Annotated in this window: 53 protein-coding genes (1 of these 53 cut by a window edge); 32 read left to right on the top strand and 21 right to left on the bottom strand. The window is 70.0% G+C overall.

Going from position 1 to position 57605, the window contains the following annotated elements; translation table 11 throughout:
• From BR07_RS0119785 to BR07_RS0119735, 11 genes are all read right to left on the bottom strand, one after another.
• On the bottom strand, nucleotides 1–881 hold an 881-nt coding region (locus BR07_RS0119785; RefSeq protein WP_027506910.1), incomplete at its 3' end, for an ATP-binding protein.
• An 89-nt stretch (nucleotides 882–970) separates the two neighbouring features.
• Entirely contained in the window at nucleotides 971–2428 is a 1458-nt protein-coding gene (locus BR07_RS0119780; RefSeq protein ID WP_027506909.1) for a condensation domain-containing protein, read from the bottom strand.
• A gap of 102 nt (nucleotides 2429–2530) precedes the next feature.
• The gene (locus BR07_RS0119775) at nucleotides 2531–2950 is read right to left on the bottom strand and encodes a SufE family protein (protein ID WP_037186768.1); all 420 of its coding nucleotides are present in this window, start codon (nucleotides 2948–2950) and stop codon (nucleotides 2531–2533) included.
• The gene (locus BR07_RS0119770) at nucleotides 2947–3834 is read right to left on the bottom strand and encodes a sulfurtransferase (protein ID WP_027506907.1); all 888 of its coding nucleotides are present in this window, start codon (nucleotides 3832–3834) and stop codon (nucleotides 2947–2949) included. Before BR07_RS0119770 ends, BR07_RS0119775 begins: the two co-directional genes overlap by 4 nt.
• An 82-nt stretch (nucleotides 3835–3916) precedes the next feature.
• A complete protein-coding gene (locus BR07_RS0119765; protein ID WP_027506906.1) occupies nucleotides 3917–4597 on the bottom strand; it encodes a Maf family protein in 681 nt (226 codons plus the stop codon).
• Entirely contained in the window at nucleotides 4594–4851 is a 258-nt protein-coding gene (locus BR07_RS0119760) for an acyl-CoA carboxylase subunit epsilon (RefSeq protein ID WP_027506905.1), read from the bottom strand. Before BR07_RS0119760 ends, BR07_RS0119765 begins: the two co-directional genes overlap by 4 nt.
• Before the next feature lie 36 nt (nucleotides 4852–4887).
• Nucleotides 4888–6276 (bottom strand): condensation domain-containing protein, encoded by a 1389-nt coding sequence (locus BR07_RS25605; RefSeq protein WP_051613610.1) that lies wholly within the window; start codon nucleotides 6274–6276, stop codon nucleotides 4888–4890.
• Nucleotides 6267–7697 carry a condensation domain-containing protein gene (locus BR07_RS0119750; RefSeq protein ID WP_027506904.1) on the bottom strand — a complete coding sequence of 477 codons (1431 nt, stop codon included), beginning with the start codon at nucleotides 7695–7697 and terminating at the stop codon, nucleotides 6267–6269. The genes BR07_RS25605 and BR07_RS0119750 overlap by 10 nt, the downstream gene beginning before the upstream one ends.
• Entirely contained in the window at nucleotides 7694–9154 is a 1461-nt protein-coding gene (locus BR07_RS0119745; RefSeq protein ID WP_027506903.1) for a condensation domain-containing protein, read from the bottom strand. The genes BR07_RS0119750 and BR07_RS0119745 overlap by 4 nt, the downstream gene beginning before the upstream one ends.
• 58 nt (nucleotides 9155–9212) lie before the next feature.
• Nucleotides 9213–10088: a glycosyltransferase family 2 protein gene (locus tag BR07_RS0119740; RefSeq protein ID WP_027506902.1), complete on the bottom strand. Its 876-nt coding sequence runs from the start codon at nucleotides 10086–10088 to the stop codon at nucleotides 9213–9215.
• The gene (locus BR07_RS0119735) at nucleotides 10085–11422 is read right to left on the bottom strand and encodes a glycosyltransferase (protein ID WP_027506901.1); all 1338 of its coding nucleotides are present in this window, start codon (nucleotides 11420–11422) and stop codon (nucleotides 10085–10087) included. The genes BR07_RS0119740 and BR07_RS0119735 overlap by 4 nt, the downstream gene beginning before the upstream one ends.
• Before the next feature lie 443 nt (nucleotides 11423–11865).
• Here BR07_RS0119735 and BR07_RS0119730 point away from each other — a divergent pair, with 443 nt between their 5' ends.
• From BR07_RS0119730 to BR07_RS0119720, 3 genes are read left to right on the top strand one after another with little or no spacing between them, the layout of a single operon-like run.
• A complete protein-coding gene (locus BR07_RS0119730) occupies nucleotides 11866–13158 on the top strand; it encodes a glycosyltransferase (RefSeq protein ID WP_027506900.1) in 1293 nt (430 codons plus the stop codon).
• Nucleotides 13155–14501 carry a hypothetical protein gene (locus BR07_RS25600; RefSeq protein ID WP_037186759.1) on the top strand — a complete coding sequence of 449 codons (1347 nt, stop codon included), beginning with the start codon at nucleotides 13155–13157 and terminating at the stop codon, nucleotides 14499–14501. Before BR07_RS0119730 ends, BR07_RS25600 begins: the two co-directional genes overlap by 4 nt.
• On the top strand, nucleotides 14488–15885 hold the full coding sequence (locus BR07_RS0119720) for a hypothetical protein (RefSeq protein WP_027506899.1): 1398 nt from the start codon (nucleotides 14488–14490) through the stop codon (nucleotides 15883–15885). The genes BR07_RS25600 and BR07_RS0119720 overlap by 14 nt, the downstream gene beginning before the upstream one ends.
• A 3-nt stretch (nucleotides 15886–15888) precedes the next feature.
• Here the strand turns inward: BR07_RS0119720 and BR07_RS0119715 are convergent, their stop codons facing one another.
• A complete protein-coding gene (locus BR07_RS0119715) occupies nucleotides 15889–17550 on the bottom strand; it encodes an acyl-CoA carboxylase subunit beta (protein ID WP_027506898.1) in 1662 nt (553 codons plus the stop codon).
• Nucleotides 17551–17627: 77 nt separating this feature from the next.
• Here BR07_RS0119715 and BR07_RS0119710 point away from each other — a divergent pair, with 77 nt between their 5' ends.
• From BR07_RS0119710 to BR07_RS0119690, 5 genes are read left to right on the top strand one after another with little or no spacing between them, the layout of a single operon-like run.
• On the top strand, nucleotides 17628–18482 hold the full coding sequence (locus BR07_RS0119710) for a biotin--[acetyl-CoA-carboxylase] ligase (protein WP_027506897.1): 855 nt from the start codon (nucleotides 17628–17630) through the stop codon (nucleotides 18480–18482).
• A gap of 26 nt (nucleotides 18483–18508) precedes the next feature.
• Complete coding sequence (locus BR07_RS0119705) at nucleotides 18509–19051, top strand: PH domain-containing protein (protein ID WP_027506896.1); 543 nt, start codon at nucleotides 18509–18511, stop codon at nucleotides 19049–19051.
• A gap of 9 nt (nucleotides 19052–19060) precedes the next feature.
• Nucleotides 19061–19744, top strand: coding sequence for a response regulator transcription factor (locus tag BR07_RS0119700; RefSeq protein ID WP_027506895.1), 684 nt, complete (start codon nucleotides 19061–19063; stop codon nucleotides 19742–19744).
• A gap of 12 nt (nucleotides 19745–19756) precedes the next feature.
• The gene (locus tag BR07_RS0119695; protein WP_027506894.1) at nucleotides 19757–21082 is read left to right on the top strand and encodes an ATP-binding protein; all 1326 of its coding nucleotides are present in this window, start codon (nucleotides 19757–19759) and stop codon (nucleotides 21080–21082) included.
• A 27-nt stretch (nucleotides 21083–21109) separates the two neighbouring features.
• The gene (locus BR07_RS0119690) at nucleotides 21110–21667 is read left to right on the top strand and encodes a TetR family transcriptional regulator (protein WP_027506893.1); all 558 of its coding nucleotides are present in this window, start codon (nucleotides 21110–21112) and stop codon (nucleotides 21665–21667) included.
• 33 nt (nucleotides 21668–21700) lie between these two features.
• On the opposite strand, the gene BR07_RS0119685 is transcribed toward BR07_RS0119690, so the two are convergent.
• On the bottom strand, nucleotides 21701–24142 hold the full coding sequence (locus BR07_RS0119685; protein ID WP_027506892.1) for a cytochrome P450/oxidoreductase: 2442 nt from the start codon (nucleotides 24140–24142) through the stop codon (nucleotides 21701–21703).
• 165 nt (nucleotides 24143–24307) lie between these two features.
• On the bottom strand, nucleotides 24308–24898 hold the full coding sequence (locus BR07_RS0119680) for a GtrA family protein (RefSeq protein WP_037186749.1): 591 nt from the start codon (nucleotides 24896–24898) through the stop codon (nucleotides 24308–24310).
• A 54-nt stretch (nucleotides 24899–24952) separates the two neighbouring features.
• On the opposite strand from BR07_RS0119680, the gene BR07_RS0119675 reads away from it, so the two are divergent.
• The 5 genes from BR07_RS0119675 to BR07_RS0119655 are packed head-to-tail and all read left to right on the top strand — an operon-like array spanning nucleotide 24953 to nucleotide 27986.
• Nucleotides 24953–26245, top strand: a complete 1293-nt coding sequence (locus tag BR07_RS0119675) for a 5-(carboxyamino)imidazole ribonucleotide synthase (protein ID WP_037186747.1) — start codon at nucleotides 24953–24955, stop codon at nucleotides 26243–26245.
• A complete protein-coding gene (gene purE / locus BR07_RS0119670) occupies nucleotides 26238–26756 on the top strand; it encodes a 5-(carboxyamino)imidazole ribonucleotide mutase (RefSeq protein ID WP_027506889.1) in 519 nt (172 codons plus the stop codon). The genes BR07_RS0119675 and purE overlap by 8 nt, the downstream gene beginning before the upstream one ends.
• Nucleotides 26753–27193 carry a fluoride efflux transporter FluC gene (locus BR07_RS25595; RefSeq protein ID WP_051613608.1) on the top strand — a complete coding sequence of 147 codons (441 nt, stop codon included), beginning with the start codon at nucleotides 26753–26755 and terminating at the stop codon, nucleotides 27191–27193. Before purE ends, BR07_RS25595 begins: the two co-directional genes overlap by 4 nt.
• Nucleotides 27190–27576 carry a fluoride efflux transporter CrcB gene (crcB, locus tag BR07_RS0119660; protein ID WP_027506888.1) on the top strand — a complete coding sequence of 129 codons (387 nt, stop codon included), beginning with the start codon at nucleotides 27190–27192 and terminating at the stop codon, nucleotides 27574–27576. The genes BR07_RS25595 and crcB overlap by 4 nt, the downstream gene beginning before the upstream one ends.
• Entirely contained in the window at nucleotides 27573–27986 is a 414-nt protein-coding gene (locus BR07_RS0119655) for a hypothetical protein (protein ID WP_231476447.1), read from the top strand. The genes crcB and BR07_RS0119655 overlap by 4 nt, the downstream gene beginning before the upstream one ends.
• On the opposite strand, the gene BR07_RS0119650 is transcribed toward BR07_RS0119655, so the two are convergent.
• Both BR07_RS0119650 and BR07_RS0119645 read right to left on the bottom strand, forming a co-directional pair.
• Nucleotides 27967–28680 (bottom strand): TIGR03089 family protein, encoded by a 714-nt coding sequence (locus tag BR07_RS0119650; RefSeq protein ID WP_027506886.1) that lies wholly within the window; start codon nucleotides 28678–28680, stop codon nucleotides 27967–27969. The two genes, BR07_RS0119655 and BR07_RS0119650, sit on opposite strands and share 20 nt — an antisense overlap.
• 27 nt (nucleotides 28681–28707) lie before the next feature.
• A complete protein-coding gene (locus BR07_RS0119645) occupies nucleotides 28708–30144 on the bottom strand; it encodes an LCP family protein (protein WP_027506885.1) in 1437 nt (478 codons plus the stop codon).
• Between the two features lie 267 nt (nucleotides 30145–30411).
• Here BR07_RS0119645 and rfbD point away from each other — a divergent pair, with 267 nt between their 5' ends.
• The 3 genes from rfbD to BR07_RS0119630 are packed head-to-tail and all read left to right on the top strand — an operon-like array spanning nucleotide 30412 to nucleotide 33324.
• The gene (gene rfbD, locus BR07_RS0119640; RefSeq protein WP_051613607.1) at nucleotides 30412–31320 is read left to right on the top strand and encodes a dTDP-4-dehydrorhamnose reductase; all 909 of its coding nucleotides are present in this window, start codon (nucleotides 30412–30414) and stop codon (nucleotides 31318–31320) included.
• A gap of 10 nt (nucleotides 31321–31330) precedes the next feature.
• Nucleotides 31331–32221 carry a glycosyltransferase family 2 protein gene (locus BR07_RS0119635; RefSeq protein ID WP_027506883.1) on the top strand — a complete coding sequence of 297 codons (891 nt, stop codon included), beginning with the start codon at nucleotides 31331–31333 and terminating at the stop codon, nucleotides 32219–32221.
• A 26-nt stretch (nucleotides 32222–32247) separates the two neighbouring features.
• Nucleotides 32248–33324 carry a sugar phosphate nucleotidyltransferase gene (locus BR07_RS0119630; protein WP_027506882.1) on the top strand — a complete coding sequence of 359 codons (1077 nt, stop codon included), beginning with the start codon at nucleotides 32248–32250 and terminating at the stop codon, nucleotides 33322–33324.
• Nucleotides 33325–33378: 54 nt separating this feature from the next.
• Here BR07_RS0119630 and BR07_RS0119625 read toward each other — a convergent pair whose 3' ends face one another.
• The 3 genes from BR07_RS0119625 to cofD are packed head-to-tail and all read right to left on the bottom strand — an operon-like array spanning nucleotide 33379 to nucleotide 36258.
• A complete protein-coding gene (locus tag BR07_RS0119625) occupies nucleotides 33379–33936 on the bottom strand; it encodes an NUDIX hydrolase (RefSeq protein ID WP_027506881.1) in 558 nt (185 codons plus the stop codon).
• Between the two features lie 10 nt (nucleotides 33937–33946).
• Nucleotides 33947–35305, bottom strand: coding sequence for a coenzyme F420-0:L-glutamate ligase (locus BR07_RS0119620; RefSeq protein WP_027506880.1), 1359 nt, complete (start codon nucleotides 35303–35305; stop codon nucleotides 33947–33949).
• Nucleotides 35302–36258, bottom strand: coding sequence for a 2-phospho-L-lactate transferase (gene cofD / locus BR07_RS27705; protein WP_027506879.1), 957 nt, complete (start codon nucleotides 36256–36258; stop codon nucleotides 35302–35304). Before cofD ends, BR07_RS0119620 begins: the two co-directional genes overlap by 4 nt.
• A gap of 603 nt (nucleotides 36259–36861) precedes the next feature.
• Between cofD and BR07_RS27125 the strand changes: the two genes are divergently transcribed.
• The gene (locus BR07_RS27125) at nucleotides 36862–37092 is read left to right on the top strand and encodes a WhiB family transcriptional regulator (RefSeq protein WP_197027846.1); all 231 of its coding nucleotides are present in this window, start codon (nucleotides 36862–36864) and stop codon (nucleotides 37090–37092) included.
• Between the two features lie 50 nt (nucleotides 37093–37142).
• On the opposite strand, the gene BR07_RS0119605 is transcribed toward BR07_RS27125, so the two are convergent.
• On the bottom strand, nucleotides 37143–37565 hold the full coding sequence (locus BR07_RS0119605) for a metallopeptidase family protein (protein WP_051613606.1): 423 nt from the start codon (nucleotides 37563–37565) through the stop codon (nucleotides 37143–37145).
• Nucleotides 37566–37732: 167 nt separating this feature from the next.
• Between BR07_RS0119605 and BR07_RS0119600 the strand changes: the two genes are divergently transcribed.
• The 14 genes from BR07_RS0119600 (at nucleotide 37733) to secA (ending at nucleotide 56481) form a co-directional block, all read left to right on the top strand.
• A complete protein-coding gene (locus BR07_RS0119600) occupies nucleotides 37733–38140 on the top strand; it encodes a DUF3499 domain-containing protein (protein WP_027506876.1) in 408 nt (135 codons plus the stop codon).
• Between the two features lie 136 nt (nucleotides 38141–38276).
• Entirely contained in the window at nucleotides 38277–39647 is a 1371-nt protein-coding gene (locus tag BR07_RS0119595; RefSeq protein ID WP_027506875.1) for a phosphomannomutase/phosphoglucomutase, read from the top strand.
• A gap of 56 nt (nucleotides 39648–39703) precedes the next feature.
• Complete coding sequence (locus BR07_RS0119590) at nucleotides 39704–40858, top strand: hypothetical protein (RefSeq protein ID WP_027506874.1); 1155 nt, start codon at nucleotides 39704–39706, stop codon at nucleotides 40856–40858.
• A gap of 49 nt (nucleotides 40859–40907) precedes the next feature.
• A complete protein-coding gene (manA, locus tag BR07_RS0119585) occupies nucleotides 40908–42155 on the top strand; it encodes a mannose-6-phosphate isomerase, class I (protein WP_027506873.1) in 1248 nt (415 codons plus the stop codon).
• A gap of 178 nt (nucleotides 42156–42333) precedes the next feature.
• Nucleotides 42334–43761 (top strand): amino acid permease, encoded by a 1428-nt coding sequence (locus BR07_RS0119580; RefSeq protein WP_197027845.1) that lies wholly within the window; start codon nucleotides 42334–42336, stop codon nucleotides 43759–43761.
• Between the two features lie 155 nt (nucleotides 43762–43916).
• A complete protein-coding gene (locus BR07_RS25585; RefSeq protein WP_051613605.1) occupies nucleotides 43917–45077 on the top strand; it encodes an alkane 1-monooxygenase in 1161 nt (386 codons plus the stop codon).
• Between the two features lie 114 nt (nucleotides 45078–45191).
• Complete coding sequence (ahcY, locus tag BR07_RS0119570; protein ID WP_037186733.1) at nucleotides 45192–46703, top strand: adenosylhomocysteinase; 1512 nt, start codon at nucleotides 45192–45194, stop codon at nucleotides 46701–46703.
• Between the two features lie 40 nt (nucleotides 46704–46743).
• Nucleotides 46744–47427 (top strand): dTMP kinase, encoded by a 684-nt coding sequence (locus tag BR07_RS0119565; RefSeq protein ID WP_027506870.1) that lies wholly within the window; start codon nucleotides 46744–46746, stop codon nucleotides 47425–47427.
• Nucleotides 47428–47432: 5 nt separating this feature from the next.
• A complete protein-coding gene (mtrA, locus tag BR07_RS0119560) occupies nucleotides 47433–48110 on the top strand; it encodes an MtrAB system response regulator MtrA (RefSeq protein WP_027506869.1) in 678 nt (225 codons plus the stop codon).
• Nucleotides 48111–48138: 28 nt separating this feature from the next.
• The gene (gene mtrB / locus BR07_RS0119555; RefSeq protein WP_027506868.1) at nucleotides 48139–49824 is read left to right on the top strand and encodes an MtrAB system histidine kinase MtrB; all 1686 of its coding nucleotides are present in this window, start codon (nucleotides 48139–48141) and stop codon (nucleotides 49822–49824) included.
• Nucleotides 49821–51605 (top strand): MtrAB system accessory lipoprotein LpqB, encoded by a 1785-nt coding sequence (lpqB, locus tag BR07_RS0119550; protein WP_374197706.1) that lies wholly within the window; start codon nucleotides 49821–49823, stop codon nucleotides 51603–51605. Before mtrB ends, lpqB begins: the two co-directional genes overlap by 4 nt.
• A gap of 42 nt (nucleotides 51606–51647) precedes the next feature.
• Nucleotides 51648–52316, top strand: coding sequence for a ComF family protein (locus BR07_RS0119545; RefSeq protein WP_027506866.1), 669 nt, complete (start codon nucleotides 51648–51650; stop codon nucleotides 52314–52316).
• A gap of 446 nt (nucleotides 52317–52762) precedes the next feature.
• Entirely contained in the window at nucleotides 52763–53350 is a 588-nt protein-coding gene (gene hpf, locus BR07_RS0119540) for a ribosome hibernation-promoting factor, HPF/YfiA family (protein ID WP_027506865.1), read from the top strand.
• Nucleotides 53351–53568: 218 nt separating this feature from the next.
• On the top strand, nucleotides 53569–56481 hold the full coding sequence (gene secA, locus BR07_RS0119535) for a preprotein translocase subunit SecA (RefSeq protein WP_027506864.1): 2913 nt from the start codon (nucleotides 53569–53571) through the stop codon (nucleotides 56479–56481).
• Between the two features lie 30 nt (nucleotides 56482–56511).
• Here secA and BR07_RS25580 read toward each other — a convergent pair whose 3' ends face one another.
• Complete coding sequence (locus tag BR07_RS25580; protein ID WP_051613604.1) at nucleotides 56512–57063, bottom strand: Rv3235 family protein; 552 nt, start codon at nucleotides 57061–57063, stop codon at nucleotides 56512–56514.
• A gap of 253 nt (nucleotides 57064–57316) precedes the next feature.
• Between BR07_RS25580 and BR07_RS0119525 the strand changes: the two genes are divergently transcribed.
• Nucleotides 57317–57605: the beginning of a WS/DGAT/MGAT family O-acyltransferase gene (locus BR07_RS0119525; protein ID WP_027506863.1), read on the top strand. Its footprint extends 1136 nt past the window's final position; only the first 289 of its 1425 coding nucleotides appear in the window; its start codon is at nucleotides 57317–57319; its stop codon lies off the right edge, out of view.

Below are 57605 nucleotides of genomic sequence, written 5' to 3'. Positions count from 1 at the left end.
AGGAAGGAGACGAGTCCGTCCTGGCCGACGAGGTACTCGACGGTGCCGGCGCCGTAGTAGCCGGCTTCCTTGCAGATGGCCTTGGCGGAGGCGTGGATCTCGGCGCGCTGGTCGTCGGTGAGGAACGGTGCGGGAGCTTCCTCGACGAGCTTCTGGAAGCGGCGCTGCAGGGAGCAGTCGCGGGTGCCGGCGACGACGACGTTGCCGTGCTGGTCGGCGATGACCTGCGCTTCGACGTGGCGGGGCTTGTCGAGGTAGCGCTCGACGAAGCACTCGCCGCGGCCGAATGCGGACACGGCTTCGCGGGTGGCGGAGTCGAAGAGCTCGGGGATCTCCTCGCGGGTGCGGGCGACCTTCATGCCGCGTCCGCCGCCGCCGAAGGCGGCCTTGATGGCGATGGGGAGGCCGTGCTCGTCGGCGAAGGCGAGGATCTCGTCGGCGTCCTTGACGGGCTCGGACGTGCCGGGCACGGAGGGGGCCTTCGCGCGGGTGGCGATGTGGCGGGCGGTGACCTTGTCGCCGAGGTCGCGGATGGACTGCGGTGACGGTCCGATCCAGATCAGGCCGGCGTCCAGGACGGCCTGGGCGAAGTCGGCGTTCTCGGAGAGGAAGCCGTAGCCGGGGTGGATCGCATCGGCGCCGGACTTGGCGGCGGCGTCGATGATCTTGTCGATCGCGAGGTAGGACTCGGCGGAGGTCTGACCGCCGAGGGCGAAGGCTTCGTCGGCGAGGCGGACGAAGGGCGCGTCGGCGTCGGGTTCGGCGTAGACCGCGACGGAGGTGTAGCCGGCGTCGGCCGCTGCGCGGATCACACGTACCGCTATCTCACCGCGGTTCGCGACGAGAACCTTGCTGATGCGGGCAGTGGCGTGGCTGGGCACGAAGCCTCCTGTGAGGTCGGGTGGGCCGTCGCGTGGTGTCGCTCCGGCGGACGAGCACGGGCCTTCGCCCGCGCCATCGGTTGGTCATCCTAGTTTCGGAGTGTAGGGGTGAGCTCACTCCGGGCCCGCACGAGGTGTGTCCCGGTGGTCACGACGTCGCTGAGCACGGTCCGCAGTTCTGCCACGAACCGGTGGACGGCAGCGGTGGCGACCTCGCTGCTGGGGAACCGGGCCGAGATGTTGACGCCCTGCGGAGTGCGATGCACCCACAGGTAGACGTCGTGGTCGTACTTCCTGCTCCGCAGTGCGCGCGCGTTGACATCGGGCCACGTCCGCGCGTCGGGTGCGAAGCGCACGTCCATGAAGGAGACGACGAAACGCGGGGTGTCGTGCAGGTCGATCGCCTCGGCGACGAGATCGAGGGGGACACGCGAGATCGGACGGGTGCGTGCGATCTCGGCTCCGGCGCGCACGACGACGTCTCCGAACGACTCGCCGTCCGCGACGTCGAACGCGAGGGGAGCCACGCCGACGAACCAGCCGAGGGACGCGGCCCACGACGGGTCGTGACGGGTGTGCATCGGGGTGACCGTGCGGAAGCGCCCCGCACCGGACACGGCAGCCGCCGCAGCGCCCATCGAGGCCATGAGGCCGGCGGAGAAGCCCGGACCGGCGCGGCGGCACGCCACGGTGAACGCGTCCGCCTCCTCGGGCGAGAGGACCCACGCGGACAGTCCGGCCTGCGGGATCGGCACCTCCGGGACGGGTCCGATGTCGAGCGGGAAGGACGGGAATCGTCCCCCGTCCTCGGCGAGGAAGTTCGCCCACTCCACGGCGGCGTCGTGCGTCCGGTCGACCCCGCTGCAGAGGGTGCGCTCGAGTTCGCCGAAATCGAGGTAACTGCCGGTGGGGAAGAGCCCTGCCGGGGCGCCGGTGGTCTCCTGCTCGTAGAGGCGGGTGAGTTCGTGCGCGATGAGCACGATGGACAGCCCGTCGATGATCGAGTGATCGGCCGCGAAGAACACGGTGAAGTGGTCCGGCACTGCGTCGCTGCCGGAGTGTCCGGTGGGTTCGAGAGTGACGAACGCGTACGACGGCCACACCAGCGGCGACGTGTACTCGTCGAACAGGTGCTGAAGATGCTCGTACACCTCGCCGGCCTGCGTGCACGCGTCCTGCTGGATGACCCAGATGTCGGTGGCACCGACAGGAGCCGTCACGCGTGAGAGCACGCCCGTGTCGGGGTCGACGGTGGCGTTGGACCGCATACCCTCGTGCCGGTCGATCCACGCCAGCACCGCGCGCCGGAACGCGGCGGTGTCGAGCGGGCCCGCGATGTCGAACGCGGTGCCGAGCCACGACTCGCGACCGGCGGACGGCCTGGCCAGTGTGCGACGCAGGTGCGCCTCGTGCACGTAGGAGGTGGGCCGATCGTCGGGCAGCCACCCCGCGTCCTCCGGCGTCGATGCGTGCGGACCGACACTCGGGATCCATTCGGTGAGGGTGCCTGCCGGAATCGGGTAGTCGACCAGTTCGGTGAACTCCACGATTCGGCTGTCCTTCCACACCGGCGCGGCGCCCCGTCCGGACGCCGCTCTCGGTACCTCAGTCTACCGCTGAGAGCGACATTGTCCGAACAAAGCGGCGAGTCAGGAACGCAGGTGCTGTTTGACGCGGCTGAGCATCGCCGACATCCCGCGCAGCCGTAGCGGACTCACGGCCGCCGCGAGTCCCAGCTCGGTGTAGAAGTCGTCCGGGACGTCGAGGATGTCGTCGGCGGGAAGACCGTCGAGCCCCTGCGCCAGGATCGACGCGAAGCCGCGCGTGGTCGGTGCCTCCGGCGGGGCGCTGAAGTACAGGCGCACCGCAGACCGGTCGGACGAGTCCACCGACAGGAACAGCGGTGACTGGCACTCCGGGACGGGCTCCATCGCGGCCTGCTCGAGACCTGCGGGCAAGGCCGGCAGCTCCTTGCTGAACTCGAGCAGCATCGTGATCTTGTCCTGGCCCTCGACGGCCGCGAAGTCGTCGACGATCTCGGCCAGCGGCGCGGGCAGTGTTCCGCTCACTGCAGGGCTCCGGGCTCCTCGCCGCGCGCGATCGGTGTGCGCACGGCGTTGCCCCACTCGGTCCAGGAACCGTCGTAGTTCCGGACGTTCTCGTAGCCGAGCAGATGCGTCAGCACGAACCACGTGTGCGACGACCGCTCGCCGATGCGGCAGTACGCGATGACGTCGGCGTCGGCGGACACGTCCCCGTAGACCTCGTCGAGCTCGGTGCGGGACTTGAACCGGCCGTCGGGTGCCGCGGCCTTCGCCCACGGGATGCTCAGCGCTGTCGGGATGTGTCCACCGCGCAGCGCGCCCTCGTCGGGGTAGTCGGGCATGTGGGTGCGCTCGCCGGTGTACTCGGCGGGGGACCGCACATCGACCAGCGGGCCGGATCCGAGGTGTGCGAGGACGTCGTCCTTGAACGCACGGATGGCGGCGTCGTCGCGCTCGACGACGGGGTAGTCCGCCCCGGAGATGTCGGGGACGTCGAGTGTGGTGTCGCGGTTCTCGGCGAGCCAGGCGTCGCGTCCACCGTCCAGCAGGCGCACGTCCTCGTGGCCGAACAGGGTGAAGACCCACAGCGCGTACGCGGCCCACCAGTTGCTCTTGTCGCCGTAGATGACGACGGTGTCGTCGCGCGAGATGCCCTTGCGGTTCATCAGGTCGGCGAACTTCTCGCCGTCGACGTAGTCGCGCGTGACGGGGTCGTTCAGGTCGAGATGCCAGTCGATCTTGACCGCGCCGGGGATGTGGCCGACGTCGTAGAGGAGCACGTCCTCGTCGGACTCGACGACCTTGAGTCCGGGTGTGCCGATGTTGGCGGAGAGCCACTGCGTCGTGACGAGTCGTTCGGGGTGCGCGAACGACGCGAAGGCGGGGTGGGGATCTGGCGCGACGGACACGTGCGTCTCCTGAGGTTGTCAGACGGGGGGTCGAACTGATTGTGCGTGACCACACGATCCTAGGGCGCGCGTCGGGACGGCGTCAGACGCTGGTGTCGTCGATCCCGTCACGATGCGCCGCGGCGCTCTCCCACAGATCGGCGATGCCGACACCCACCTCGGCGAGCAACCGGCGTACCAGCGGCAGCCCGATACCGATGACGGACGACGGGTCACCCTCGATGCCGTCGACGAACCAGCCACCGAGACCGTCGAGGGTGAACGCGCCCGCGACGGCGAGTGGCTCGTCCGAGCGAAGGTATGCCTCGAGGTCCCGCTCGGTCGGCGAGGAGAAGTGCACCGTGGTCCCGCAGTGGGCCGCGCCGCGTGCGGTCACCCGGCCGTCGTCGAGCCGTAGGACGCAGTGACCGGTGAGCAGGTCACCGCTCGCACCGGCCATCGCCGCCCAGCGTTCGCGAGCGACGGCGACGTTTCGTGGTTTGCCCACGAGGTCGCCGCCGATCGACAGCATGGAGTCGCAGCCCACGACGACGACCGTGCCGGTCGACAGCTCCGGATCGTGGGCGAGAGCCTCTGCGATCACGGCCGCCTTGGCCGCGGCCAGCTCGGTGACCACCACCTCGTGGGGGGAGTCGGAGGGCAGTGCTGCGGCGACCGCGTCCTCGTCGACGTCCGAGACCCGGACGATCGGATCCACCCCGGCTGCCCGCAACACGGACAGGCGGGCGGGCGAGCGCGACGCGAGTACGAACCGGACCGTCACCGCGGTCCGGTGACCCCGGTGGTGAACGAGTAGGGCGAGAAGGCCGTGCCCGCGCGGTGCATGGTGGACGGGCGACCCCAGTGATCGAGCACGGGGATCTCGGTCGGCCCGGCGTCGGCCGTGGCGGCGGACAGGACGGCCACGAGGGCGGCGATCTCCTCGTCGGTCGGGTTGCCCGACTCGACGCGCAGGAAGGGCGCCGAGGGAGCGGTCTCGTCCGTACCGGACTCGGTCCGGTCGTCGGCTGATGTCACGAAGCGTCTCCTCCAGGTGCAGGTGTTCCCCGAACTCTAGGGGACGGTGACCTGCGCGTCGGCCGCGGTCCGGGTGTCCACCGCGAACCGTAGGGCGGCCTCGCACGGCTGGGCGACGAGTGCGAGGTGGTCCGTGACGGCGGCCACGAAGGCCTCGATCGTGGTGCGGGCGGTCGGGTTGTCGGGGAACCGGCTCCGCAGTGCGAGACCGTCCGCGGTGCGGGAGATCCAGAACTGCGCGTCGTCGGAGACGGTGACGTTGGAGATGTGGTGGGCGTCGATGCTGCGCAGCAGGTCGTGTCCGGGGGCCGACCGGTAGTCGACGTAGGACACCATGAAGACGTCCTTGCGCGGGCGCCGGAGTCCGCCCGCGGCCTCGACCACGCGGGCGATGGGCACCTCGCCCAGCGCGACCGCGCGTCGCACCGCCGGACCGGCCGAGCGGATCGTGGCCCTCAGGTCGCTCTCGGTGACCACCTCGAGCGGCGCGTTGGTGACGAACCAGCCGACGGACGACCGCCACGCCGCGGATCGACGGGTGTGCAGCGGGAACAGCAGGGGAACCGTGGCGCCACCACCGAGGTCGCGTACCGCGTGCGCCATGGCCGCGAGCACACCGGCGTAGAGGCTGGCCCCGTCGGCCCGGCACCCGGTCTCGGCCGCGTCGGCCTCCCGTGCGGTGAGCAGGGTGTCGACGCGGACCGCACAGCGGTCCGTGCGCCCGTGCGGGACTCCGAGATCGAGAGGGAACTGCGGCGGAGCGCCGGCGCCCGCGTGCAGGAAGTCGACCCACGTGCGGAGCCGGTCGTCCTCGAGGTCGATCGGCGTGCCCGCGGACTCGGCTGCGCAGTAGTCGACGAAGTCACCCGGATCCGGCGCGGTCTCCGGCTCGCCGAGATAGCCCCGACGGACGTCGTCGATGACGACCGCCAGCGAATACGCGTCGACGTGCGCGTGATCGAACCCGCACACCACCGTGGAGACGTCCGGACGATCGATGGCGAGGAAGGTGTAGGCCGGTGCGGAGAAGGGAGCGCACGCGGCGTCGAGCGCGCCGCGCACGACGCGGTGGGCCTCCGGGACGGACGGGACCGCGATGTCCGGTCGTCGTCGGAGGGTGAGCGCACCCTGCGGATGGTTCACGCGTGACGGACCGGAGTCGGACCGCACGAACCCGGTCCGGAGCGAACCGTGGCGTGCGACCAACCGCTCGAGAGAACGCGCCAGGGCATCGGTGTCCAGCGGCCCCGGGACGTCGAACGATGCTGCGAGCCACGTGCTGCCGTCGTCGACGTCGGCGAGGTGCGCACTCTGGTTGAACGACGGCGGGACCGTCGACGGGACGGGTTCGGCGTCGGAACGCACGAGCCACTGCAGGACGACGCCGGGGCGCGGGGCCCAGGCGTCCACTCCGATCACGTGCACGCGCCACCACCGACGACGCGGTTCCCGTCCCGCGCGACCGTCTGCAGGACCTCCCGCAGGTGCTGGTGGTATCGCGCCACCTGCCGCTGCGCCTCGGGCGTCGCGGGAGTCTGCGACCCGAGATAGAAGTGGCGATCGTCCCGGTTGAACCACATGGACGCGTTCGCGGTGCGGCCCTCGCCGGTGAACAGGATCGCGTCGTCGTCGGCCTCGGAGCCGTGGCCGGGGAACCAGCGGAAATCGATGTAGGACAACAGGTGCGGGCTCGATGCCAGTCCGGCGCCGCCGACACCGGACTCGAAGAGCAGCTGCAGCACCTTCCCGATCGGCGCTGCCGCGGTGGCCTTCGTGCGGGCGTAGGCCTCGCTCGCCCGACCGACGAGGGTGCGGAAGTCGCCGGCGCCCGCCACGGGGAACGTCACGGGCGCGAAATTGCAGAACCAGCCCTGGGACAGGGCGAAGTCCCCGAGGTGGCGGGTACCGAGCACGGTGATGCCGGCGTAGTCGTCTCGGCCCGCGAGCTCGTGATCGGTGATCGCGACTGCGGCGAACAGGCCCGTGACGAACTTCCCACCCGCGTCCCGGCAGGCGGCGTCGAAGGCCGCGGTGTCGTCCGCGCCCAGCAGGTCCATCTCGATCGGTTCGACGGGAGCGGTCTCACCCGGTGCGAGTCCGAGGTCGAACGGGAAGGACGGCATCGCGCCGCCGTGGGCTCGCACGACGTCGATCCACTCGGCCAGCTCGGGGGAGTCGGCGTCGACGGCCTCGGCCTTCTCGTTCTCGATCGCGACGTGCTCGAGGAAGCTCCCGGTCCACGCCGAGATGTCGGTGGGTGCACGGTTCGACTGCGCCGCGCGATAGAGATCGGTCAGCTCCGCCAGGACCAGGACTTGCGAGGCGCCGTCGGAGAACGCGTGGTCCGCTCCGTAGTAGAGCGTGAATCCCCCCGGTCGCGCCACGGCCCCGAACGCCACGGCGGGCCAACTCAGGGGTGTGGCGTCCCGCGAGAGCCGATCGCGCACGTAGTCGAGGAACTGGTCGGGCGCCGAGCACTCGCCCGCGGAGACGGCCCGCAGGCGCGCGGCCGCCGGGGGAACGCGGCGCCGCACGACCGCGGCGCCGTCCGTCTCGAACCACGTCTGCAGTCCCTCGTGGCGCAGGAGGAACTGCTCGAAGGCGAGGGTCAACGCGGCGACGTCGAGATCTCCGGCGACCTCGGTCGCGGAGCCGAGGTACGCGGTGTGCGTGCCTCCCCGGTCCGCCACCGCGCGCACACCGCGAACATGGTTCTCCTGCAGGAACGACGGCGGGGTGGGATCGACCGGTGCGGACTCGACGAGCGGCCGTGCGTCGTCGACCGGATGCCACTCGAGCAGTTCGCCGGGTGCGGGTTTCCAGTTGCGCATCGCCGTGATGATCATGCGTGCACCGTCCTGTCCGCCCCGCTCTCGACGACGGCGCCGGCGGACTCGCGCAACACCTCCTGGAATCGGGCGAGGTAGGCGTGCACGTTGCGGACCGCCTCCTCGTGGCCGGGGAACCGGGCCGCGATGCTGAGGCCGAGCGGCGTGCGGAGAATCCAGAAATAGACCTCGTCGCGGGAGGCGGTGGCACTGCGGAGTGTGCGCGTGTTCCACAGCGGCCACGACTCGGCATCGGGGGTGTGACGCAGATCGAGGTAGGACACCACGAACTGCGGCACCGAGTCCACGTTCAGCAGCCGCGCGACACGGGAGTACGGCTGGCGTGCATAGCCCTTGACGGCGTCCAGGCCGGCGGCGGCGCGGCGCACGGCGTCGTCCACGTCCGAGGCGGGGTCGACGTGGACGTCGACCGGCACCACTCCCACGTACCAGCCGACCGATTCGGCGTACTGGGGCTCGAAGCGCGTGTGCATGGGCATGGTCACTCGCAGTCGGCGTTCACCCGCAAGGTCGCGGGAGGTCAGTGCCAGCGCACCGACCACGGCCGCGGTCATGGACGCACCCCGCGCGCGGGTGTGTGCGGCGAGCGCGTCGGTGTCCGCCGCACTCAACAGGTACCGGGAGAGACTGCTCTGCCGCTCGGGACCGTGCTCGTCGTCGGCGCCGACCGGGAGGGGGAACGGGGGGAAGCTGCCGTCGGAGAGGAAGGACGACCAGGTGCGGACCACCTCGTGGTCCGGGGTCAGGCAGTCACCGGTCTCCCGGTCGACGACGCTGAAGTCGAGATGACTGCCGATCGCCGCCAGCCGTGGATCGCGCGCATGGATCTCGAACTCGTACAGCCGGCGGAGTTCGCTGACGGCCAACAGCATCGAGTACGCGTCCATGACGGAGTGGTCGGCTCCGAAGACGAGCAGGAACCGGTCCGTCTCGTCGTCCTTCTCGGTCGACGAACCCGGGGCGATGTCCTCGACCGTGGCGACCACGCAGTGCGGCCACCGGAACGGCGACAGGGTGCGGGCGAAGAAGTCCGAGACGTCGGCGTGCACGTCGGATCCCGTGCGCCGACGCCCGAGTACACGCGGAACCACGTCCACCGCATCCTCCGGGACGGTGGAGCGGGCGAGACGGGCGCCGCCGTCGGCGTCGACGCCGTCCGTCGTGACCGTCGAGCGGAAGGTCTCGTGGCGAGAGGTCCAGGCGCGCAGAGCACGACGCAGCGCCTCGGCGTCGTACCGGTCGTGGATCTCGAACACCGCCCCGATCCAGGCTGCGCCGATCTCGTCCGAGGATCCCGTGGCAGCCTTGGCGAGGCTGTGACGGCAATGTTCCTCGTGCGTGTAGGCCAGTGGTCGGTCGTCCCGATACCAGCGGTCGGTCGCGGTGACGGTGGGGATCCACTCGGTCACCACGCCCCGGGGGAGCGGGTGATCGGCGAGCTCGGTGAATTCCATCTTCGGTCTCACGTCCGTTCGGGTCGAGATCGCAGGGTCGGGAAGTGGAGCGGTGCGCTCAGGGCATTCCGCGATCGGTGCGGGGGCGCAGGAGATGTCGCGCGGAGAAGGATCCGCTGTCGCTGTCGTAGGCGCGGATCATCACGAGTCGGCAGGCGTGGAGCACGGACACCCCCGGCACGTACAGCACGAGCGCTGCCGCCGCGAGCGCGTGGCGTCGATGCAGTCGCAGGGTTCGGGGGAGGCACGCCATGTAGCGGACGAAGGACCGCATTCCCGATTCCATTCGGCGCGGCGACACTCCCACGGTGAGGGAGGGCAGAAAGGCGTTGCGCCCGCCCGACTCCTGGACGCAGAGCCCCATGTCGACGTCCTCGAAGACGTCGCGGCGCAGCGAGACGTCCTCGCGGATCAGCTTCCACGTCTCGCGGCGCAGGATCATGTTGGAGCCGTACAGGACCGGAACGTCGCGGACCTCCGGCGTGGACGGCGACCGCCGGGCGAGCGGGGACCACCGCGCCTTGATGCGGGCGGCCGCGTCGCCGTAGGGCAGCTCGTACGCCTCACCGCGTCCGCACGCGGCGGCCCAGTGCTGATCGACGTCGGCCGCGAAGAAGTCGAGAATCGTTGCCGCCCAGTCATCGGGCACGCGGGTGTCGGCATCGATCCGGGCGACGAGATCCCCGGACGCCGCATCCATACCGGCGTTCCGGGCGAAGACGAGACCCTGCTGCTTCTCGGTCACCACGCGGATCTCGGGGTGGTCCGTGGCATGTCGTCGCACGATGTCACGGGTGCCGTCCGCGGAGTTGTTGTCCACGATGATGATCTCGGTGATGCAGTCGAGCTGGGTGCACAGCAGGTCCAGGCACGCGCCGATACACTCCTCCTCGTCGAATGCCGGGACGACGACGGACAGGGACAGTCGGTTCATCGGGAGGTCTCCGTTCGCGAGGCGGTCGGGTGCAGCGGGGCCCTGCGGCGCTGCGCTGCCGCCTCGACGAGGTCGGCGCACCGCCGGACCGCATCGGTGGGCGAGACGAGGGAATCCGCGAGACACTCTGCAGCAGAACGTGTCCGTGGGTGGAGCACCCGGGCCAGAGCGGCATCGAGCGAGGCGGAGGACGCCGATCGTGCGGCGACGCTCGCGCCGACTCGCGAGGCGACGACGCGTCGTCCCCACAGGGGTTGATCGGCACCGACGTGACACACGAGAGTGGGTCGACCGGCGCGCAGACCGGCGGCGGTGGACCCGGCGCCGCCGTGGTGGACGACGGCCTCGCACTGAGGGAGCACCGCGGTGTGGTCGACGGCCGACACCGAGAGGACATCGTGCCCGAACTCGCTGGAACCGGGGGCGTTCTCGCGCAGCAGCCGGTCGTCCCAGCCGCCGACGAGCAGAACGCGTCTCCCGGCACGCCGAACGGCAGCGACGAGTTCGTCGAGAAGAGCCGCGCCGCCGGGGACCGTCATGCTGCCGAACCCGATGTACACCGGTGGTGTGCCCGCGCGGAGCCAGGAATCGAGACCGTCGGTGACCGGGGCAGCTCGCTGCACCGCGGCGCGAGTGCGGGCGTCGGGATGCAGGAAACCGGTGAGAGGTCGCGCCGGGCCCCATTCCTCCGTGAGCCCGGGGAACAGCGCCGCGTCGTACGCCTGGATCTCGGTGACGCCGGAACGCGCCAGCGCCCCAGCGACACTGGATGTCATGGGCGGAAGTCCGAGTTCTGCTCGGAGGGTGGTGTGCGCACCACGGGAGGCGCGCCACAGTGTGGTGTCGAGCGCCCACCACGCCGCGCGGTGCACGAACCCCGGGAGGGCCGACGGTACCGGGACGACGGAGGCGACGCCGTTGCTGCGAACCGGGCAGAAGTGCAGGGGTGCGTAGGGGATCGAGTGCACCTCAGCCACGTCGTACGCGCTCTCCTGACCGACGGACGACCCCACGAGGACATCGCTGCCGGCGGCCAGGTCGGTCAGCGCGGCTCGCGCGGCGCGACCTCCCGCGACGGTGACGGCCGTGATGGCTGCCAGCCGGCGGCGCGGGTTGCGCGAGGCCATGTCTCGGGTCACGAGGGGCGAGGTGAGCAGCTCCGCGGTGTCCACACCGCACGGGCGAGCATCGAGTCCGGCGGACGCGGCGAAGGCGACGAGGTTCGGCGGAACGGCGAGCACCACACGGTGTCCACGTCGTTCCAGCTCGGTGGCCAGGACGACGCCGGGCTGCACGTCGCCTCTACTTCCCTGAAATGCCAACGTGACCTGCATGTCTCACCCCCTCGAGCGTTGCTCCGCGACCCCCGCGCGCCGAGCGTCCGCAACTGATGACCTCCGCGAACTGTTCGTGGAACGACCATTGCAGACATGGTGGGACTCCGCCAATCGTGACGTCCTACGCCACACCGACACGCCAGGGTGACGAGTGTCTCGCTGTCCGAGTTGCGATCGGGCCCGTCGTGACATCCCACGCCGCTGCGCCGACCCGACCTCCTTGTTCGGCGTATTCTGCTGTCAGCCTTGACAAGTCGACTGCGGCACTGCTTGTGACCAGCGTGCGTTCCCGACCTCGAGGTCTGTCCGTGGTCCAGTTCTCGGATCGGCACCACGACATGCCGTCCCGTGCATCGAATGGTACGAACAAGTGACACAAGCGGACGAGACGCCATTTCCGGCGCACTCCACATCAGGTATGTCCGAGGGGGAATCGAGTCGTGCGCATCGTCATGGCCGTCAGCGGAACGCGAGGCGACGTACAACCTGCCGTCGTCCTGGGTTCGGATCTGGCGGGCCGGGGCCACCACGTGGTCATGGCAGTTCCGCCCAACCTCGTGCACCTGGCCCGCGGGGTCGGACTCGAGACGGTGCCGTTCGGGTACGACACCCGCGAGCACATGAACTCGGACCTGGTCCGTCACGGCCTGTCCCGCGGGTCGGTCGCCGACCGTGCGCGGGCGCTCGCCGCACTGTGGAACTTCGGGTGGGACCAGATGGTGACGGAACTGCGCGACGTCGTCGACACCACGGCGCCGGACGTGCTGCTCACCGGCATCACCACCGAACAGATCGCGCTGCCCCTCGCCGAGGCGCGCGGGATCGGTCTCGTCGCGCTGCATCACGCGCCGGTGCGCTCCAACCCGTATTCACCGGTGCCCGGCATCGACGGTGCGCCGGCTGCGGTCGTCGGACTTGCCTGGACCGTGCTGGACCATGTCCTGTGGACGGCGACCCGGCGGCGCGAGAACACGCTGCGCCGCTCCCTGGGCATCCCCACGGTGTCGTCACCGCTTCCCGGTCGCATGGCCCGTCGCCGGACCGTCGAGATCCAGGCCTACGACCGGGTGTTCTGCCCCGAACTCGCCGTCGACTGGGACGGCACGCGTCCCCTCACAGGTTTCCTCGAGGTGTCCCCGGAGCTGCGGGCACGGATGGATCCGCAGCCGTCCGACCCGTCCCTGGACGAGTGGATCGACGACGGCCCCCCGCCCGTCTACGTCGGCTTCGGATCCATGCCGGTGACGAACCCGGCGGCCGTCCTGGCCGCCGTCGCGGATGCCGCGGCGCGCGTGGGCGAACGGGTTCTGCTGTGCGCCGGCTGGAACGACGTCGACTCCGCAGACGCGCTCGGTGATCACGTCCGTGTGACCGGCGCCGTCGACCACGCCGCGGTCTTCCCCCGGTGCTGCGCCGTCGTGCACCACGGCGGCGCGGGGACCACCGCGGCGGGACTGCGGGCCGGACGGCCGACGGTGGTGTGCTCGGTGTCGTCCGATCAGCCCTTCTGGGGTCGGCGGGTCGTCGCCCTGTCGTGCGGCGCCGCGATGTCCGCCTCCGACATCACGGCGCAGTCGTTGGAGAAGGCGTTGCGCCTCGCTCTGACGCCCGAGGCGGCCGCGGGCGCAGCCGCCGTGGCCGCCGCCATGACGAGTCCCGCGGAGGCGGTCCGCCGCGCGTCCGACCTCGTGGAGTCGGCCCGCCCCGCACCGACGGACGCGGTGGTCGCATGACGGCGCGGCTTCAGGATCAGGACTTCACCTACTGGTTCCTCTCCGAGGCGTTCGGGTGGGACGTGGTCCTGCAACTCGTGTGGCGCTTCGACGACGCGGTGCCGGACGCCGACGTGACGGCGATGGCGGTGGGACTCGCGCGCGGAGCACTGCATCGACGCATCGTGCGACCGTCGATTCCCGTCGCCCGCCCGGGCTGGGTCCGGTCCGACCGGGATCCCGCCGTTCGGCTCGACGACGAGTCTGTGACACCGGACGAGGTCCTCGACTGGGCGACGCGCGATCTCGAGACCGTCGACCTCGACGCCGAGGAGGGTCGCTGCTGGGCGCTGCGGTCCACCCGGACGACCACCGGTGGATCGGCGCTGTCTCTCACCTGCCTGCACCTCGTCGCGGACGGCCGAGCGATGACGGCGGCCGCTGTGGCCGCCGTCGTCGACACGGCCGGGGTGCGCGACGACATCGGCGCCGCGCCGACCGGGCCGGCCGCACTCGTCGGGGACGTCGGCGACGCAGCACGTCAGGTGGTCGGAGCCGCGGCCGGCGTGGCACGGACCGCCGTTGCGATGGTGTCCGATCTCCGCTCGACCGGCTCCGGCGTCGCACGTCCGGCCTCCGTCACCCCGCGCGCTCCCGCACACACCCGTGCGCCGCTGGCTCGTCCGTCCTGGGCGACGGTCACGGTGCCGCTGGCGGAGTGGGACGCCGTCGCGCAGCGTCACGGCGGGACACGGAACTCGTTGTTCGTCGCGGTACTCGCCGGTGCTCTCGTCGCCACCGGCTACGCAGACGACGGGCTGCCCGTGAAGGTCGGCATCCCGATGAGTCTGCGCCGGGGTGACGACGATCAGCGCAGCAACGCCACCGGGGGCGTGTCGATCTCACTCGCCGAGCGCGTGGTTCCGGGCTCCGATCTGGGCGGTGTCCGCGCGCTGTGCCGGGACGCGTTCGCGGCGCTGTCCGCCGGACGCCGGCCGGCGATGGTTCATCTGCAGCCACTGCTCCAGGTACTCCCGCTGTCCGTCGTGACGTCCGTGGTGACGGGCGGCGGGTCCGGTATGCCCGACGTGGTCGCGTCGAATCTCGGGTCCTTCGACGGTCTCCGCCGGGTCGGCGGCCGTACCGCCACGGACGTCGCCTTCCGGGGAACAGCGCACCACGTCGACCCCGCCGGCACGCAACGCTTCGGCGAGGGCGTGCAGTCCTGGTACCTGGAGACGGACGGTGCGGCGACCTTCGCCGTGGCCGGGTTCGACGAGACACGCGTGGGTTCCGCGCAGGCGCTGACGGCAGCCCTGTCCGCGGAGCTCACCGGATGGGATGTGCCGCATGAGTTCTGGTGACGTGACCACTGCTCAGGTCCGCCCGGCAGACCGCGTGGCGGGTGCCGACGAGTCGTACGCGTTGGCGGAGCGACTCTTCGGATGGACGGCGCCGATCCAGTACCTGTGGATCTTCCCGGCCGACCCGGGTGCGGACGCCGTCGCGACGCTCGCCGACCGGCTCGCGTCGGGATCGTTCGACCGCCGGGTGGTCCCCACCTCCGTGCCGTTCGGCCACGACCGATGGGTGCGGGCCGAGCGCCCCGCCACGGTGTACACCGAACCGGGCACCATCGCGGATGACGCGGTGGGGGACTGGGTCGATGCGCGGCTCCGTGCGGCCGATCTCGACCCGTCTGCCGGACGCGGTTTCACGCTCGAGTGCGCGCACACCGATACCGGGAGAACCGTTCTGGCACTGCTGGTCTCGCACATGATCGCCGATGGCCAGGCCGTGTACGCGGCGCTCGACGCGGCTCGCCGGGGGCCGACGCGCTCGGCACTGCCCACCGGGCGTGACGTCGCCGGGTGGGCCGGCGTGCGGGGCGATCTCCGTGACGCGGGGGCGCAGATTCCGGCGGTGGCGCGGGCTCTCGCGGTGATCGGGAAGGCGGCGGCGACGGCCGGCGCGACGGCGCTGCGGACGGCGATCACGCGATCCGACGAGACTGCACCGACCGCCGCGCCGGTCGCGGCTCGCGCGGACCAACCCACTCCGACCGAGTCCGACACCACCCTCGCCGTGGTGGATCTCGATCGCCGTGAGTGGATCGCCCGCGCGGCCGAGCACGGTGGTACGCCGAACAGCCTCTTCACGGCCGTCATGGGCGGGGTTCTGCGTGCGTCCGGCCATCCGACGGGTCCCGAGGGCACGCGCATCTGCATCGCGGTGAGCAACCGCGCCGACGGCGACGACAGAGCGAATGCGTCCGGGGGCGTGTGGATCCGGGTGCCCGGGCCGATCGGACCCGAGGTGGGGCTCGGCGAGATCCGCGCGCTGAGCAAGGCGGCGTTCGCGAAGTACGCGACCACGGACGACGCGGTCACCGACCACCTGCAGGCGGTGGCCAGGTTGCTTCCGGACCGGGTGCTCGGGCGGATGATGACGTCCATCGCCGGGCCGGACACCACGGTGTCGAACCTGGGCGCCGCGCCGCAGAGCGCCCTCGAACTCGGTGATCAGGTCGCGGAGTCGTTCGGTATCCGCGCGATCATGCAGGGCCGCGACGCGGCCGCCCGGCGTCGACAGGGACCGGCGATCGCCGCGTGGGCGGTGGAGTACGGCGACAAGGTGACGGTCACCGTGTTCGGCATTCACCCCGAGTACGCGGGAGACACCGGCCGGCTCCGCGAGACGGTGTCCGCGGAGCTCGACCGGTGGTCACTCGAGCACTCGTTCTGGTGAGGTCTAGAGCGGGATGTTGCCGTGCTTCTTCGGAGGCAGGGTGACCATCTTGCGTTCGAGCAGGCGCAGTGCGGTGACGATCTGTCCGCGGGTGTGGCTCGGGGGGATCACCGCGTCGATGTAGCCGCGTTCGGCGGCGACGTAGGGGTTGACGAGGGTGTCCTCGTACTCGTTCTGCAGCTCGAGGCGCAGTGCGTCGACGTCGTCACCGTTCTTCGCGGCGTCGAGGAGGCGTTTGCGGTAGACGAAGCCGACGGCGCCGGAGGCGCCCATGACGGCGATCTGCGCGGTGGGCCAGGCGAGGTTGAGGTCGGCGCCCATGTGCTTGGACCCCATCACGTCGTACGCGCCGCCGTAGGCCTTGCGGGTGATGACGGTGATCTTGCCGACGGTGGCCTCACCGTAGGCGTAGAGCAGTTTGGCGCCGCGGCGGATGATGCCGTTGAACTCCTGATCGGTGCCCGGCAGGAAGCCGGGGACGTCGACGAGGGTGATGATCGGGATGTTGAAGCAGTCGCAGGTGCGCACGAACCGGGCGGCCTTCTCGGAGGCGTCGATGTCGAGGGTGCCGGCGAACGCGGTGGGCTGGTTGGCGACGATGCCGACGCTGCGCCCGTCGACGCGGCCGAACCCGACGATGATGTTGCGCGCCCGCCCTTCCTGCACCTCGAGGAACTCGTCGTCGTCGAGGATGCGGCGAATGACCTCGTGCATGTCGTACGGGGTGTTCGGCGAGTCCGGGATCAGGGTGTCGAGTTCCAGATCCTCGGCGGTGAGGGAGTCGGCGATGGCCCCGTCGATGGGGTCCGAGGGGGCAAGGCGGGGCGCGGTGGCCTGGTTGTTCGAGGGGAGGTAGCCCAGGAGTTCGCGGACGTAGTCGAGGGCGTCCTGCTCGCCGGAGGCGACGTAGTGGGCGACGCCGGACTTCTCCATGTGGGTGTGGGCGCCGCCGAGGTCCTCCATGGTGACGTTCTCGCCGGTGACGGTCTTGATGACGTCGGGTCCGGTGACGAACATCTGGGAGGTCTTGTCGACCATGACGACGAAGTCGGTGAGGGCGGGGGAGTAGACGTGTCCGCCCGCGGCCGGTCCCATGATCAGCGAGATCTGGGGGACCACGCCGGACATGCGGACGTTGCGGTGGAAGATCTCGCCGTAGAGGCCGAGGGAGACGACGCCTTCCTGGATGCGGGCGCCGGCGCCCTCGTTGATGCCGACGAGGGGGCGTCCGGTCTTGAGGGCGAGGTCCATGACCTTGACGATCTTCTCGCCGTAGATCTCGCCGAGGCTGCCGCCGAAGACGGTGGCGTCCTGGGAGAACACGCACACGTCGCGGCCGTCGACGGTGCCGTAGCCGGTGACGACGCCGTCGCCGAAGGGGCGGTTGTCGGCGAGGCCGAAGTTGACGGAGCGGTGGCGGGCGAGGGCGTCGAGTTCGACGAACGAGCCTTCGTCCAGCAGTGCGGTGATGCGTTCGCGGGCGGTGAGCTTGCCCTTGGCGTGCACCTTCTCCACGGCCGCCTCGCCCATGGGCTTCTCGGCCTGGGCCTGGCGGGCGGCGAGCTCGGCCAGCTTTCCGGCAGTGGTGTGGATGTCGGGTGCGGCAGCCCCCGTCTCTTCTCGAGCCACTGATTCCTGCGCGGACGCATCCTGAACACTCGTCATAGACCAGCACTGTATCGACGCCGCGCCGCCGGACGTGGCAGGGGTGGTGCGTCGGCCGCGTCTCTATGCTCGGCCCCATGTGGGAGAACCTGGACAGACCGCCGCTCGACGGGCGTGCGCTCACCCGCGCACTCGTCGACGGACCCCGCGGATCGTGGTCGCGTGTCGACGTCGTGGCGCGGACCGGATCGACCAACGCGGACCTGTTGGCCGTCGCCGACACCGCCGGTGACCGCACCGCGCTGATCGCCGACGTCCAGGACGCGGGCCGCGGACGGCACTCGCGGTCGTTCACCGCTCCCGCGCGGTCGCAGGTCATCGTGTCGGCGCTGGTCAAGCTGCCCGGCGTGCCGCCCGGATCGGTGGGGTGGCTCCCGCTGCTCACCGGTGTCGCGGTGGTCGACGTGCTGCGCACCGTCACCGAGGTCGACGCGGTGCTCAAGTGGCCCAACGACGTCCTCATCCGGGGCGACGAGTCGTCCGGCTACGCCGGAGGCAAGGTGGCGGGCATCCTGGTGGAGGTGGCCTCGACCCATCCCGTCGTGACGGCGGTGTCCGGAGTCGGCATCAACGTCAGCCTCACCGAGGCGGAGCTGCCCGTCCCGACGGCGACGTCCCTGCAACTGGCCGGCGCGGCGGTGATCGATCGCGGCACCGTGGTGCGCGCCTTCCTGCGGGCCATGGGTTCGGCACTGGACGAGTGGCGGGAGTCGGGGTGGGACACCGCGCCGATCGCGGAGCTGTATCGCTCCCGGTGCGATACTCTCGGCCGCCGCGTGCGGGTCACGATGCCGGGCGACACCGAGCTGGTGGGCGTCGCGACCGACATCGACGAGCACGGTCGGGTGGTGATCGTGCCCGAGTCGGGGGACACCACGCCGGTCGCCGTCTCGGCGGGCGACGTCACTCACCTCCGCGCGCTCGACGCCTGACCGCCCCTTCCCCTCAGGAGAATCGCATGTCGTTTCCGCAGGACGCACTGGGGCACGAGGAGGACCTGATCCTGCATCGGCACCCGCACTGGAAGATGCTCGTGCTGCCGGTGCTGACGTTCCTCGTCGCGACACTTCTCGCGGGCTTCCTCGTGGGTCTGATCGGACGGTCGCTGGAGTCCACGGCGCGGTCCGCCGCGCTGATCGCCGTCGCGGTGGTGTGGGTCGGGCTGATCGCCTGGCGCACCGCTGTCCCCGTACTGCGGTGGCGGTCCACACATTTCGTCGTGACCGACCGACGCGTCCTCGTCCGCCAGGGTGTGCTGTCGCACTCGGGCATCGACATCCCGGTACGCCGGGTGTCCAACGTGCAGTTCCGTCACGGTCTTCTCGACCGGCTCCTGAAGACCGGCACCCTGGTGATCGTGGCGAGCTCCGACGACCCCCTCGAGTTCGACGACATCCCCGACGTCGAGCGGGTCCACTCCCTGCTGTACCACCAGGTCTTCGACTCCCAGAATCACGGCTGGGACGACGGAGACGATCTCGGTCCCGCGCGCACTACGTAGGGTGGTCCGGTGACCGAAGTCCTGCTCGCCGAAGACGATGAAGCCATCGCGACCCCGCTGTCCCGCGCACTCGGACGAGAGGGGTACACGGTGACGGTCGAGCAGACCGGTCCGGCAGCGCTCTCGCGCGCCCTGGAAGGCTCGTTCGATCTCCTGATCCTCGATCTCGGGCTCCCCGGGATGGACGGCCTCGAGGTGTGCCGGCAGATCCGCGCCACCAGGTCCGACCTCGCCGTCCTGATGCTCACCGCACGCACCGACGAGGTCGACTTCGTCGTCGGTCTCGACGCGGGTGCCGACGACTACGTGAGCAAGCCCTTCCGCGTCGCCGAGCTCATGGCGCGGGTCCGGGCCCTGCTCCGGCGCCGCGGCGCGGCCTCCGAGGACGGCACCATCGAGGTGGGCGGCCTGCGCCTCGAACCCGCCGCACGGCGCGTCCTGCTCGACGGCCACGAGATCCCCCTGGCCAACAAGGAGTACGAACTTCTCAAGATCCTGCTCGACCATGCCGGTCAGGTGGTCTCGCGCGAGACCATTCTGCGCGAGGTGTGGGGCGACGCCGAGCTGCGCGGCTCGAAGACGCTGGACATGCACATGTCCTGGCTGCGCCGCAAGATCGGCGACGAGGGCTCGGTGGCCGAACGACGCATCGCGACCGTGCGCGGCGTCGGCTTCCGGATCAACACGGACTGACCGGGCCACCGCATGAGGCGTCGGATCCTGCAGTCGATCCTCGCGGTCGTCATCCTCACCGGCATGCTGCTCGGCATCCCGTTGACCTACACCGCCTGGCTGTGGGTCGAGGACTTCACTCGCGGCGACCTGCGCACCCGGCTCGAGCGCATGGCGTCCGAGATCATCGATCAGGAGGGCGGGGACGGCCGCGTGGACGGCGGCCTCGACACCGCCTCGCTGCGTCTCGTCGTGCCCATGGGCGGGCGCCTCGTCGTCGTCTACCCCACCCCCGAGAACCCGGCGTCCCGCATGGACATCGGCGCACCGTCCGTCGAGGATCCGATCGAGGAGTCCCTCTCGATGGGCACCTCCGGGTCGCTGCTCCTCGAAGTGCCGTCCGACGAGATGCGCACCGCCCAGAAGCAGGCCGTCGGCGCGGTGGCGCTCGTCGTCCTGGCCTCGATCGCGGCCGGCACCGTCGTCGCCGTCCTCACGTCCCGTCGACTCTCCACGCCCCTGCAGCACGTCGCGGGGCGGGCCGCCCGGCTGGCCGAGGGCGATTTCCGCAAGGACCCCACCCGCCACGGCATTCCCGAACTCGACCGGGTGTCCGACGTCCTGGACTCCGCATCGGTGGAGATCGTGGGGCGCCTGCAACGCGAACACTCCCTCGTCGCGGACGTCTCCCACCAGTTGCGCAGCCGTCTCACCGCGGTGCGCCTGCGTCTCGACGAGCTGTCCGGACACCCCGATCCCGAGGTGGTCACCGAGGCCAACGAGGCGATGGCCCAGGTGGACCGGCTCACCACCGCGATCGACGACCTCGTGCGGTCGTCCCGCAGTGACGGCGCGGCCGACGCCTCGACCGTGCGCGTGCGCGGCGAACTCGAACCCGTCATCGACGACTGGCGCGGGCCGTTCGCCGATGCCGGGCGCGACCTCGAGCTGCGCGGCGACTCGTCGGTCACCGCCCTGGTCACGGGTTCCCGGCTCCGCGAGGCGGTGTCGGTGCTGCTGCACAACGCGCTGGACCACGGCGGCGGGCGCTGCGTCGTCACGGTGCGCCTCGTGGGGGAGTCGCGTGCACCCGCGCAGGACGGACCACGGCCGCCCGTGGTCGTGGAGGTCTCCGACGAGGGAACCGGCGTCAGCGACGAACTCGCGCCGCACATCTTCGACCGCGGCTTCTCCGGCGCCGGATCCACCGGGGTGGGCCTCGCCCTCGCCCGCGCGCTGGTCGAGGCGGACGGGGGACGACTCGAACTGCAGCGCCGACGTCCCGCGCTCTTCGCGGTGTTCCTGCCCGCGGCACGCGTGGACCAGGTGATCCCGGCCGGGATGTCCGAACCGCGCTGACCGGCTCGACTCACCTAGGCTCGCGACGTGACTGCGCCCGACTTCTATTCCGAACTGCGGACTCTGCGACTCGAGCGGGTGCTCGACGCCGGGGTGGAGATCATCGCCGACCGCGGGTGGGACGGCCTGAGCATGACCGAGGTCGCGAAGCGTTCCGGGGTGCCCCGGCAGAGCCTCTACAAGGAGGTGGGCACCAAGGACGACCTCGGTCGCGCCGTCGTGGACCGCGAGGTCGAGCGATTCCTGGAGCAGGTGCGCACCGGGCTGGCAGCGCATCCCGACAGCTTCGAGGACGGCATCTCCGCTGCTGTTCGGGGTGTGCTCGAACACGGTCGGGCCAATGTCGCTCTCGCAGCCGTTCTGCGGCCGGGGCACGATTCGGGTCTGCTCGCCCTGGTCACGGTCCACCCCGACGCCGTGTTGGGCCATGCGAACAGTGCCGTCGGTGCGTTGGTGGGCGAGAGAGCGCCGGACGCGTTGGTGGACTGCGTGGTTCGACTGACGCTGAGCCATCTGGTGCAACCGTCCGTGGACGTGGACGAGGCGGTGGATCGCATCGACCGGGTGGTCCGCGGGTTCGCCTGAGCGGACTCGGCTCGGTCCCACCGGCCCGGCGCACTACAGGTCGAGCACCAGCTTCGACGACAGCGATCGCGAGACACACATCATGACCGTGTCCCCGCGTTCGCGTTCGCGACGCGACAGCACGGAGTCGCGGTGGTCGGGAGTGCCGCTCAGGACGTCGGCCTCGCACGTCCCGCAGATGCCTTCCATGCACGACCCGATGACGTCGGCGCCGGCCTTCTCGACGGCGTCGAAGATCGACGTGCCGTCGGGGACGGTGACGGTCACCCCCGAGCGCGCGCACTCGACCTCGAACGAGTCGAGCGCGTCGTCGGGTGCCTCGACGGTCTCGGCCGCGAAACGCTCCAGATGCAGGCTCCCGTCCGGCCACGCCGCGCACGCGTTCTCCACGGCATCGAGGAGTGGGCCGGGCCCGCAGCAGTAGATCAGGGTCTCGGGCCGGGGCTCACCCAGCACGGTGTCGAGATCGACACGCTCGCCGCGTTCGTCCTTGGCCCAGACCGTCACGCGGTCGTCGCCGTCGAACTCGTCGAGGAACGCCATCGACGAACGAGATCGACCGGCGTACACCAGGTTCCACTCGGCGCCGTCGGCTCGGGCAGCGGCGATCATGGCGCGGATCGGTGTGATGCCGATCCCGCCGGCGATGAAGAGATAGCTCGGTGCGGGATCGAGTGCGAAGTGGTTGAGCGGCCCTCGTGCTCGCAGAGTGGCTCCCTCCGGCAGGTGGTCGTGCACGTGCGCCGAGCCGCCGCGGCCGTCCGGCTCACGCAGGACAGCGATCGTCCACGAGGACTCGTCGGCGGTGTCTCCACAGAGTGAGTAGTGCCTGACCAGGTCGGGGCGCAGCATCAGTTCGACGTGCGCGCCGGGCGTCCAGGACGGCAGCGATCCGCCGGCGGCATCGGTGAGGACGAGTTCGACGACGCCCTCCGCCGCGGTACGCCGGTGTGCGACCCGCACATCGAGCTGCGTCCGCTCTGCTCCGTCGCCGTCGCGGCGCTGCCGAGGGGGCGTGACGGTGGACGTGTCCACCACGGGAGCGGCGCCGGCGGCCTTCCGGTCGGTGCGGTAGGTGCCGTGCCGTCGACGCTCCCCGCCCTCCGGTGTCGTCGTCACCATCATGGAGCTGTAGCCACGAACGAAGTTGGACTGCACGCGCGTCGGCTCCGCGAGGACCTCGATGTCGTCGAAGCGCGTCAGCAGCTCCTCCCAGAGGATCCGCAGCTGCATCTCCGCGAGCCGACTTCCCATGCAGCGGTGGGTGCCGATGCCGAACGCGAGGTGATGCCGTGCGTTGCGCCGGTCGATCACGAAGCTGTCCGGGTCGTCGAACGTGCGCTCGTCGCGGTTGGCCGAGGCGTACCACATGACGACCTTGTCGCCCTCGCGGACGAACTGACCGTTCAGGACGGTGTCTCGAGTCGCGATGCGGCGCATGTAGGCGAGGGGCGTCTGCCACCGCAGGATCTCGTGGACCATCTTCGGTACCAGGCCCGGATCGGCGCGCAGGCGATCGAACTGCTCCGGGAACTGGTTCAGGGCCAGCAGTCCGCCCGTCATCGAATTGCGGGTGGTGTCGTTGCCGCCGACGACGAGCAGGACGATGTTGCCCAGGAACTCCATCGGGCGGTCGATCAGGTCCTTCGTGTCCTCGGAGAGCTGCATGAGGGTGATGAGGTCGTACCCGGGCTTCTCGCCGGCTGCGAGGCGCGCCGCCTTGTCGTGCCACAGCGCACTGAAACTGCGCGCTGCTTCCGCCGCGGCCCGATACGCCGCGTCCGTGTCGGTGGACCCGCCGGTGGCCGACGCGCTCGCGGCCACCAGATCGGTCCACTCGACCAACTTCCGTCGTTCCTCGTACGGGAAGTCGAGCAGCGTCGCGAGCATCCGCGAGGTCAACTCGATGCTGACCCGGTCGACCCAGTCGAAGGGCTCGCCCACCGGGAGCTCGTCGAGGACCTCCGCGACCCGCGAGCGGATGAGACCCTCCATCTCCTCCAGATTCCGAGGTGCTACGACGCCTTGCACCGCGGCGCGCTGCTGATCGTGGCGCGGCGGGTCCATCGCGATGAACATCTCGATGTCGAGACCCTCCGGCGGTGTGCCCAGGATGATCTGCGGTTCCGCCGAGAACGTCTCGAAATCCCGGTCGACGGCGACGATGTCGTCGTAGCGCGTGACGGACCAGAACGGCCCGAACGCGCTGTCGGCCCGGAAGTGCACGGGCGACTCGTCTCGCAGTCTCCGGAAATAGGCCTCCCACGATCCCTGCCGCCACAGGAACGGGTTGCTGACATCGATCTCGGTCAGATCCAGCTCCGCCACGTCGGGGATCGCGGACTCACGGAAGTGCGGCTGCCCGTCGCTCACCACGAGCCTCTTCGCGCGCTGCCACAGATGCAGTCCCTGGATCTGACGCTCCATCGGGACCAGTGCCTGTGTTCTCGTGATGATCGTGTCGCGAACGCTCATGACGACTACCGCCTCGGTGCTGGGATGGTTCTGACGAGTGGGATGACAGAACTAAACCATGTGTATTCAGAGATGACAATAGTCGACATATTGTCGCCGCTGAGCGGCAGCGCACCAGCGGGCCCGTCGCCGGGTGAGTGAGGAGAGGGGGCCTGACGCGTCGCGTCAGCTGTGACCCATGAACTGCGTCTGCTCGTCGTCCGGGTCGACGTCGGGATCGAGATCGGGGTCCGGCTCGTCCTCGATCAGCGGATTCGCGATGATCCCGCGGCCGTTCTCGTCCGGGAACGCGAAGCGACGCAGTGCCCAGAATCGGAAGACCATCTGCAGCAGATTGCCGATGACGTAGTTGAGGACGAAGTCGATGATGATCAACGCGGTGAGGGTGGTCTGTCCCTCGCGGATGTCGAAGACGTTGTTCGCGATCCAGAGCGGAGCGGCGGCGAGGATGACGCCGATGCCACTGATGGTGAAGAACAACAGAGCCTCGTGATGACGCTCGCGGCCACCACGGTTCTTGAACGACCACTCGCGGTTGAGGATGTAGCTGAGAATCGTCGCCATCACGCCGGAGAAGATCTTGGCGACGACGGGCTTCGACTCGAGCACGGTGAGGCTCAGTGAGTAGAAGATCGCGAGGTCGAACACCATCGTGGTCGCGCCGACGATCGCGAACTTGATCAGTTCGGAGTGGCGGAGGGCGATGCTTCGGAACGGCTGCGGGATACCGGCAACCACACGGTCGATCAGAGGCACGGTGACCCACTTTACGAAGAGCAGTGACCAAACACTAATCGGACTCGTGACACGATGAGCGGCGTGACAGCAGGAGACACCGTGAATTCGGACATCCCCCAGCAGACCCCGCGCACCGACCCGCCGCGGCAGCGCACCTCGTCCCTGCCCGTCGTCGCGATGGTCGGCGGAGGACAGCTCGCACGGATGACCCACCAGGCCGCCATCGAGCTGGGTCAGACCCTGCGCGTGCTCGCGGCCGGGGAGAACGATCCGGCGGCTCGGGTGAGCGCCGACGTGGTGCTCGGCGAGCACACCGATCTCGCGGCACTGCGTGCGGTCGCCGCCGGTGCCGACGCGCTGACGTTCGATCACGAACACGTCCCCACCGAGCATCTCGACGTCCTCGTCGCCGAGGGCGTCAACGTCCAGCCGCCTCCCGAGGCGCTGATCTTCGCGCAGGACAAGCTGCGGATGCGCGTTCGCCTGCGGGAACTGGGACTACCGGTACCGGATTTCACGGAGGTGGCGTCCGTCGAGGACGTCGTCGCCTTCGGTGACGCCCACGACTGGCGCATCGTGATCAAGGCCGTGCGCGGCGGCTACGACGGTCGCGGCGTCTGGATGCCCGACGACGCCGACGAGGCGCGCACCGTGGTGTCCGACCAGCTCGCCGCCGGAGTGCCGCTGATGGCGGAACAGCGTGTCGACATGGCGCGCGAACTCTCGGCGATGGTCGCGCGGTCCCCGTTCGGGCAGGGAGCGACCTGGCCCGTCGTCGAGACCGTGCAGCGGTCCGGACAGTGCGCCGTCGTCATCGCACCCGCCCCCGGCCTGTCCGAGGACCTGGCTGCGGACGCCGAGCACATCGCGCTCCGCATCGCGTCCGAGCTGGGTGTGGTGGGAGTCATGGCCGTGGAGCTGTTCGAGAAGGTCGACGGCACCCTGTCGATCAACGAACTCGCCATGCGCCCGCACAACTCGGGCCACTGGACGCAGGACGGTGCCCGGACCTCGCAGTTCGAGCAGCACCTGCGCGCGGTGCTCGACTATCCCCTCGGTGACTGCGCGCCTCTCGCGCCGGTGTCCGTCATGGCCAACGTCCTCGGCGCCGAGGAGCAGCCGTCCTCGACCATGGACGAGCGGGTGCATCACCTGTTCGCGCGGATGCCCGACGCCAAGGTGCACCTCTACGACAAGGGTGAGCGCAAGGACCGCAAGATCGGCCACGTCAACATCGTGGGCCCGCGGAACGGCTCCGCGTCCGATGCCGAGCACGTCGCCGAGGTCCGGGAGCGTGCCGAGCGTGCCGCGCACTGGCTCTCGCACGGCGTCTGGACCGACGGATGGGATTCGCATCATGGATGAGAACAGCAACAGCACGGCCGTCCGGGTCGGCATCATCATGGGCAGCGACTCGGACTGGCCGGTGATGGAGGCCGCCGCCCTGGCGGTCGCCGAGTTCGGCGTCCGCTTCGAGGTGGGCGTGGTCTCCGCGCACCGGACGCCGCAGCGCATGCTCGACTACGCGCGGGACGCGGCGGACCGCGGAATCGAGGTGATCATCGCCGGCGCCGGCGGTGCCGCTCACCTGCCGGGCATGGTGGCCTCCGCGACGCCGCTCCCCGTCATCGGTGTCCCGGTTCCCCTCAAGTACCTCGACGGGATGGACTCGCTCCTGTCGATCGTCCAGATGCCGGCGGGGGTTCCCGTCGCGACGGTCTCCATCGGCGGCGCACGCAACGCCGGTCTGCTCGCCGTGCGCATTCTCGGTGCCGCCGATCCGCAGCTGCGTGGACGGATGGCCGAGTTCCAGCGCGGACTCGAGCAGATGGTGCTGGACAAGGACGAGGCGCTGCGTCGCAGTCTGCTGGAATGACCGCGTCCGCGGACTCGGTCCGTCCTCTGCACCGCACGCCCGCTGCCCTTGCCGCGGTCGTCGTCGGCGGTGCCGCGGGGACGGGTGCCCGCTACGCAGGGGAGTCCTGGGTGCCGCACTCCGGAACGGGATGGCCGTGGGCCACGTTCCTGATCAACCTGAGCGGTGCGTTCGTCCTCGGTCTGCTGCTGGAAGCGTTGGCGCGCTCGGGACCGGACGTCGGGCGGCGTCGGTGGGTGCGCCTGGTGGCGGGCACCGGTTTCTGTGGCGCGTTCACGACCTGCAGCACGTTCGCCCTCGAGACGGTCGAGCTCGTCCGGGACGGCGCACCGACGACTGCACTGACCTACGCCGCCGTCGGAGTCGTGGCGGGACTGATCTGTGCCTGGGCGGGCATCGTGACCGGTGGCACGCTCCATCGGAGGCCACGCACATGACGGTCGCCGCGGTGCTGCTCGCGGGGGCGCTCGGGGCGGTGGTCCGCTTCGTCGTCGACGGCGAGGTGACGGCTCGTTTCGGTCGGCCGTTCCCCCTGGGGACTCTGATCGTCAACGTCAGTGGGTCGTTCCTCCTCGGCATCCTGGCCGGGCTCGTGCTGTTCGCCGGCCGGCCCGCCGAGTGGCAGGCCGTCGCCGGCACCGGGTTCTGCGGCGGGTACACCACGTTCAGCACCGCGAGCGTGCAGACGGTCCGACTCGTGCAGGAGGGTCGGCACCGGGCGGCCGCGGCGAACGCGGGGACCACCGTGATCGCCTCCGTCCTGGCCTGCGCCGGTGGACTGGCTCTCGTGTGGGCGGCGTCGGGTGGGAGCTCGGTGTGACGTCCTCCGGTCCGCGGGGGTCGAGCCCGCTGCGACGGGTGTCGCGCGGCAGCATCCAGTCGCTCGTCGTCACGGCCACGGCGCTCACCTGGGCTCGTCTGTGGCGCTCGCGGATCTCGTACGACGCGTCGTCGAACCTGATCGTGTGCGAGGCGATGCGAGGCGGATACGCCCGCGGCGGAACGTGTTTCGGCGGAGCGTTCCTCACCGGACACGCGCTCGTCGATCCCCGTCGACGGCGGGCGATGCTGCGCCACGAGTCCGTGCACGCCGACCAGTGGGCCCGCCACGGGTTCTCGTTCGCGATCCGGTACCTGGTGGAGGAGATGCGCCGGCCGGGCGCCGCCAACCGCTTCGAGGTGGAGGCCGGACTCGGCGACGGGGGCTATCTCACCCGAGGACCGTCGTGACCTTCTCCGTGGCGACGCGGCGATCGAGTGCCGCCGGGTCCAGCGCGGTCACCTGAACCAGTGACGCGCCGGCCGCGAGCACCGCGACGAGACCGTCGAGCAGTCCGTCGGCGTCGTCCCACGACCCGGTCGCGAGAACCCGGTCCGTCGCCGACAGTCCGCGCGCTGCGGCGCGGCCCTGTGCATCGGTCAGGACGTCCTGGACGGAGCGACCCTCCAGGGCCCGCCCGGCGCCGACGGGAACGAACTGATCGCCGTGCACGCGAACCGACGTCGCGTAGTCGGTGACTCCGAGGGGGAGGTCGTCGACGGGCCGACCGAACGGGTCGAGCGACAGTGCGGCCACCTCACCGGCGTCGGCGGTCTCCACACCCGAGGCGGTCACCAGGGCGACCGCCGCGTCCGGATCGGGCCGGAGAGTCACCTCGGCGCCGGCCCACCACGCGCCGAGCAGCACCGAGGCGGTCTGCCAGTGCGCGGGGAGCACGACGCTGACGACGTCGCCGGGCGACACACCGAGCTCGTCTCTGAGGAAGTTGGCCGTCTTCGCGGCCCAGTTGGCCAGAGTCAGCGCGGACAACTCGATGCGCTCACCGGTCGAGTCGTCGTAGTAGGTGATGCGCGGTCCCGCCGCGTCCGCCGCGAGGATGGGTCCGAGAAGCGCGTCCGTGAGCGTCGTGCCACCTGAGGTCATCGACGACATTCTTCCGAACGGGCCCGATCAGTTGACGCACTGGGGGCCCGTGGACCCGGCGTCGATCGGGTCCGCAGCCGCGGGAGCCGGGGTGGCGGTGTCGCCTGCGGGCGAGACACCGGCCGGAAGCGATCCCGCCGCTGCGGGAGCGGAGTAGTCGGAGGCCAGCACGACGCGCACGGTCCCGGACGGCAGCGAGTCGTCGGTCTCGGTCCGGTCGGTGCCCACCCGCGCGGCGACGGCCGCCGCGGCGTCACCGTCCGACGACGCGGCGTACACGGTGGTCCGGTCGACGCTCGCACCCTCGTTGTTGCCGACCTCGCCCGGAACGAAGCCCTCGCCCGACAGAGTGTCGGAGACCGAGGACGCCAGACCGTCGACGCCGCTGTCGTTCGCGACGTCCACGGTGACACTCGAGGCGTCGATGTCGGGAACGGTGGGCGTCGGCGTCACGCTCTCGGACGGCGCCGCGTCGCCGATGAGGCCTCGGACCCACGTCTGGACCTCGACGGGGTCGACCGCGACGATCGACTCGCCGTAGTCGGTGACGCCGTTGATGTCCGCGACGGGAATGGTGTCGAAGGTGACCGCGCCGCCGGCGACGTCCTGCAACTTCGTGGCGAAGTCGAGGACGTCCCAGTCGTCGTCGATGGTGACGGAGCGCTGCACGGCCGACCCGAGCTGCCCCAACGTGCCGGGGTTGCTGAGCGTGCGGGCGCTGAGCACCTTGCGGACCAGCGACGCCATGAACACCTGCTGACGGACGATGCGGTCGAGATCGCCACGGGGGAGATCGTGGCGCTGGCGCACGAAGCTGAGTGCGTCGGCACCCGAGAGCGTCTGCTGCCCGGCCGCGAAGCGCGCGCCCGAGAGGGGCTCGTCGACCGGCGCGTTCAGACACACGTCGACGCCGCCGACGGCATCGGTGAGCAGGACGAATCCGAGCAGCCCGACCTCGGCGTAGTGATCGACCGTCACGCCGGTGAGGCCCGCGACGGAGTCGATGAGCGCCTTGCGGCCCGCGAGCGTCGACTCGCTGTCGGCTTCGGCGTCGGGCACCCCGCTCTCGACGAGTTCGAGGCGCTTCTCCTCCTTGGTGGCTCCGTACGCGGCGTTGATCTTGCTGTCGCCGATGCCGGGCACGTTCACGTAGGCGTCGCGCGGGATGGAGATCGCCGACGCGGACGATCCGTCGTTGGGAACGCGGATCAGAATGATGGTGTCGGTGTTGTTGGCCACCTCGTCGCCGGCTCGGAGCGAGTCGAGCTCGTTCTGCGAGAGCGCGTTGCCGTGCGCGTCGGTCCTGCTGTCGGTGCCCACGAGCAGGATGTCGACCGCACCGTCGGCCCCGTCGCCGAGATCGAGGTTCGACACCGTCGCGAGGTTGCTGCGCAGCGAGTCGATGCTCTGCCATGCCACACCCGTCACCAGCAACGCGCCGGCGGAGAACAGTGCGACGGCGATCCGGCCGGCGTTGGAGTGCCCCGGTGTCCGCGAGGGGCGGTGGCTGGTCGGAGGTCGACGCCCCCGGTCGGAGCGGGTGGAGGAGCGCCGCGCACCCGGTTCCGACTCGCGAGAATCGGGTCGCCGCTGCGCACCGCGCTGTGTCCGAGGTCTGTACGGATCGCGCGGTGTCCCGGGGCCCGTCACAGAATCCGTCACGATCCCCAGGCTAACGGCAGGGTCGCCGTGCTCCGCGCAACCCGCCACGGCGTGCCACACTCTGTCGCTGTGACCACCGACGCAGAGCAGAGTTCGGACAGGACGATCGTGGTGACCGGAGCCGGAGGTCAGCTCGGTCGCCGACTCGTCGACCGCGCGCGGGACGGGTACCGCGGGGCCCGCGTGCTCGGCTTCGGATCGGCCGACCTCGACATCACGGATCCGGAGTCGATCGCCGCCGCCGTGGTGCCGGGCACCGTGGTGATCAACTGCGCAGCGCACACGGCGGTCGACGCGGCGGAGACCGAGGAGGACCGCGCCGCACTGCTGAACGAGGTGGGACCGCGCCTGCTCGCCGAGCGGTGCGCCGAGGTCGGTGCAGGTCTCGTGCACGTCTCGACCGACTACGTGTTCGCCGGAGACGCGCGGACCCCGTACGAACCCGACGATCCCACCGCGCCGGCGACGGCCTACGGGCGCACCAAGCTGGCAGGGGAACGGGCGGTCCTGGAGGCGTTGCCGTTCGCGACGATCGTGCGGACCGCGTGGGTCTACACCGGCACCGGCTCCGACTTCGTCGCCACGATGCTCCGGCTCGAGGCCGAGCGGGAGACCCTCGACGTCGTGAACGACCAGGTGGGTTCGCCGACGTACTCGGGTGATCTCGCGGACGCGCTCCTCGAGGCGGCGACGTCGCCGCGAGCGCTGCCGCAAATTCTGCACGCCACCAACGCCGGCACGGCGTCCTGGTTCGATCTCGCTCGGGCGACCTTCGAGACCGTGGGCGCCGATCCCGACCGTGTTCACCCGTGCGGCAGTGATCGCTACGTGCGGCCGGCGCCGCGTCCCGCCTACTCGGTGCTCTCGCCCGCGGCCTGGAAGGGTGCCGGGCTGACCCCGCTGCGGCCCTGGCGCGACGCCCTGACGGCCGCGCTGGCGGCTCGGGCGGTCGCGGACCCGCCCGGAGCCGCCCAGTAGGGTGACCGGCGTGAGTGCCCCCCTGGCCGTCGTGACGGTGACCTATTCGCCCGGCGAGCACCTCGACGCATTCCTCGAGTCCCTGCGGGATGCGACGACGCGGCCGGTGTCGGTGATTCTCGCGGACAACGGGTCCACCGACGGCGCGCCCGAGGCGGCCGAGGCCGCATACGACCACGTCCGACTGCTGCGCACCGGAGCGAACATCGGCTACGGCGGCGCCGCCAATCGCGCTGTCGCCGAGGTGGATCCGGCCACCGAGTTCGTCATGGTCGTCAATCCCGACGTCCAGTTCGGCCCCGGGTCGATCGACGAGCTGCTGGCGGCCGCCGAACGGCATCCGCGGGCCGGGTCGCTCGGGCCCCTCATCCTCGAGCCGGACGGTTCGCGCTACCCGTCCGCCCGCCGCGTTCCCGATCTCACGTCCGGGTCGCTGCACGCACTGCTCGGTTCGGTGTGGCCGTCGAATCCGTGGACGCAGCGCTACCGGCAGGACAACGACGAGGTCAGCGAGCGGTCGGTCGGGTGGCTGTCCGGCTCGTGTCTGTTGCTGCGCCGTGCCGCGTTCGACTCGGTGGACGGGTTCGATTCCCGGTTTTTCATGTACATGGAGGACGTCGATCTCGGAGATCGCCTCGGACGAGCGGGCTGGACCAACATCTACGTGCCCACGGCCGTCGTGACGCACGCCAAAGGTCATGCCGCGGGGCGTCATCCGGAGTCGATGCTGCCGGCGCACCACCGCAGCGCCTATCGCTTCCAAGCTGATAGACACCCGCGGAGATGGCAAGCTCCTCTCCGGTGGACGTTGCGCGCCGGACTGGCGTTGCGGTCCAGGGTGGTCGTGACTGCCGCACTGCGGCAACGCGACGACACGGTGGGGTCAGGTTCGAGCACGTGAGAAGTTTCTGAGAAAGGCGATACGCGATGACTGCTCCGGCGACCGATGCCGTAGTTCTGGTCGGAGGAAAGGGCACGCGACTGCGTCCGCTCACGCTCTCCGCCCCCAAGCCGATGCTGCCCACGGCAGGTCTGCCGTTCCTCACCCATCTCCTGGCGCGCATCAAGGACGCCGGGATCGACCACGTCGTACTCGGCACGTCCTTCAAGTCGGAGGTGTTCGAGCAGCACTTCGGTGACGGCAGCGCACTCGGCCTCGAGCTCGAGTACGTGTTCGAGGAGGAGCCGATGGGCACCGGCGGCGGTATCCGCAACGTCCTGCCCCGGCTCCGCGCCGACAACGTCATGGTCTTCAACGGTGACGTGCTGGGCGGTACCGATCTGCGCGGCGTGCTCGACACCCACCGCACCACCGAGGCGGACGTCACCCTGCACCTCGTCCGCGTCGGTGACCCGCGCGCGTTCGGCTGCGTGCCCACCGACGAGTCCGGCCGCGTCACCGCGTTTCTCGAGAAGACCCAGGATCCGCCGACGGACCAGATCAACGCCGGCTGCTACGTGTTCAAGCGGGAGATCATCGAGAAGATCCCGTCCGATCGTCCGGTGTCCGTCGAGCGTGAGGTGTTCCCCGCACTGCTGGCCGAGGACAAGCGAGTCTTCGGACACGTCGACGCCGCCTACTGGCGCGACATGGGTACGCCGGAGGACTTCGTGAAGGGCTCCGCCGACCTCGTGCGCGGAATCGCACCGTCGCCTGCGCTGACGGGGACGCGGGGCGAGTCGCTGGTCCATCCCGGCGCGGGCGTCGCTCCCGGTGCGCTGCTGATCGGCGGCACGGTCGTCGGACGCGGCGCCGAGGTGGGAGCGGGCGCCCGTCTCGACGGTGCCGTCCTCTTCGACGGTGCCGTGGTCGAGGCCGGCGCGGTGGTCGAACGATCGATCCTCGGATTCGGTGCGCGCATCGGACCGCGGGCACTCGTGCGCGACGCCGTCATCGGCGACGGAGCCAACATCGGCGCGCGGTGCGAGCTGCTCCGCGGCGCCCGGGTGTGGCCCGGAGTGACGCTGCCCGACGGTGGAGTGCGCTTCTCGACCGACGTCTGAGGATCCAGGGCGTCCGAGAATCCAGGGCGTCCGAGAATCCAGGGCGCCCGAGGCTCAGCGAGCCGCCGCGCGGGAGATCATGTCCTGCAACGCGTCTCGTTCGGCGCCCGCCTCCCCGTCGGGGAGGTCGTCGACGGGCCACCACCGCAGGTCGTTCGACTCCGCGCTGCGGACGATGTGTGCACCGTCCGCAGCGCGTACGACGAAGCGCAGGTCGAGATGGCGCGTCGGCTCGCCGAGCGAACACGTGATCGGGTGTGTGTGAATGGAGAGCAGCTCCGGCTCGAGAACCAGGTCGTCGATGCCGCTCTCCTCACGCGCCTCGCGGAGAGCCGCGTCCCGGACGGTCTCGTCGTCGACCTCGCAGTGTCCGCCCAGTTGGAGCCATCGTCCGACCCGCGGGTGCAGCGTCAGGAGCACGTGGCACCCACTCCGATCCAGCACCAGCGCCGACGCGGTGACGTGACCGGCCACGTTCTCGCGGAGACAGCCACGCGGCGCACTGTCGAGGAACGCCAGCATCGTGTGGCGCATCGAGTCGTCGTGCGGCTCGATGGTCGACCAGGAACGGAGCAGTTCTCTCGCGGACTCGTGGAGGCTCTCGGCGCTCACGGACGGTTCCTCACAGTTCTCGGAACGCGGAGCCGGGCGGCGTCGGCGTGCGGGGCGACGGGGGAGTGAGCGGGTGCCCGACGGCGACGGCCCCGACGGGATGCCAGTCGGCGGGCAGATCGAGCGTCTCGCGCACGGTGTCGGCGGCGAAGATGGTCGACCCGACCCAGCAACTGCCGAGGCCGCGCGCCGCGAGGGACACCAGGAACGCCTGCACCGACGCGCCGGCCGCCACCGTGAACATGACGGTCTCCGCGGACTGCCGTTCCGCGTCCGGATAGTCGTGCGCGTCGTCGAGCACCGCGAACGCCAGAATCAGTTCCGGCGCGGTGCGCAGCAGATCACCGCGTGCCAGACGGGCTTCGATCGAGTCCGCGGTCCGTCCGTCTCGCTCGAGATCGGCGCGCCACCGCGTTGCCATCGCATCGAGCAGTGCGGTGCGCACCGCCGGTGTCCGGACGGCGACGTAGCGCATCGGGTGGGAGTGATGGGGAGCCGGCGCGGTGACGGCGTCCGCCACGGCGGCCTCGACGACAGCGGGATCGACCGGGGCCGAGTCGAACTCGCGTACCGAGCGACGGGCGGGTACCGCGCCGAGTGCACCTCGTCGCAGCGCCTCCTGCGTTCCCAACCAGAAGAGGTCGTCCTCGCCCGGCCGCACCAGATCGCGGGCGGAGGAGCCGTCGTCGGCGTAGTGCAGACCCCGGACCACGGCGACGGGAACCGAGCCGAGCTTGCCCTTCACCAGATCCCCAGCGGATGCCAGCTCGTCCGCGAGCGCGACCTCGGTGACCATCAGCTCGTTGCCCTGCGCGTCGCGACCACCGGCGTACGCGTGCAGGACGGGCAACCCGGCCGATCCGATCGCGTTGTCCGTCTGGCCGTTCCGCCACGCGCGGCCCATCGTGTCGGTGACGACGACGGCGACGGCCACGCCCAGCGAACGGAATACACCGTCGCGCAGTGCCCGGGCGGACGCGTCGGGATCCTCGGGGAGCAGGGCCAACTCGTCCGTCGACACGTTGGATCCGTCGATGCCGGACGCGGCCTGCACGATGCCGAGGCGGTTCTCGGTGATGAGCGTGCGACCGCGCTGGGCGAGGACGCGCACGGCCTCCTGCTCGACGAGGATGCGGCGCAGTGCGTCCCGCGCCTCCGGGTCGGTCGGCGCGGTCACCAGGCGTCCCTCGACCTTGGAGACGATCTTGCTCGTGACCACCAGGACGTCGCCGTCGGCGAGCCACGGTGCTGCCGTGACGACTGCTGCCACCAGGTCGTCGCCCGGCCGGAACTCGGGGAGTCCCGCGACGGGAATCACCTCGATCGAACCGCCCGGTGCATGATCGCCGGGACCGTCGGATCGGGTCACAGGACGCCCGCTGCCTCGAGCGCGGCGCGCGCCATCCGTGCGGTCACCGCGGGCTCGGTCATGAGCAGAGGTACCGCGCGCACGTCCACGCCGGGAACGTCGGCGGTGTCGGTCTCGTGGATCAGCCAGGCGTCGAGGATGCCCGCCGCCGAGCGGGCGCCGTAGTGGCGGCCGATGGCCTCGGCCGTCGTCTCCACACCGATGACGGACAGGCACTCGTCGGCCATGCCGCGCAACGGCTTGCCGTCGATGACGGGGGAGAGCCCGACGACCTTCGCGGGTGTGGTGCGCAGTGCGGAGCGGATGCCGGGCACCGCCAGGACGGCGCCGATGCTGACCACCGGGTTGGACGGTGCGAGCAGTACCGCGTCCGCGGTCTCGATCGCCTCGACGACGCCGTCCGCCGGGGTCGCCTTGTCCGCTCCGACGTACGCGAAACTGTGAGTCGTCACAGCAGCGCGGTAGCGCACCCACCACTCCTGGAAATGAACGGCCTTGTCGGTGCCGTCGTCGGGATCGGTGATCACCACGTGGGTCTCGCTGCGGTCGTCCGTGACGGGCAGCAGGCGGACACCCGGAGACCACCTGTCGCACAGGGCCTCCACGACTGCGGACAGCGGGTACCCGGTGCGGAGCATGCGCGTCCGGATCAGATGCGTCGCGATGTCGCGGTCCCCGAGCCCGAACCAGTCCGGGTGGGCCCCGTACGCCGCGAGTTCTTCCTTGACGCTCCACGTCTCGTCGCGTCGACCCCAGCCGCGCTCGGTGTCGATGCCGTCGCCGAGCGTGTACATGCAGGTGTCGAGGTCGGGTGTGATGCGCAGGCCGTGCATCCAGACGTCGTCACCGACGTTCACCACGGCCGTGACGTCGCCGTCCGGCCCCAGCAGTTCTCGAACCCCCTGGAGGAACCGCGCGCCACCGACGCCGCCCACCACCACAGTCACCTTCATGACCCTCGACCCTAGGCGGTCGCCGTCGGCGCGATCGGGCCGGTGGGCGCGAACCACGGCGTGTCCGACGCGAAACACCGGGGAAGTCTCGCCTTCCGGGAAAACCGGAGATCGGATGGTATTGCAAATCGAGCGGTCCGCTTGACCGCGACACACCGCGGCGTGTCTAATCACAGTCATGTCATTAACGGTTCGAACAGCGGAATCGCTTGTAGCGAACCACCGTTCGAACACGTGTTCCCATGAGTCGACACGAGTTCGCGCGCTGCGTTCCGCAGCGTCACGTCCCATGGTGACACGAGGCTTCGCTCTTCGATCCGGCTTCGCGGTCGATCATCGACACAAGTGACCGACAACAACTGCGCTCGAACAGGTGAGGAGGCGGACGTGATGCCGGAACAACACCACGACCTCGGTCGACAGGAGTCCCCCGTCGGGGAACTCGACGACGTACTGCACGTGGATGCCGTGACGGAGGACGCCCCGGCGGACCCCGTGGACGGGATCGACCCGGAGGACGTCTCGGTCGACGACGTCGACCCGCCGCTCACGAGCCTCGGAATGCCTGCGCCCGCACTGCATCTGAGTCTGGTGCCGGGCGACATGGACCCGCTCGAGGATCAGTGGCAGGAGCGCGCTCTGTGCGCTCAGACCGATCCCGAGGCGTTCTTCCCGGAGAAGGGCGGCTCGACGCGCGAGGCCAAGCGCATCTGCCTCGGGTGCGAGGTGAAGGACGACTGCCTCGAGTACGCCTTGGCGCACGACGAGCGGTTCGGCATCTGGGGTGGGCTGTCCGAGCGCGAACGTCGCCGCCTCAAGCGCGGCATCATCTGACGCGTCGCGTCACCGCAGCCGCCGAACGACGCGCCGCATGCGCCGGGGTGTCAGTCGTCCTCGGTGTCGGGGTCGACCACCTCGGGCGTCACCCCCAGGTAGGTCGCCACCTGCTCCACCAACACGTCGTGCACCAGGTCCGTCAGCTCCAGCGAGTCGTGTGCTCTCCGCTCGAGGGGCCGACGGAACAGCACGATCCGAGCCCGCGTCGTCGCTCCGCGCGTGTCCACTCCCGCCGGAACGAGTCTCGACAACGGCACCGGGCCCTCGGCCACGACCTCGGGTGGCCAGTTCACCGATTCCGGGTCCACCGCACGGATCTTCGGCACGTCGTCGACGGCGATGTCCAGTTTCGTCAGCCGGTCGTGCCACTTGCGGTCGATCTCGGCGAACGCGTCCAGCACCGCCGCATCGAACTTCTCGGCGCGAGACCTGCGTGCGGGCACCGTGTCGGGGAACAGGGTGCCGCGCATTCCGCGACCCCGCCGCGCCGCGGACCGCGAGCTGGACGCCCGATGTTCCCGTCCGGGACGGCCGCCGGCGCGGCCGCGGGGTTGAGAGGATCCGGTGAACGACACGCGCCCATGCTACGACCGTGTCCTGCGAGGCATGCCGGAGGACACGCGCTAGGGTTCGACCTGTGAGAGCTGTGCGGGGATGCTGCCGACCGGGATGCAAGAGACCGGCCGTCGCGACGTTGACGTACGTGTACTCCGACTCGACCGCCGTCGTCGGACCTCTCGCCACCGTGGACGAGCCCCATTCCTGGGATCTGTGCGAGGTGCACGGTTCGTCGATCACCGCCCCCAAGGGGTGGGAGATGGTGCGCTACGAGGGTGGGTTCTCCACGTCCAGCCCCGACGACGACGATCTGACCGCACTCGCCGAGGCCGTCCGCGAGGCCGGTGCGCGTGAGCGTCCCGCTCCGTCCCTCGGTCGACGTGGTTCGTCGTCCGACACGCGCACCTCCGCCGACGTACCGGCCGCCGCGCCGACACGCACGGGTCGACGCGGACATCTGCGCGTTCTGCCCGACCCCACCAGCTGAACGACTGTTCCTGCGCGCGGCGTCGGGCTGCAGGACTGCTCGCGCGTCGCCCCCGGGCACTAGGCTCCCAGCATGGTCTCGCCGACTCGTCGTCGTGCGTGATCCGTCCGGTTCGTCCCAGATGCAGGAGTGTGCAGTGGCCCGACCAGCTGACCTGGTTCACAGCGTCATCAAGGCGTACGACGTGCGCGGTGTCGTCGGAGAGCAGATCGACGAGGACTTCGTCGCCGACGTGGGGGCCGCCTTTGCGAGACTCGTACGCGGCGAGGGCGTCTCGCAGCGCGTCGTGGTCGGGCACGACATGCGCGACTCGTCTCCCGCACTGTCGGCCGCCTTCGCGCGAGGGGTGACCTCACAGGGTCTCGACGTCGTTCTCATCGGCCTCGCGTCGACCGACCAGCTCTACTTCGCCTCCGGTCGGCTCGACTGCCCCGGTGCGATGTTCACCGCCAGCCACAACCCGGCGAAGTACAACGGGATCAAGCTGTGCCGGGCCGGCGCGAAGCCCGTCGGCCAGGACTCGGGACTCGCCACCATCTCGGCCGAGATCATCGACGGCGTCCCGACGTTCGACGGTGCGCCGGGCACGATCAGCGAGCAGGACGTGCTCGAGGACTACGCCACGTTCGTGCGCGACCTCGTGGACATCAGCGACATCCGTCCGCTGTCGGTCGCGGTGGACGCCGGCAACGGCATGGGCGGGCACACGGTGCCCGCGGTCCTGGACCCGACGTCGGTGACCGTGCACCCCCTGTACTTCGAACTCGACGGCACGTTCCCCAACCACGAAGCGAACCCGCTGGAGCCGGCGAACCTCGTCGATCTGCAGAAGTTCGTCACCGAGACGGGCGCGGACATCGGCCTCGCGTTCGACGGCGACGCGGACCGCTGCTTCGTGGTGGACGAACGCGGCGAGCCCGTCTCACCGTCCGCGATCACCGCGCTGGTGGCCGAGCGGGAGCTGGGCAAGCACCCCTCCTCGACCATCATCCACAACCTCATCACCTCACGGTCGGTGCCCGAGTTGGTGGAGCAGCTCGGCGGTACCGCCGTGCGCACCCGGGTCGGCCACTCGTTCATCAAGGCACTGATGGCCGAGACCGGCGCGGTGTTCGGCGGCGAGCACTCGGCGCACTACTACTTCCGCGACTTCTGGGGCGCCGATTCGGGCATGCTCGCAGCGCTGCACGTGCTCGCCGCGCTCGGGACACAGGACGAGCCGTTGTCCGCCCTGATGCGCAAGTACGAGGTGTACGCGGCATCGGGCGAGATCAACTCGACGGTGGCCGACGCTCGTGAGCGCACCGCCGCGGTGGTCGCGGCGTTCGCCGATCGCACCGTCTCCACCGACGAACTGGACGGTGTGACGGTCGATCTCGGTGACAGCGCGTGGTTCAACCTCCGCGCCTCCAACACCGAGCCCCTGCTCCGACTCAATGTCGAGGCACGCACCCCCGAGGACGTGGACCGCCTGACGACGGAGATCCTGAGCATCGTCCGCGCGTGACGGTTGCGGACTGTCATAGTGGGGGATACGGAACGAGAGAGGCGGGTGAGGTGCCCATGACTGCTCCTTCGGCGTACGTCGATCTCGACGACGCGAGCGCGATACTGGCTGCGGACTCGTTGGGCGCACTGCACTCCGCCGCGCTGGCCGGCGCACAGATCCGCGCCACCGCGTCCGCCGTCCGCGAGGGCCTGCTGGCGCCGCTGGACGGTCTGCGTCCCCGCAGTGTCGTGCTCGTCGCCGCGTCCGGTCCCGCCCGGAGGGCGTCGGCGCTGGTCGCCGCGGTCCTCGCTCCGACCGCCGGCGTGCCGGTCGTCTCGCTCCCCGCCACCCCGCCGTGGGTCGGACCCCTGGACGTCGTGGTGGTGGCCGGCGACGACGCCGGCGATCCGGCCATCGCAGAGTCCGTCGCCGCCGGGGTACGTCGGCGTGCCGAGGTCGTGGTGGCCGTACCGGACGAGGGTCCTGTCGCGGACGCCGGCGCCGGCCGGGTGGTGTCCTTCCCGCCGCGAGTCCGTGTCCTCGATCGCAACTCCTACGCCCGGCACGTCGCGGTGATGGCCGCGGTTCTCGCTGCGGTGGACCCGGCGTCGTCGGTCGGTGACCTCGACGCGGTGGCCGATGCGGTGGACGCGGAGGCCATGCGGCACCACGCGTCCGTCGAGGTGTTCCAGAATCCCGCGAAAGGTCTGGCGTCCCGGATGGCGGGTCGTCGGGTCCTCATGACCGGTGACGGCGTGGTGGCGACCGAGGTGGCCCGGCACGGAGCCGCGTCCCTGCTGCGTGCCGCGGGCGTCGTGGCGGCGGCCACCGAACTCTCCGATGCCGTCGGTGTGATCCACGACCTCGGCGCGATCGGTGGGGACTCCGCCGAGAGCGGCAGTGTCGACTACGACCCGCTGTTCCACGACGACCAACTCGACGGTCCACCCCCGGCCGATCCCGTTCGGGTGTTCACCGTGTCGACCGACCCCGACGACAGTCTGGTCCGCCGTCGGGTGGCCGTCCTGGGTGAGGTCGACGTGGTGCGCGCCGACGACGACGGTGGTCCCCGCACGGATCTGGAGGCGCCCGCGCCCGCCGCGGTGCCCGGTCCCACGACGCCGGTCGGGGCGTCGCTGCGCAGGGCGCTCGTCCTGGCGGTGCGGATCGAGGCCGCGGCGGCCTATCTCCAACTCTCGAATTCTCAGGCCTCGGGAGGCAGGGAGTGACCCCAGCCGTGTCCGGGTTCGCAGCGATGACGACGGCAGGTGGTGGTCGGTGAATCTCCTCGACGGAACAGCACGGTCCTACGCGTGGGGTTCGCGCACGGCTCTCGCCGAACTGCGCGGCGTCCCCGCACCCACCCGGCATCCCGAGGCGGAGATGTGGTTCGGTGCTCATCCGGGCGACCCGGCGCATCTCGTCACGCCGCGCGGTCGGGTCTCGCTGCTCGAGGCCATCGACTCCGATCCGACCGGACTGCTCGGAACCGGTGTGGTGGAGCGGCACGGTCCGCGCCTGCCGTTCCTCGTGAAGTTCCTGGCGGCCGAGGAGCCGCTGTCGCTGCAGGCTCACCCGTCCTCGGACCAGGCGCGCGAGGGTTTCCGACGGGAGAACGCCGCGGGCGTGCCCCTCGACGCCTCCGTCCGGAACTACAAGGACGCCAGCCACAAGCCCGAGCTCGTGGTCGCCCTGACGGAGTTCGACGCGCTCGCCGGGTTCCGCAGTCCCGCCGAGACGGTGGAGCTGTTCGGTCGGCTCGATGCGGACGAGCTGCGTCCCTACACCGAGATGCTTGCCGCGCAACCTGATTCGAGCGGCCTGCGCACCCTCTTCACCTCGTGGATCACTCTGCCGCAGCGGGCGTTGGACTCCGTGCTGCCGGCCGTGCTGGACGCGTGCGTCCGCGCTCTCGAACGTGCCGAGCAGACCGGGGACCGCACCTTCGTGCCGGAACTGCGCACCGCACTGGAATTGGGGGAGTACTACCCCGGCGATGCGGGCGTGCTCGCGGCGTTGCTGCTCAACCGGGTCACGCTGCAGCCGGGCGAAGCTCTGTACCTGGACGCCGGAAACCTCCACGCGTACCTGCGCGGAACCGCGGTGGAGATCATGGCCAACTCGGACAACGTGTTGCGTGGGGGACTCACGCCCAAGCACGTCGACGTCCCGGAACTGTTGCGGGTGCTCGACTTCGAGCCGCTCGACTCACCGGTCCTCGTCGCCGACACCAGCCGTCCGCACGTGGTGCGCTATCCCACGCCGGCACCGGAGTTCGCACTCGTCGGTGTCGAATTGTCCGCGGCGTCCGGCGACGGTGAGCCGTGGACGCTCGCGCACGACGGTGACGCCGCGCCGCGCATCGTCCTGTGTGTCGACGGTCGGGTACAGGTCTCCTCGGGTGAGTCCACCCTGGTCGTGGAGCGGGGAAGTGCCGTCTGGATCGCCGCGTCCGATCCGGACCCGCAGCTGTGTGCTCTCACCGACTCGGCTCGCGTGTTCGTGGCGGGCGTCGGCGGGATCTGACGGCCCCGACACGCTGGCGGATACGTCCCGCCGAGTTCACTGTTCGTGTGACGATGACCTCGGGCGGTCGACGGCCGCCCGGAGGACGTGAGGAGTTTCGACGGTGACCATCGACGGCAAGGACGCACCCGGTTCGCGCAACACCGGTCTGCGCAGAACGAAGTCCATCGAGCAGTCGATGCGCGACACGGACGAGCCGGACACGAAACTTCGCAAGAGCCTGTCATCGTGGGATCTCACCGTCTTCGGTGTCGCGGTCGCCGTGGGTGCGGGCATCTTCACCCTGACGGCGCGCACCGCCGGGAACGTCGCGGGCCCGTCCGTCTCGCTCGCCTTCGTGTTCGCCGCGATCGCGTGCGGACTCGCCGCGCTCTGCTACGCCGAGTTCGCCTCGACGGTGCCGGTCGCGGGCAGCGCGTACACGTTCTCGTACGCCACTTTCGGCGAGTTCGTCGCGTGGATCATCGGCTGGGACCTGATCCTGGAGTTCGCGCTCGCGTCGGCCGTCGTGGCGAAGGGCTGGTCCCTGTACCTCGGTGAGGTGCTCGGGACGTCGTCGCCCGTGGTGTCCGTCGGCGGACTCGACGTCGACTGGGGTGCCCTGGTCATCGTCGCGGTGCTCACCGTCCTGCTCGCGACGGGTGTGAAGATCTCCTCGCGCGTCTCCCTCGTCATCACCGCGATCAAGGTGGGCGTCGTGCTGCTCATCGTCGTGGTCGGAGCGTTCTACATCAAGGCGGCGAACTACTCGCCCTACATCCCGCCCGCCGTCCCCGCCGAGAAGGAGTCGGGCCTCACCCAGTCGCTGTTCTCCTTCGTCACCGGCGCCGAGGGCAGCAACTTCGGCTGGTACGGACTCCTGGCCGCCGCGAGTCTCGTGTTCTTCGCGTTCATCGGCTTCGACGTGGTGGCCACCACGGCCGAGGAGGCGTCCGATCCGCAGAAGGCCCTGCCGCGCGGAATCCTGGGATCGCTCCTGATCGTCACGATCCTGTACGTCGCGGTCACCCTGGTGCTGACCGGAATGGTGAAGTACACCGAACTCGGTGGCGAGGGCGCGACCCTGGCCACGGCGTTCGAACTGAACGGCATCACCTGGGCGTCGAAGGTGATCTCCTTCGGTGCGCTGGCCGGACTCACGACCGTGGTCATGGTGCTCATGCTGGGACAGTCGCGCGTGCTCTTCGCGATGTCGCGCGACGGTCTGATGCCGCGTCGTCTCGCGAAGACGGGGAGCCGTGGCACCCCGGTGCGCATCACCGTGCTCGTCGGCATCGTGGTCGGCCTTCTCGCGGCGTTCTTCCCCATCGGGACGCTCGAGGAGATGGTCAACATCGGCACCCTGTTCGCCTTCGTCCTGGTCTCCATCGGTGTCGTCGTCCTGCGTCGAACCCGTCCCGACCTGAAGCGCGGCTTCCGCGTCCCCCTGGTTCCGCTGGTGCCGATCCTCGCCGTGCTGGCCTGCGTGTGGCTGATGCTGAACCTGTCGGTGGAGACGTGGCTGCGGTTCGTCGTCTGGATGGCGCTCGGAGTCGTGGTGTACTTCGGCTACAGCCGCCGCCATTCGGTGCTCGGAGCCCGGCAGCATGCGGACGACACTCACTAGTCACCATATTTCGCGCCGATAACGGACCGATCTCACCATTCGGATCGGCGGACCGTCGCGCTACTTGCTCTACACTCGAATTCGAGACCGGAAGTTTGTTTCTGCGGTGGACACGAGTCCGCCACGGAGTCCACTCGATGTCGAGGAGTTGACGTATGGCGCGGCGGTGGCACGACCCGAAGAAGCTGCTCTGGCTACTGGGAATGCTGGCGCCCGCCTCGGCACTGCTGCCGTCTCAACTGGTTCTGCACACGGGGGTGTCGGCCTTCTGGTGGAGCGGCGCGATGCTGTTCTTCCTGGTCATCCCCGTGGTCGACGCGTTGGCGGGGGAGGACGGCAACAATCCGTCCGACGCGCAGGTGCAGGACCTGCAGCACGACCGTTTCTACCGGTGGTGCACGTTCCTGTTCCTTCCGGTGCAGTACGCGGGGCTCGGTGTCGCGTGCTATCTAGTCACCTTCGGCACCCTGTCCGCCGTCGACAAGATCGGGTACGCGGTCAGTGTCGGTCTCGTCGCCGGCATCGGGATCAACGCGGCGCACGAGCTCGGTCATCGGGTGGAGAGCACCGAGCGCTGGCTGGCCAAGATCGCTCTGGCGCAGAGCCTGTACGGCCATTTCCACGTCGAACACAACCGCGGACACCACGCGCGTGTCGCGACGCCCGCCGACCCGGCCAGCGCGCGCATGGGCGAGTCCCTCTACCGGTTCCTGTCCCGCAGTGTCAGCGGCGGCCTCGTGTCCTCCTGGAAGCTGGAGAAGCAGCGTCTCGAGCGCAAGGGCAGCGGCGTGTGGACGATCCGCAACAACGTGCTCAACGCGTGGGCGATGTCCGCTGCACTCTTCGGTGTCCTGGTCGCCGTCTTCGGCGTCGGCATCCTGCCGTTCCTCGTGCTCCAGGCGGTGGTCGGCGTGATGACCCTCGAGTCCGTCAACTACATCGAGCACTACGGGCTGCTCCGGGGACGGACACCCACGGGCCGGTACGAGCGGTGCGCGCCGCGGCACAGCTGGAACAGCGATCGGATCGTCACCAACATCTTCCTGTACCACCTGCAGCGGCACAGCGACCATCATGCGAACCCGGGCCGCCGGTTCCAGACGTTGCGCACCTTCGACGAGGCGCCGCAACTGCCGGCCGGCTACGCGACGATGGTCGTCCTCGCGGCCGTCCCGCCCCTGTGGCGTCGCGTGATGGACCCCAGGGTCGTCGCGCACTACGACGGCGACGTCACCCGCGCGAACCTGCAGCCGAGCGCCCGCGCTCGACTGGAACGGCGCTGGGCGACCGTTCCCGAACGCGCCGCCGCCGCCTGACCCGTCGGCGCGAGACGACGGAACCGGACACGTCGTGGCCCCGACCCACCCGCGGGCAGCCGTGAGCCGATAGCCTGAAAGCCGATCATCAGCCGACAGGAGTGGCATCACACAATGACGACATCGACATCCCCCGACATTTCGAGCACCGAGGCGCTGCAGGCGGACATCCGCGGTGGCATCGAGTTCAAGGTCGCGGATCTCTCGCTGGCTGAGTACGGCCGCAAGGAGATCGGCCTCGCGGAGCACGAGATGCCCGGCCTCATGTCCCTGCGTCGCGAGTACGCCGACGTGCAGCCGCTGAAGGGTGCACGGATCTCCGGGTCGCTGCACATGACGGTCCAGACCGCCGTCCTGATCGAGACGCTGGTCTCGCTCGGAGCCGAGGTGCGGTGGGCTTCGTGCAACATCTTCTCCACCCAGGACCACGCCGCCGCCGCGATCGTCGTCGGACCCCACGGCACGCCCGAGGATCCGCAGGGAATCCCGGTGTTCGCCTGGAAGGGCGAATCGCTGGCCGAGTACTGGTGGGCCGCCGAGAAGATGCTGACCTGGCCGGTCGCCGAGGACGGCACTCCCCGCCACGCCAACATGATCCTCGACGACGGCGGAGACGCCACGATGCTGGTGCTGCGCGGTGCGCAGTTCGAGAAGGCCGGCGTCGTGCCGCCCGTCGACGAGGATCGCGACTCCGACGAGTACAAGGTCTTCCTCGGACTGCTCCGCGAGTCGCTCGCGCAGGACGCCACCAAGTGGACGAGCATCGCCGAGTCGGTCAAGGGTGTCACCGAGGAGACCACCACCGGCGTGCTGCGCCTGTACCAGTTCGCCGCGGCCGGCGAGCTGACCTTCCCGGCGATCAACGTCAACGACTCGGTCACCAAGAGCAAGTTCGACAACACCTACGGCACCCGCCACTCGCTGATCGACGGCATCAACCGCGGCACCGACGTGCTGATCGGTGGCAAGAAGGTCTTGATCTGCGGCTACGGCGACGTGGGCAAGGGCAGCGCCGAGTCGCTGGCCGGTCAGGGCGCGCGCGTCCAGGTCACCGAGGTCGACCCGATCAACGCGCTCCAGGCGCTCATGGACGGGTTCGACGTCGTCACGGTGGACGAGGCGATCGGCAAGGCCGACATCGTCATCACCGCGACGGGCAACAAGGACATCATCACGCTCGACCACATGCGGTCGATGAAGGACAAGGCCATCCTCGGCAACATCGGCCACTTCGACAACGAGATCGACATGGCCGGTCTCGAGCGGTCCGGTTCGACACGCATCAACATCAAGCCGCAGGTCGATCAGTGGATCTTCTCCAGCGGCAAGTCGATCGTCGTCCTCTCGGAGGGTCGTCTGCTGAACCTCGGCAACGCCACCGGTCACCCGTCGTTCGTCATGAGCAACAGCTTCTCCAACCAGGTCATCGCGCAGATCGAGCTGTGGACGAAGCCCGACGAGTACGACAACGAGGTCTACCGCCTGCCGAAGCACCTCGACGAGAAGGTCGCCAAGATCCACGTCGAGGCTCTCGGTGGCACGCTGACCAAGCTCAGCAAGGAGCAGGCCGAGTACATCGGTGTCGACGTCGAGGGCCCGTACAAGCCCGAGCACTACCGGTACTGACACTCGGTCCCGTAGGACTCGACAGGCAGGAGTGGAGTCGATGGGCACTCTCATCGCGATCGAGGGCGTCGACGGAGCAGGCAAGTTCACGCTCTCGTCCCGCCTCACGCACGCGTGGGAGGCCGCCGGGGTGGACGCCGTCCGCGTCGGCTTCCCCCGCTACGGGGAGTCGATCCACGCCGACCTGGCCGCCGAGGCGCTGGCCGGTGAGCACGGCGATCTCGCCGCCGGGGTGAACTCGATGGCAGTGCTGTTCGCCCTCGATCGTGCCGGTGCGGTGTCCGATCTCCGTCGGATGCTGCACCGGCACGACGTCGTTCTGCTCGATCGCTACGTCGCGTCCAACGCGGCGTACTCCGCCGCGCGGGTCCACCAGGACGCGGACGGTGCGATGGTCGAGTGGGTGCGCGCGCTCGAGTTCGACCGCCTCGTCCTGCCGCGTCCCTCCGCCCAGATCCTCCTCGACGTTCCGGTCGAGGTCGCGGAGCATCGCGCACGTGGTCGGGAGCAGGATGATCCGTCGCGGGCCCGCGACGCGTACGAGCGCGACGGTGGTCTCCAGGCCCGTACCGCGGCGGTCTACGCGGGACTCGCGGCCTCGTCGTGGATGTCGCCGTGGTTCGTCGTGAACGGCGCGCAGGCGGACGGTGAGCAGGTCGACGTGACGAGACTCGCCGCCGAACTTCTCAATCAGACTGCGGAGTACGACGGGATGACACGATAGTCGTCATGAAGCCACGAATTCTGGTCGTCGACGACGATACGGCTCTTGCCGAGATGCTCACCATCGTGTTGCGCGGTGAGGGATTCGAGCCGTTCGTGGTGGGAGACGGCACCCAGGCGCTGTCCGCCGTCCGGGAGAACCGTCCGGATCTGGTGCTGCTCGACCTGATGCTCCCCGGTATGAACGGCATCGACGTCTGCCGCGTGCTGCGGGCGGACTCCGGTGTGCCGATCGTGATGCTCACCGCCAAGACCGACACGGTCGACGTCGTGCTGGGACTCGAGTCCGGCGCCGACGACTACATCATGAAGCCCTTCAAGCCGAAGGAGCTCGTGGCCCGCGTCCGCGCGCGCTTGCGACGCACCGAGGAGGAGCCGGCCGAGCTCCTGTCGATCGGCGACGTCGTCATCGATGTTCCGGCGCACAAGGTCACCCGCGACGGCTCGCTCATCTCGCTGACGCCGCTCGAGTTCGACCTGTTGGTGGCGCTGGCCCGCAAGCCTCGACAGGTCTTCACCCGCGAGGTGCTGCTCGAACAGGTGTGGGGATACCGGCACGCCGCCGACACCCGCCTCGTGAACGTGCACGTCCAGCGACTGCGCGCCAAGGTGGAGACGGATCCGGAGAACCCCGAGGTGGTTCTCACCGTGCGCGGTGTTGGGTACAAGGCCGGCCCGCCGTGATCGGAGCCGATCGACTGCGGGACGGTCGGTGATCTTCACGTCCCGCTCCCGTCGACGCATCAACGGAACCTTCTCGCCTCTGGTGCGATGGTCCCGGTCCATGTGGGCTGCCGCCGGTCACGCGTGGCGTCGGTCGCTGCAGTTGCGCGTCGTCGTGTCCACGCTGACGCTCTCCCTCATCGTGATCACGATCCTCGGCGTCGTGCTCACGAGTCAGATCACGGATCGACTTCTCGACACCAAGATCGACGCCGCCACGAAGGAGCTCGATCGCGCGCGTGCGTCCGTCGAGAGCCAGTTGGCGGGCGACGACTCGACGTCGATCTCGAACCGTCTGGAGCTCGCTCGGTCCGGTCTGACGAGCCGGGACACCGAGAGCGGCGCGGACAGCACGTCCGCCGGCACGTTCGACCCCGTGCTCATCGTCCCCGGCGACGGAGCCCGCGACGAGCTGTTCACCGGTCCCGCCGACCAGATCCCGCAGACGTTGCGCTCGTTCGTCCAGGCCGGCCAGGTGAGCTACCAGTACGCGACCGTGTCGGAACCGGACGGCTACTCGGGTCCGGCCCTCATCGTCGGCAGTCCCACCGCGTCGGACCTCTCCACCCTCGAGCTGTACCTGGTGTTCCCCCTCGCGGGAGAGGATCGCAGCCTCGCCCTCGTCCGCGGAACCCTGCTCATCGGCGGTGCGGTCCTGCTGGTGCTGCTCGCGGCCATCTCGATGCTGGTCGCCCGGCAGGTGGTGGTCCCCATCAGATCGGCGTCGCGCATCGCGGTGCGCTTCGCGGACGGCCGGCTCAAGGAACGGATGCCGGTGCGCGGCGAGGACGACATCGCCCGGCTCGCCATGTCGTTCAACGAGATGGCCGAGAGCCTGTCGAAGCAGATCACCCAGCTCGAGGAGTTCGGAAACCTGCAGCGCCAGTTCACGTCCGACGTCTCGCACGAGCTGCGGACGCCGCTCACCACCGTCCGCATGGCCGCCGAGCTCATCCACGACGCCAGTGAGAGTCTCGATCCGCTGCTCAAGCGCTCGTCCGAGTTGCTGGTCGCCGAGCTGGACCGTTTCGAGACACTGCTCAACGATCTGCTCGAGATCTCCCGCCACGACGCGGGCGTCGCCGAACTGGCGTCCGAGCAACTCGATCTCCGTATGTGCGCCCGCGCCGCGGTGTCCACCGTGCGGCACCTCGCCCGCGAGACGGGCACCGAGCTGATCGTCGACATGCCCGACGAGCCGGTCAACGCCGAGGTGGATCCGCGCCGTGTCGAACGCGTGCTGCGCAACCTGTTGGCGAACGCTCTCGACCACGGGGAGGGCAAGCCCGTCCTGCTGCGCCTGCGCGCGGACGACGACGCCGCCGCCTTCGTCGTGCGGGACCAGGGTGTGGGACTGCGCCCCGGTGAGGAGAAGCTCGTGTTCAACCGCTTCTGGCGGTCGGATCCGTCCCGCGTGCGACGTTCGGGCGGTACGGGCCTGGGGCTCGCCATCAGTCTCGAGGACGCCCGCCTGCACGACGGCAAGCTCGAGGCCTGGGGCGAACCGGGCCAGGGCGCCTGGTTCCGCTTCACGCTGCCGCGCGTGCGTGGTCGCAAGGTCGTGTCCAGCCCCCTGCCGCTGCGACCCGCGGGCCGCAGGTACGCACAGGGACAGCCGCTTCCGGCGGCGCGCCCGACGAGTGTCGGCGCCACGGCGGGGGAGCAGCGACCGTGAGAGACCGCACCGTGCCGCGGCGACGAGCCGCCCTCGTGGCGTGCGTGGCCGCGCTCGCGCTCGTCGCGTCCGGATGCGCGTCGTTGCCCGCGTCGTCAGCGCCGCAGGCCATCGGCACCGTCGCGCGCGGGCCCGTCGAGCAGGAACTACCCGTTCCCGCCGCCGGTCGTGAACCCAATCTTCTGGTCCGCGACTTCGTGAAGGCCAGCACCGATCCGGCCGACGACCACGCGGGTGCACGTCAGTTCCTGACGGCGAACGCCGCCTCGGAGTGGAACGACGGCGCCAGCGCGATCGTCGTGGACAAGGTGGACGTCCTCGAGGACTCCCGGTCGAGTGACGCCGCGCAGTACACGATCCGAGCCAACCGGGTGGGGCAGCTCGATCAGGGTGGGCAGTACCGCGCCGAGCAGGGATCGTTCGAGACCCAGGTGACGCTGGCCCGCGAGGACGGCGAGTGGCGGATCGACGAGCTGCCGTCCGGAGTCGTCATGGACCGCACCCAGTTCCTCACCTCGTACCAGCGCAAGTCGCTGTACTTCGTCGATCCCACCGGCACCGAACTGGTGCCCGATCAGCGTTGGGTGAACACCACGCAGGACCGGATGACAGAGACCCTGACGGCACTGCTGCAGGCGGGTCCGCGACTGTCGCTGGAGCCGGCGGTGCGCAACGTGTTCAACGGTGTCACCACGGCCGGTCCCATCACGAAAGCCGACGGGCGTACCTCGGCCGTCGGCATCGGTCTCGGCGGTGTCCGCATCGACTTCCGGGGCGCCGGTGCGCTGGACCGCGCGACCCGCGAACTACTTGCCGCGCAGATCATCTGGACACTGGCCGAGGCCGAGGTGTCGGGTCCCTACGTCCTGCTCTCGGACGGCGCGCCGTTGGACCCGAACTATCCGGACGGCTGGACCACCGCCGAGGTCGCAGAATTCGATCCGTTGGCGGTGACGGGTGCCGACGTGGGCCTGCACGCACTGCGCAACGGCGGGCTCGTCCGCATCGGAACCGACGGCGTGACACCGGTTCCCGGCTACTTCGGCACCGTCAACAACATGCGGTCCATCTCGTTGTCCAGCGACGGAACGCTCGTGGCGGCCGTGTCGGACACCGGTCGTGCGGCGCCGCAGCCGCCCGACGCGCTGCTCATCGGCTCCTACGGCGGCAACGCCTTCCCGGTCGCGGAGGGTGGCTCGATCACCCGGCCCACCTGGGGTCCCGACCGCGACGCCGTGTGGGCCGTCGTGGACGGCACCGTGGTCAAGCGCGCTGTCCGCGACCCGGCCACCGGACAGGTGTCGGTGGTGGACGTCGATTCCGCCGACATCGCCGAGCTCGGCGGCCAGATCACCGAACTGCGGCTCTCCCGCGACGGGGTGCGAGCGGCTCTCATCGTGGACGGCGCCGTCTACGTGGCGGTGGTGGTGCGGCGCGCCGACGGCACCTACGCACTCCGCGAGCCCGAGGCGGTGGCCAACGGTCTGGCGAGCGCGGCGCTGTCCCTGGACTGGAGCACCGGCGACACGGTGGTCGTGGCCCGAGCGGCGACCGACATCCCGATCGTGCAGGTGGCCGTCGACGGCTCACGTCTCGACGGGCTGCCCAGCCGCAACCTCACCGCTCCCGTCGTGTCCGTCGACGCCTCCGCGTCGAGCACCTACGTGGCCGATTCGCGCGCCGTGTTCCAGATCGACGACAGCGACCCGGCGAGTGACCGCTACTGGCGCGAGGTGCCCGGCCTGACCGGCACGAAGTCCGTGCCCGTCCTGCCGGGCTGACGAGCGGCGAACTCTGTCGGAGCCCCGCGACACAGTGTCCCGGTGCCGACGACCCTGCTGGACCTCATCCTGCCCCGCGAGTGCGGCGGCTGCGCCCGTGTCGACGCCTCGTGGTGCCCCGCCTGCGCCTGCGCGCTCGACGCGGCGCCGGGGTCGGTGCGGCCGCGTGTCGATCCCGGGGTGCCGTGCTGGGCGCTCGGCCCGTACGCCGGCCCGCACCGTGCGTCGATCCTGGCGATGAAGGAACGCGGTCGGCGGGATCTCGCGGCACCGCTCGGGGTCGCCCTCGCCGCCGCCGTGACGCGCCTGCGCGACGCCGGGGAGATCGATCCACCCGAGCTGTCGCCCCTCGTGCTGGTCCCGGCCCCGTCCCGACGCCGCGCGGCACGGGCGCGCGGTGGTGATCCGATCCTGCGTACCTGCCGCCGTGTCGCGCGGGTGCTCGCACCGGAGGACGTGCGCGTCGTGTCGGTGCTGCGGGTGGACGCGCAGGTGCGTGACTCCGTCGGTCTCACCGCCGACGAGCGTGCGGACAACCTGCGGGGGCGGGTCCGTGTCCGGAGCGGGGGCATCGCCGCGGTCGGTCGCGGACCGGTGCTGCTCGTCGACGACGTGGTGACCACCGGAACCACCGCCGCGGAGTCGGTGGCGGCACTGCGACGGTCCGGTGTCGGTGTCGACGCGGTGCTCGTTCTCGCTGCCGTGCGCTGACGTCGCAGTGCCTGTCCCGGTGCCGGAAAGGGAGCCTGAAAAGGTCCCGTGAATATCCCGTGAACAGTGGCAGACCACCCGGGGAGCGACTACGGTCAGGGCCACGATCGATCCTCGCTACCGGGTCTGGAGGTGATGCCTCACCACCGAAGGCGCCGGGCGGTCCGCGCTCCGGTGTCACCGTTCTTCCGCTGCGCCAGAAGCGATCTCGGCGCGGCCTCTATCGGGAGGTACGTATGACGACAACGTCACCAGTGACGACTGCACACACGAGCACCCACCGGGTGCACGCGCATCCCCGCGAAGCTCACGCCCATGGTCCGGAGCAGAACGACTCCACCGCCCTCGACTCGACCGACACCACTGCGGATTCCGTCTACTTCGACGATGCACCCAGTGCCGTCCCGGCCGACGACAGCTCGAGCGCCGAACCCGCCGCCGAGGTCGTGGTCAAGGGTCGCAACGTCGAGATACCCGACCACTTCCGCCTGTACGTCTCAGAGAAGCTCGCTCGCCTCGAGCGCTTCGATCCCACCATCCATCTGTTCGACGTCGAGCTGTTCCACGAACGCAACCGTCGTCAGTCCAAGAGTTGCCAGCGAGTCGAGATCACCGTGCGGGGCAAGGGGCCTGTCGCGCGTGCCGAGGCCTGCGCGGACAGTTTCTACGCCGCCCTCGAGTCGGCGACCACCAAGCTCGAGAGCCGTCTCCGACGGACGAAGGACCGCCGCAAGGTCCACTACGGGGAGAAGCGGCCCGTGTCGGTGGCCGAGGCGACCGCCGCGCTCGTCGAGGAGGCCGTCACTGCCCCCGTCGAGGAGGCGCCCGCCGTCGACGACCACGCCACCGAGGGCCCGGGCACCGTGGTGCGCGTCAAGGAACACCCGGCCGTGCCGATGACCGTCGACGACGCCCTGTACGAGATGGAGCTCGTGGGCCACGACTTCTTCCTGTTCCACGACAAGGAGTCCGACCGGCCGTCGGTCGTCTATCGCCGCCACGCGTTCGACTACGGACTGCTGCGTCTGTCCTGACGCTCGCACCGCCGCGCCGACCACATCGGGCGTCCGCTCCGGCGGGCGCCCGGTGTCGTGCGCGGAACATCCGGTGTGCCTCACAGCGCGCTGTCAGGCTCGACGCCTACGATGGTTCCGCCGGGAGACCGACGAGGTCTCTTCGCATCGAACTGCGCCCCCCGTGTGGACGGGCTCGGTTCACGCCCCACGTACCCGATATTGAGGACGAATAGCCCGTGCCGACGTTGTCGTTGTCCAAGTTGCTCCGTGTCGGTGAAGGTCGCATGGTCAAGCGGCTGAAGCACATCGCCGACCACGTGTCGTCCCTGTCGCCGGACGTCGAGTCCCTGTCGGACGCCGAACTGCGTGCGAAGACCGACGAGTTCACGAAGCGGCACCAGGACGGCGAGAGCCTCGACGAACTGCTGCCCGAGGCGTTCGCGGTCGCCCGCGAGGCGTCCAAGCGGGTGCTGTCCCAGCGCCACTTCGACGTCCAGGTCATGGGCGGCGCCGCGCTGCACTTCGGCAACGTCGCCGAGATGAAGACCGGTGAGGGCAAGACCCTCACCTGCGTCCTCCCGGCGTACCTGAACGCGCTGTCCGGTGACGGCGTCCACGTCGTCACGGTCAACGACTACCTGGCCAAGCGTGACTCGGAGTGGATGGGCCGCGTTCACCGCTTCCTCGGACTGAGCGTGGACGTGATCCTCTCGGGCATGACGCCCGCCGAGCGGCGTGCCGCCTACGCGGCCGACATCACGTACGGCACCAACAACGAGTTCGGTTTCGACTACCTCCGCGACAACATGACGCACTCGCTGGACGACCTGGTCCAGCGCGGACACAACTTCGCCGTGGTGGACGAGGTGGACTCGATCCTCATCGACGAGGCCCGTACCCCGCTGATCATCTCGGGCCCCGCGGACGCGTCGTCGAAGTGGTACCCCGAGTTCGCCCGCATCGCCCCCATGATGAAGAAGGACGTCCACTACGAGGTGGACATCAAGAAGCGCACGGTGGGTGTGCACGAGGCGGGCGTCGAGTTCGTCGAGGACCAGCTCGGCATCGACAACCTGTACGAGGCCGCCAACTCGCCGCTGGTGAGCTACCTGAACAACGCCATCAAGGCGAAGGAGCTCTACCAGCGCGACAAGGACTACATCGTCCGAGACGGCGACGTCATCATCGTCGACGAGTTCACCGGCCGCATCCTGGTGGGGCGCCGCTACAACGAGGGCATGCACCAGGCCATCGAGGCCAAGGAGAAGGTGGAGATCAAGGCCGAGAACCAGACCCTCGCCACGATCACGCTGCAGAACTACTTCCGTCTGTACGACAAGCTCTCCGGCATGACCGGTACCGCCGAGACCGAGGCGGCCGAGCTGCACCAGACGTACTCGCTCGGTGTCATCCCCATTCCCACCAACCGCCCGATGGTGCGTGTGGACAACGGCGACCTCATCTACAAGAGCGAGGAAGCCAAGTTCAGTGCCGTCGTCGACGACGTCGTCGAGCGGCACGAGAAGGGTCAGCCGGTTCTGATCGGTACCACCAGTGTCGAGCGCTCGGAGTACCTGTCCAAGCAGTTCACCAAGCGCGGTGTCGCGCACAACGTGCTCAACGCCAAGTTCCACGAGCAGGAGGCGACCATCATCGCCGAGGCCGGCCGGTCCGGCGCGGTGACGGTGGCCACCAACATGGCGGGTCGAGGAACCGACGTGGTGCTCGGCGGCAACCCGGACATCATCGCGGACCTCGCGCTGCGCGGGCAGGGGCTCGATCCCGTCGAGTCGCCGGAGGAGTACGAGGCGGCGTGGGAGCCCACGCTGGAGAAGGTCAAGGACCAGGTCCGCGAGGACGCGGACAAGGTCCGCGACGCGGGCGGTCTCTACGTCCTCGGTACCGAGCGGCACGACTCGCGCCGTATCGACAACCAGTTGCGAGGACGCTCGGGTCGTCAGGGCGACCCGGGGGAGAGCCGGTTCTACCTGTCGCTCGGCGACGAGCTGATGCGCCGATTCAACGGTGCCGCTCTCGAGTCGATCATGACGCGACTCAACCTCCCGGACGACGTCCCGATCGAGGCCAAGATGGTCTCCAAAGCCATCAAGAGCGCGCAGACGCAGGTCGAGCAGCAGAACTTCGAGATCCGCAAGAACGTCCTCAAGTACGACGAGGTGATGAACCAGCAGCGCACCGTCATCTACGAGGAGCGTCGCCGCATCCTCCGCGGAGAGGACATGGAGGGCCAGGTCGAGCAGATGATCACCGACGTGGTCACCGCGTACGTCGACGGCGCCACCTCGGAGGGCTACGTCGAGGACTGGGACCTCGAACAGCTGTGGACCGCGCTGAAGACGCTCTACCCGGTGGGCGTGCAGCACACCGACCTCGCAGCGGAGAACGAGTTCGGCGAGAAGGGCGACCTGTCGCGGGACGACCTGCGCGAGGCGCTGCTCGAGGACGCCCGCGCGGCCTACGCCACGCGTGAGGCGGAGATCAACGAGATCGCGGGCGAGGGCGGTATGCGCGAGCTCGAACGACGGGTGCTGCTGTCCGTGCTCGACCGCAAGTGGCGTGAGCACCTCTACGAGATGGACTACCTCAAGGAGGGCATCGGTCTGCGCGCGATGGCGCAGCGCGATCCCCTCGTCGAGTACCAGCGCGAGGGCTACGACATGTTCACCGGCATGCTCGACGGGTTGAAGGAGGAGTCCGTCGGGTTCCTCTTCAACCTGCAGGTCGAGGCGGCGGCGCCGAGCCCCGCGGCCTCCGCGGGCCTGCAGGTGGGCGCGGGACTGCAGTCGCCTGTCGCAGCCCGACCGGCGCCGGCAGCGCAGGCCGCCCCCGCAGCGCAGGCCGCCCCCGCGGCGCCGGCGCAGCGTCGACCCGAACCCACTGCCGAATCGGCGCCCGAACCGCGGCCCGCCGCACCTGCTGCGCTGCGCGCCAAGGGGCTGGACGACGAGTCGACCGGTCGCCTGACGTACTCCGGTCCCGACGAGACGGGCGGCACCTCGGTCCGCCGCGCCGGGTCGGGGTCGCCGACGGGCGAGTCGAGCTCCGGCACCCGACGCGAGCGCCGCGAGGCGGCTCGGGCCGGGGTCAAGCCGGTCAAGCGCGCACCGAAGGCCAAGCGGCGCAAGTGATCTGCTCGTCCGGGGGCGGCGACCGCCGCCTCAGGACAGGCGCAGGCTCGTGAGCACCCAGGCCGGACCGGTGGTGTTGCGCCGTGCCGTCAGTCGTGCCGCGACGGCGAACACGCGGTCACCACGCGAGTAGGTGCCGAAGACCTCGACGTCGCCGTGCCCGGCGCCGTCGGGCACCGGACCGGCGGCGCGCACGTGCACGGTCCGGACGACGGCGACACCGAGTGTTCGGCCCGGCACGGCCGCCGTCGACAGGGCTGTCGCCATTCCGACCATGGCCGGTGACAGCACCGCGCGCAGGGACGCCGCGGGTCGGCGGCGGTCCACCACCTCGAGTGTCAGACGCAGGACGCGATCGGCGACGTGCCGCGCCGCGGCGGCGGTGCGCGCGTCGGCCTCCGACGGTCCGACGACGGGCCGGGTCGGTCGCGAGGTCGATCGTCCCGAGTGCGGGCCGGGGCGCGGCGACGAGAGCGCTCGGCCCGCGGACCGGGTCGTCGGGCGTGCACGCGTGGGAGTCGCGCCGACCTCGGGTGGCTCGGATCTCGGCAACCGCGCCACGTGAACGACCTCCGATGTCATGCGTTCTCCTCCATGCTCGTACCTGTGCGGCCACGGCCGGTGTGCGGCGAGTGTCGCACGCACGGACGCGGTTCCGGCCCGTCGAGGCAGACGCGGGGCGTCGTCACACCGCAGCCCGTCAGGGTCGGTGAATTCCGACGAGGACGACGGGGAACCGACACGGCGCGGACCACGAGGACGATCGTGAGCGTGGTCGGTCTCATCTGTCGTGCGAGACTGGGACCCGTCACACTCGACCGAGGGGATTCGCGCGTTGGCCACCAGACTCACCACTCAGGACGCGTCCTTCTACTTCCTGGAGGCCAGTACGACTCCCATGCACGTGGGGTCGCTCGCCATCTTCCGGCTCCCGCGCGGGGGCTTCAGTTACGACGAACTGCTCACCCTCGTCGAGAGCCGGCTCGCTCTCGTTCCGCGCTATCGCCAGAAGGTGCGCGAGGTGGCCTTCGGCCTGGCTCGCCCGGTGTGGGTCGACGACCGCGACTTCGACATCACGTACCACATCCGGCGTTCCGCGCTGCCCAAGCCGGGATCCACCGAAC

This window comes from Rhodococcus sp. UNC23MFCrub1.1, from assembly GCF_000686025.1.
GTDB lineage: Bacteria > Actinomycetota > Actinomycetes > Mycobacteriales > Mycobacteriaceae > Rhodococcoides.
This window is presented reverse-complemented; position numbering and strand designations above follow the sequence as displayed.

Excerpts from the sequence above, each read along its gene's own strand:
- mtrA (WP_027506869.1), top strand. The coding sequence starts at position 47,433 with ATGAAGCCACGAATTCTGGTCGTCGACGACGATACGGCTCTTGCCGAG.
- BR07_RS0119715 (WP_027506898.1), bottom strand. The coding sequence starts at position 17,550 with ATGACGAGTGTTCAGGATGCGTCCGCGCAGGAATCAGTGGCTCGAGAA.
- BR07_RS0119695 (WP_027506894.1), top strand. The coding sequence starts at position 19,757 with ATGAGGCGTCGGATCCTGCAGTCGATCCTCGCGGTCGTCATCCTCACC.
- BR07_RS0119580 (WP_197027845.1), top strand. The coding sequence starts at position 42,334 with ATGCGCGACACGGACGAGCCGGACACGAAACTTCGCAAGAGCCTGTCA.
- BR07_RS0119710 (WP_027506897.1), top strand. The coding sequence starts at position 17,628 with ATGTGGGAGAACCTGGACAGACCGCCGCTCGACGGGCGTGCGCTCACC.
- BR07_RS0119750 (WP_027506904.1), bottom strand. The coding sequence starts at position 7,697 with ATGATCATCACGGCGATGCGCAACTGGAAACCCGCACCCGGCGAACTG.
- BR07_RS0119745 (WP_027506903.1), bottom strand. The coding sequence starts at position 9,154 with ATGGAATTCACCGAGCTCGCCGATCACCCGCTCCCCCGGGGCGTGGTG.
- BR07_RS0119720 (WP_027506899.1), top strand. The coding sequence starts at position 14,488 with ATGAGTTCTGGTGACGTGACCACTGCTCAGGTCCGCCCGGCAGACCGC.
- BR07_RS27125 (WP_197027846.1), top strand. The coding sequence starts at position 36,862 with ATGGACCCGCTCGAGGATCAGTGGCAGGAGCGCGCTCTGTGCGCTCAG.
- BR07_RS0119740 (WP_027506902.1), bottom strand. The coding sequence starts at position 10,088 with ATGAACCGACTGTCCCTGTCCGTCGTCGTCCCGGCATTCGACGAGGAG.
- BR07_RS0119565 (WP_027506870.1), top strand. The coding sequence starts at position 46,744 with ATGGGCACTCTCATCGCGATCGAGGGCGTCGACGGAGCAGGCAAGTTC.
- cofD (WP_027506879.1), bottom strand. The coding sequence starts at position 36,258 with ATGAAGGTGACTGTGGTGGTGGGCGGCGTCGGTGGCGCGCGGTTCCTC.
- BR07_RS25600 (WP_037186759.1), top strand. The coding sequence starts at position 13,155 with ATGACGGCGCGGCTTCAGGATCAGGACTTCACCTACTGGTTCCTCTCC.
- BR07_RS0119675 (WP_037186747.1), top strand. The coding sequence starts at position 24,953 with ATGAGCGGCGTGACAGCAGGAGACACCGTGAATTCGGACATCCCCCAG.
- crcB (WP_027506888.1), top strand. The coding sequence starts at position 27,190 with ATGACGGTCGCCGCGGTGCTGCTCGCGGGGGCGCTCGGGGCGGTGGTC.
- BR07_RS25580 (WP_051613604.1), bottom strand. The coding sequence starts at position 57,063 with ATGACATCGGAGGTCGTTCACGTGGCGCGGTTGCCGAGATCCGAGCCA.
- BR07_RS0119605 (WP_051613606.1), bottom strand. The coding sequence starts at position 37,565 with ATGCGCGGCACCCTGTTCCCCGACACGGTGCCCGCACGCAGGTCTCGC.
- BR07_RS0119650 (WP_027506886.1), bottom strand. The coding sequence starts at position 28,680 with ATGACCTCAGGTGGCACGACGCTCACGGACGCGCTTCTCGGACCCATC.
- BR07_RS0119735 (WP_027506901.1), bottom strand. The coding sequence starts at position 11,422 with ATGCAGGTCACGTTGGCATTTCAGGGAAGTAGAGGCGACGTGCAGCCC.
- BR07_RS25585 (WP_051613605.1), top strand. The coding sequence starts at position 43,917 with ATGGCGCGGCGGTGGCACGACCCGAAGAAGCTGCTCTGGCTACTGGGA.
- BR07_RS0119685 (WP_027506892.1), bottom strand. The coding sequence starts at position 24,142 with ATGAGCGTTCGCGACACGATCATCACGAGAACACAGGCACTGGTCCCG.
- BR07_RS0119630 (WP_027506882.1), top strand. The coding sequence starts at position 32,248 with ATGACTGCTCCGGCGACCGATGCCGTAGTTCTGGTCGGAGGAAAGGGC.
- BR07_RS0119705 (WP_027506896.1), top strand. The coding sequence starts at position 18,509 with ATGTCGTTTCCGCAGGACGCACTGGGGCACGAGGAGGACCTGATCCTG.
- BR07_RS0119590 (WP_027506874.1), top strand. The coding sequence starts at position 39,704 with ATGACTGCTCCTTCGGCGTACGTCGATCTCGACGACGCGAGCGCGATA.
- BR07_RS25595 (WP_051613608.1), top strand. The coding sequence starts at position 26,753 with ATGACCGCGTCCGCGGACTCGGTCCGTCCTCTGCACCGCACGCCCGCT.
- purE (WP_027506889.1), top strand. The coding sequence starts at position 26,238 with ATGGATGAGAACAGCAACAGCACGGCCGTCCGGGTCGGCATCATCATG.
- ahcY (WP_037186733.1), top strand. The coding sequence starts at position 45,192 with ATGACGACATCGACATCCCCCGACATTTCGAGCACCGAGGCGCTGCAG.